This is a genomic window from Amycolatopsis sp. NPDC043885, assembly GCF_056435685.1.
The window spans coordinates 57,672-113,870 of record NZ_JBWKEA010000022.1 but is presented as its reverse complement, the minus strand read 5'-3'; the positions used below and the strand labels follow the sequence as shown (position 1 = coordinate 113,870).

Below are 56,199 nucleotides of genomic sequence, written 5' to 3'. Positions count from 1 at the left end.
GTCCTGCTCGACGCGCTGGCCAGGCAGGGCACCGTGGTCGGGGCCGCCGCCGAGTTGCACGTGACGCAGCCGGTGGCGACCCGAAGTCTGCACGAACTCGAAGAGATCCTCGACGTGCGGTTGTTCGAACGCGGCCCGCGCGGTATCACCCCGACCGTGTTCGGCGAGGCGTTCACCGGGCATGCCCGCGCGGTGCTCGCCCAGCTCGAGCAGGCCGGGCGGCACGTCGCCGAGCTGGCCGACGCCGAACGCGGCACGGTGGTGGTCGGCACCCATCTCGCGGGATCGAACATGCTGCTGCCGCGCGCGATCGCGGCGATCAAGACCGAGCGGCCGTACCTGACCATCGTGGTCCGGGAAGGTTCTCCCGAAGCCCTGCTGGTCGAGCTGGAGGCCGGCCGGGTCGACCTGATCATCGGCAGGCTGACAGCGCCTTCGGACGAGCGGATCGAGCGGCGCAAGCTGTACGACGAATCGGTGGATCTGGTCGTCCGCACCGCGCATCCGCTGGCCGGCGCGACCGGCGTCGAGCTGGCCGACCTCGCCGAGTACCCGTGGATCCTCCCCGGAGCGGAGACCGCGCTGCGCCGCGAGCTGGAGCAGCTGTTCACCCGCAACGGCTTCCCGCTGCCCGCGAACCGGGTGGAGACCACCTCGTTCCTCACCGTGCGGCAGCTGCTGCTGGAGACCGACGTGATCGCCGCCCTGCCCAGCCTGATCACCAAGGACGATCCGAGGATCACCAGGGTCGCACTGGCGCTGGAACCCATCGGGCACAGCGTCGGACTCACCCTGCCCGCCCAGCGCACGCTCAGCCCGTCGGTGGACGCGCTGATCCGCAGCCTGACCGACGTCGCCACCGCCATGTCGCATTAGGACTGTCCGATCACGACAGGGACAGGAAGCGTTCGGCGTTCCCGCTGGTGATCAGCTGACGCTCGGTCTCGCTCAAGAAGCCGCTCTTGCGCACCACCTCGCCGACCGGACGTTCGCCGAGCGGGTACGGGTAGTCGCTGCCGACCATCACCCGCTCGGCGCCGAGCGTGTCCACGAGCAGCCGCAGCGCCCGCTCGTCGAAGACCACCGAGTCGACGTGGAACCGATCGAGGTAGTGCGACGGCGGGAACTCCGAAGTGCCGATCACGTCGTTCCGCCGATGCCAGGCGTTCTCCATCCGGCCGAGCCAGAACGCGAACGACCCGCCGCCGTGGGCGAAACAGATCTGCAAGCTCGCGTCGATCCGGTCGAAGACCCCGCCGAGCACCAGCGCCAGGATCGACAGGTGCGTTTCGGCGGGCATCGCGGTCAGCCACCGGGCCATCCACCGATCCAGCCGGGGCGAATCGGTCATGTCCCACGGGTGCACGAACACCGGAACCCCGAGCGACGCGCAGTGCTGCAGGAAGGTCTCCACCCCGGCGCTGTCCAGATCCTGATCGCCGACGTGGTTGCCGATCTCCACCCCGCGATGCCCCGCTGCCAGGCAGCGTTCCAATTCGCGGCACGCGGCGTCGGGATCCTGCAACGGAACCTGGCAGAACGGGATCAGCCGGTCCGGCGCCGGTGCGACGATCTCCAGCGCCAGATCGTTGAAGATCCGGGCGATCCGGCCCGCCTGCTCACCAGTCCGGCCGTAGTTGAAGAACGCGGGCGTCGGGGAGACCACCTGGGAGCGCACGCCATCGGCGTCCATGTCCAGCAGCCGGGTCTCCGCGTTCCAGCAGTCCGCGGCGATCCGACGGAACTCCTTGTCCCCCATCATGATCATCGCCTCGGACTCGGTCTCCGCGCGCAGCCACGGCGCGTCCGGTCCGGCGTCCGCGCGCAGATCCGGCCAGCCGTTCGGCACGTAATGCGTATGGATGTCGATCAGGCCGGCCATCTCAGCCCTTCCCGGGGTGAAGGGCGCCGCAGCCGCCGCAGGTGCGGGCCTGCTCGTCACCGTAGAAGGCGGTGAAGACCGGTGGCAGATCCTCGACGATGTCGCGCACCTGAAGTTCCACCTCGTGCACCAGCGCGGCGCATTCGAGGCAGTACCACTGGAACTTCTCCAGCGTGCCCTCCTCACGGACGCGTTCGATGACCAGGCCGATCGAGTCGGCCTCCGGGCGCTGCGGCGAGTGCGGGATATCGCCCGGCAGCAGCCACGTGTCGCCCTCGGAGATGCGGATGGTCTTCTGGCCTTCGCCGGTCATGATGTCCACGTGCATGTTGCCCTTGAGCTGGTAGAACCATTCCTCATAGGGGTCGACGTGGAAGTCGGTGCGCTGGTTCGGCCCGCCGACGATCTGCACGATGAAATCGTTGCCGAGCGCCATGGTCCGGTTGTTCACCGGCGGCTTGAGCAGATGCTCGTGCTCGGCGATCCAGGCCTGGAAATTGACGACCTCGGGAATGTCGGTCATCGCGGGACCTCCGTGTTATTCGGTAGATGAGCGATTGCCTGGATTTCGATCAGCAGATGCGGATGCGGCAGCTGATGCACCGCGACCGTCGTGCGGGCAGGGCCCGTTTCGTCGAAGTATTCGCCGTAGATCTCGTTGTAGCCGCCGAAATCGTTCATCGAAACCAGGAAGGTGGTGATCTGTGTGATGTCGGCGAGGTCGGCGCCGACGTCGTGCAGGATGCCGCGGATGTTCTCGATCACCGCGCGGGTCTGTGCCCGGATGTCCAGGTTCGTGGTGCCGAGTTCGTCCACCTCGACGCCGGCGAACGTGTTGTCCGGGCGTCGGGAGCTGGTACCGGACACGAAGACCAGATCTCCCGCGACCTTCACATGCGGGAACCGGCCCCTCGGCTTGGCCAGCCCCGAAATCACCCGCCCGCTCATGCCAGCCCCCGTATCGAAACACGGCCGAGTCCGGCGATGTCCGCCTCGGCGACGCCAGGCGCGAACGGCACCGCTTCGGTCGCCGCCCCGGCCAGCACCACCTGCCCGGCCAGCAACGGGATGTCCCGTTTCCGGCACAGCTCGACCAGCGCGTGCAGCGCGCGCACCGGATCGCCGAGGATCGCCGCCGTCGAGCCGATCACCTCACGGTCCCCGGACCGCAGCCGCACCGCCCGGTTCGCTGCCTCCCCGAACGCGCGCCACGGTCCGAGCACGAACCCGGCAGCCGAAGTGTTGTCCGCGACCACATCGGTATAAGTGAACCGGAAGTCCCGGTATCGGGAGTCGATGATCTCGATCGCCGGCGCCATCGCATCCACAGCGGACTCCACATCGAACGAGGGGTCGTTGAAGTCGACGTCTCGGGCCAGCCGATACGCGACCTCCGGCTCGACCTTCGGATGGATGAAGCCCGCCAACGAGACCTCGCCGCCGTCGGCGACCCGCATCTCGTCGGTGAGCCTGCCGGCGATCACCTCGGACACACCCATCTGCGCCATCTTCGCCTTGCTGGTCAGCCCCAGCTTGACGCCGAGCACCCGCTCGCCACGCGCCTCTCGGCGGGCCACCAGCTCGGCCTGGATCGCGTACGCGTCGGCGATGCCGATCTCGTGATCGTCGGCGAGGCTCGGCGTGTCCGCGCACGTGGTCCGCGCGGTGTCCAGCCGATCGGCGAGCGCCGAGATCTCCGCGGTGGCCATCATGTGCCGCTCCGTACCAGGTCGAGTGCGATGTCCACGATCATGTCCTCCTGCCCGCCGACCAGCTTCCGCCTGCCGACCTCGGTGAGAATCCGCCGGGTGTCCAGTCCGTAGCGCGCGGCCGCGCGTTCGGCGTGCAGCAGGAAGCTCGAGTACACCCCGGCGTAACCGAGGGTGAGTGTCTCGCGGTCCACCTGGACCGGCCGTTCCCGCAGCGGGCGGACCAGATCGTCCGCCGCGTCCTGCAACGCGAACAGGTCCGCGCCGTGCTCCCAGCCGAGCAGGTCGGCGACCGCGACGAACGGCTCGGCCGGGCAGTTGCCCGCCCCCGCGCCCTGCCCGGCCAGCGCGACGTCCACCCGGTAGGCGCCGTGCTCGACCGCGGTCACGCTGTTCGCCACCGAGAGGGAAAGGTTCTCGTGCGCGTGGATGCCGATCTCCGTCTCCGGGCCGAGCACCTGCCGGTACGCGTCGATCCGCTCGGCGACCCCGCCCAACGTCAACCGCCCACCGGAATCGGTGACGTACACACAGTGCGCGCCGTAGGACTCCATCAGCCTGGCCTGTTCGGCGAGCGCGGCCGGCGTGGAAAGGTGGCTCATCATCAGGAATCCGGACACGTCCATGCCCTGCTCGCGGGCCCAGGCGATGTGCTGTGCGGCGACGTCGGCCTCGGTGCAGTGAGTGGCGATCCGCACGCTGCGCACCCCGAGGTCGCGGACGCGGCGCAGCTGGCCGATGGTGCCGATGCCGGGCAGCAGCAACGTGGTCAGCGTGGCGTTCTCGATCACTTCCGCGGCCGCGGTGATCCATTCCGCGTCGGTGTGCGCGCCGAATCCGTACGTCGCGCTGGACCCGCCGATCCCGTCGCCGTGCGCGACCTCGATCGCCGCCACCCCGGCCTTGTCCACGGCGGACACGATCCGCCGGACTTGGTCCACTGTGTACGCGTGCCCCATCGCGTGCATGCCGTCGCGCAAGGTCACGTCCTGGAGGTAGACCTTCATACGAGCCACCCCCTCAGTTCGGCGATCCGCTCGGCCGTGCGCAGCGCCGCCGAGGTCATGATGTCGAGATTCCCCGCGTAGTCCGGCAGATAGTGGGCCGCGCCGAGCACTTCGAGGAACACCGAGACCTTGAACCCGGAGATCTCCCGGCCGAGCTCGGGCACCCATTGCCGGTGCACCTGGTCGAACTGCACTTCCTGTTTCAGGGCGTAGCCGGGCACGTACTCGCGCACCTGCTCGGCCATCTGCCGGACCGACGCCGCGATCTTCTCCCGGTCCGGCTCCCCCTCGACCAGGCAGTACACCGTGTCGCGCATGACGATCGGCGGGTCGGCCGGGTTCAGCACGATGATCGCCTTGCCCATCGCGGCACCGCCGACCTCGCGGATCGCGGCCGCGGTGGTCTCGGTGAACTCGTCGATGTTCGCCCTGGTTCCCGGCCCTGCCGAGCGGGACGAAATGGACGCGACGATCTCCGCGTACGCGACCGGGGCGACCGAGGACACCGCGGCCACGATCGGGATCGTGGCCTGTCCGCCGCAGGTCACCATGTTCACGTTCGGCGCGGTGAGGTGCTCGTCGAGGTTCACCGGCGGCACCACGAACGGACCGAGCGCGGCCGGGGTCAGGTCGATCATCAGCTTGCCGTGCGCCTCGGCCACCTCGGCGTGCCGCCGGTGCGCACCCGCCGAGGTCGCGTCGAAGATCACCCGTACGTCGGCGAACTCCGGCAGCCCGGCGAGGCCGTCGATACCGCCGTGGGTGGTGGCCACCTTGAGCCTGGCGGCCCTGGCCAGCCCGTCCGAGGCCGGGTCGATACCCGCCATCGCGGCCATCCGCAGCGTCTTCGACAACCGCAGCACCTTGATCATCAGATCGGTGCCGATGTTGCCGGAGCCGATGACGGCGACCGGAACCGTTGCTGTCACTGAGTCTCCTCCTCGATCACCGCGTCGACCTCGCCGAGCCCGTCCAGCCGCAGCCGGAACCGGCCCGCTCCCGTGACCGGCACCATCGGGCCGAGCGCCCCGGACATCACGACATCGCCCGCGCGCAACGGCTGCTCGCGGGCGGCCAGCTCGCGAGCCAGCCAAGCGACCGCGACCACCGGCGAGCCGAGGCAGGCGTGGCCCGCGCCGTACGACACCGGTTCACCGTCCAGCTCCAACGTCATCCCGATCGCGGCGAGATCCCGGCCGGTCAACGAGACCGGGGTGCATCCCAGCACCACCGCGCCACTGGACGCGTTGTCCGCCACCGTGTCCACGATGGACAGATCCCAGGCCTCGATCCGGGAGTCCACGATCTCGATCGCGGGCAGCACGAACTCCGTCGCCCGCAGCACGTCCACGACCGAGGCGCCCGGCACGTCCAGATCGCGGCCGAGCACGAACGCGATCTCGCCCTCGGCGCGGGGTTGCAGGAACCGCCGATACGGAACGGGTTCGGTGTGCGCGTACAGCATGTCGTCGAAGAGCACGCCGAAGTCCGGCTGGTACACGCCGAACTGCCGCTGCACCGAAGGCGCCGTCAGCCCGATCTTCGCCCCGGCCACCCTGGCACCCGCCGCGACCCGCTCGTCACGCAGTCTGCGCTGCACCGCATAGGCGGTGTCGACGTCTTGCATGCCCAGGAATTCCCGCACCGGCGGGCACGGGGTCGCGGTGCTCGCCGCGGTCGTGAGACGGGCGGCGGCCGCCTCGATCGGCGCGCTCACAGCCGCACGCACACATTCGTCGGCTCGGTGTAGAAGTGCAGCGAAGACGCGCCGCCCTCCCGGCCGATACCGGAAAGCCCCATTCCGCCGAACGGCGAGCGCAGGTCGCGCAGGAACCAGGTGTTCACCCAGGACATGCCGACGTGCATGGCCTGCGCGACCCGGTGCCCCCGGCGCAGGTCCTGTGTCCACACCGAGGAAGCCAGCCCGTATTCGGTGTCGTTGGCCAACGTGATCGCCTCGGCCTCGGTGTCGAAGGGGATCAGCGCGGCCACCGGGCCGAAGATCTCCTCCCGCACCGGCAGGTCCTTGTTGGTCAGGCCGGTCCACAGGGTCGGCTCCAGCCACGAGCCGCCGTCGAGTTCCGGTCCTAGCTCGGGAATCCCGCCGCCGGTCAGGGTTTTGGCGCCGGACTGCTCGGCCAGCGCGAGGTAGTCCAGCACCTTGCGCCGGTGCTCCGGCGAGATCAGCGGGCCGGTGGTGGTCTCCTCCGCCGAAGGGTCGCCGAGCCGCAGCTCGCGCGCCCGCTCCACCAGCCCTGCCGCCACGTCCTCGAACACCGAACGCTGCACGTACACCCGCTCGGTGCACAGGCACACCTGCCCGGTGTTCGCGAACACCGACCGGGTCAGCCCGGTGAGCGTCTCGTCGAGATCCGCGTCCTCGAACACGATGGCGGCGTTCTTACCGCCAAGCTCGAACGAGACCGGCCGGACCCGGGGCGCTACCGTGCGCATCACCTGGGTTCCCGTGGCCGACGAGCCGGTGAACGTCACCCCGTCGATACCGGGATGCTCGGTCAGGAACTGGCCCGCCGAGTCGCCCCCGAACCCGTGCACCACGTTGTAGACACCCGCGGGCAGGCCGACTTCGGCCAGTACTTCGGCCAACAGGGTCGCCGTGGAAGGGGTCTGGTCGCTCGGCTTGACCACGACCGCGTTGCCGCAGCCGAGCGCGGGCGCGACCTTCCAGGTCAGCAACAGCAGCGGCAGGTTCCACGGCACGATCACCGCGACCACACCGAGCGGCTTGCGCACCGCGTAGTTCAGCGCCTGCGCCCCACCGGGCAGATCGGTGACGAACGATTCCTGGCCGGCGGCCGCGATCACGTCGGCGAACGTGCGGAAGTTCGCCACCGCGCGGGCCACGTCCAGTTCGCGGGCCTGGGTGACCGGCTTCCCGGTGTCCGCGACCTCGGCCGCGACGAACTCCTCGAACCGGGCCTCGATCCGGTCGGCCGCCCGGCGCAGCAACGCGGTCCGCTCCCGCACCGGAGTGTCCGCCCAGCCGTTGTGCAACGCGGCGCGCGCACCGGTGACCGCGCGGTGCACCAGCTCCCGGTCGGCCTCGTGCACCCGGGCGAACTCCGCGCCGGTCGCCGGATCGACCGCCGGGAACCCCGGCCCGTCCGGCGCGGCGAACTCACCGTCCACGAAGTTGCGGATCCACCGCACTGACTGCGTCATGGCGTTCACTCTGACGGGCCGCGCCATGCGGAACAAATGCGTATCTGCTCGCTAGCTATACCCTGGAGGGCATATCGCAGCGTTGGGTTCCGGAGGTTCGCGATGGACGACACGCGTGCTTGGACGTACGACTCGTGGAGTCGTCCACTCAGCCACGCGAACGCCACCCCGGGCCTGGTCCGTGAAGGCCTCCTTACCTACCCTGACGGTAGTGAAGGAGGCCTTCACTACCTTGAGGGTCGCCGCTCTCGTCCCAGGTACACCAGCGACCACAGCAGGCGCAGCGGCCGCGCGTGCAGGCCCCCTTCCCTCGGCTCAGCCGAGGAAACTCGACCTTCACACCTTGCCGACATCGGCGCTCCGGTACCGAGCCCACCGAACGCCTCGTGAGTGGCGATTCGGGTTAGTACTCCAGCTGTAGATCGTGATCGTGCTGTCGTCGCTGGTAGTGGCTTGTTTTGGCTCGGTGCTGGTGTCGGCGGCGCCATTCCGACCAGCCCAGAACGTTGATCGTGGCGTAGGCCGGTTCGATGACGAGTTTGCTGTAGAGGTGCCTGATCTCGTTGCGTGTCAACGGGATCAGGCCCGGCGTGGCGTCCGTGCGGGCGTGAGCGGCAGCGACGGCGAGGAAAGCGTGCGCGAGCATCACCAGCGTGGTCCAGCGATACCAAGAGGTCCAGGTCCTCACCTGGTGCTGGTCGAGGCCGGTGAGTTCTTTGCCGGTCTGGAAGGCTTCCTCGATGGTCCAGCGTCGCCCCGCGATCCGGGCGAGCTCGGGCAGCGACGCCGGGTTCGGGCTGTAGCAGCGGTAGAACGCGGTCTCGCCGGTCCGCCGGTTCCGGCGCATCAAGACCCAGCGATGCCCGGATTCCCCGGCCGGGTTCAGCCGGATCCGTGTCCAGAGGTAATAGCGATGTCCTTTCGCGCCGGGCCCGGCGGAGAGTTTCTGCCACGCCCGTTCCGGGAGCCGGCCGGCCAGCTCATCGACGCGGACGTAGCCGTCCGGGCCGGGGACACGGTGGTCACAGGCCACGGCCAGCACATAGGCCTGTTCCCGGGTCTCGAGCGGGTCCCGCAGCCCGGTGCCGTCTTTGCCGTAGGCCTCATCCCCGGTCACCCATTTCGCGGGCGTGCCCGCGTCCAACGCCCGGATGATCATCGACAAGGCCAGCGCCGACTTCGTAGCGAACCCGGTCCCGGCCGGGACACCCGCGCGTTCCCGCCGCACCGGGTCCCGCGACCAGCCTGCCGGGAGGTAGAGCTCCCGGTCGATCAGCGTGTGCCCGCGCCGCGCCGAATAGGTCAAAAACACCGACATCTGCGAATTCTCGATCCGCCCCGCCGTCCCGGTGTACTGGCGCTGCACCCCGACCGACCGGTCGCCCTTCTTCAGATCCCCGGTCTCGTCGATGACCAGCACCGCGTCCCGGTCCGCGAGGTGCTCCAGCACCCAACCCCGCAGGTCATCACGGACCATGTCCGCGTCCCACACCGCCCGCGACAACAGATGCTGCATCCCATCCGGAGTCCGGTCCCCGACCCGCTCGGCGATCGTCCAGCAATTCACCCGCGGCAACCCCGACAACAGCCCCGCCACGAACCGCCCGGCCCGCCGCCGCGGCTCCACCCGGGAAAACCGGCCCCCGATCCTGACCAACGCCTCACCCAGCAACGCCTGCCACCGCACAAGGTCTACGCTGGCAGCCGCGGCCACCACACGATCTTGAGTTGTCCTCACAAACACCCATGATCACTGCGGTGGCCGCACCCATCTCACCGGGGCGACCAGCACAATCACGATCTACAGCTGGAGTATTAGAACCCGAAACGCCACTCACGACGGTCCAGCGAGCGTGTTGCGGGACCGGGCGCATCCCCACCCACCCAAGCTATGCCCATTTAGACATGGCAGACCGCCAATTCGGCATTTGTGGCCTATGCCTCACGGTGTCAGGCTTCTGCCCAATCGCCAGCAGCCGCGATCGGCTGTCGCCCGAGTCGATTGGGTTTTCGCAGATGAACGCACCCGCGCCCCGCAAGATCGCCGCCGCCACACTCGCCGGGACCACCCTCGAGTGGTACGACTTCTTCCTCTACGGCACCGCGTCCGCGCTGATCTTCAACAAGCAGTTCTTCCCCTCGCTGAGCCCCACGGTCGGCACCCTCGCCGCGTTCAGCACCTTCGCCGTCGGGTTCATCGCCCGCCCGCTCGGCGGTCTGGTGTTCGGCCACTTCGGCGACCGGATCGGCCGCAAGTCCACGCTGGTGGTGTCGCTGATGTTGATGGGCGTCGGCTCCACGTTGATCGGGTTGATCCCGAACTACGAGGCGATCGGCATCTGGGCGCCGATCCTGCTGGTCGCGATGCGGATCGTGCAGGGCATCGGGCTCGGCGGCGAAGGCGCGGGAGCGACCCTGATGTCGATGGAACACGCGCCCGCCGATCAACGGAACCGGTATGCCGGCTTCCCGCAGATGGGCACGCCCGCCGGTCTGGTGCTGGCGAATCTGCTGTTCCTCGGTAGCAGTGCGCTGATGCCCGCGAGCGCGTTCGCCGCGTGGGGCTGGCGAATCCCGTTCCTCCTGAGCTTCGTACTGGTCGCGATCGGCCTGATGATCCGGCTGAGGATCACCGAATCACCGTCGTTCACCCGGGCGGCTCAGGACGACAAGGTGGTCCGGTTCCCGCTCGGCGCGGCACTCAAGGTCGGCTTCGGCAGGCTCGCGCTCACCTTGCTGGTCGGCGTGGCGAACTCGGCGGTCGCCTACGTGTTCATGGTCTTCACCCTGTCCTACGGAACCCAGAACCTCCACTACGACCGGCAGTTCCTGATCCTGTCGGTGACCGGATCGGCCGTGCTGTGGTTCGCCACCATTCCGATCTGGACCCGGATCGCCGACCGCCACGGCAGGCGCACCATGTTCGTCGCCGGGTCGGCCGCGCTCCTGCTGTGGTGCCTCGCGTTCTTCCCGTTGCTGAACACCGGGAACACCGTTCTCGCGATGCTCGCGCTGGCGGGTATGGGCCTGGTCGTCCCGATCACCCACTGCGTGCAGGGCGCGATCATCGCGGACACCTTCCCGGTCAACGTCCGGTTCTCCGGTATGTCCCTGCTGCTGCAGGGCGGTGCGATCCTCGGCGGCGGGCTCGCTCCGATGATCGCCACCGCGGTGCTCAACGCCACCGGCTCGACCGCCGGCATCACCTGGTACCTGGCCGCGATCTGCGGCGTCAGCATGATCAGCGCGATGGCTCTGTTCCGCCTCATCCCTTCTCGCGCCGAGGAATCCACAGTGGACGGACCGCACGACGTGGTTCCGCTGTCCGTGAACACCCGCCCGGCCGGGTCCGGCGATCATTAGAGTCCGGTTCATGCCGGTCACCACACGCACGGTCGAGTACCCCGCCGACGGACTGACGATGGTCGGGCACCTCGCGCTCCCTACCGGTGCCGACCGCCGTCCCGCGGTCCTGATCGGGCCGGAAGGACCGGGGCTGAACGATTTCCAGCGACGCCGGGCCGACGCTCTCGCCGGGTTGGGGTACGTGGCGCTGGCCTTCGACATCAACGGCGGGCGCTGGTTCTCGGACCCCGACGAGATGCTGGCGTATGCGATGCTCCTGCTCGCCGACCCGGACCGGATGCGGGAGATCGGCCACGCGGCCCTCGACGTGCTGCGGTCGGAGCCGCGGGCCGACCCGGACAGGATCGCCGCCATCGGCTACGGCACCGGCGGCGCGATCGCGCTGGAACTCGGCCGGGACGGTGTCGACCTGCGCGTGATCGGGACGGTCAACGCACTGACCACGGGCCGTCCGGGCGACGCGGCGCGTATCCGCTGCCCGGTCTGGGCCGGGGTCGGATCCGAAGACCCGATCATGCCGCCCGCGCAGCGGGAGGCGTTCACCGCGGAAATGCAGGAGGCGGGCGTCGACTGGCGGCTCGTGGTCTACGGCGGCGCCCAGCACGCCTTCCATCATCCCACGGTCGACCACGCCGTGCTCCCGGGCGTCGCCTACCACGCGCGGCACGCGGAACGGGCGTGGCGCGACGTCGTCGGCCTGCTCGACGAATGCCTGCCCGTGGTCAGCCCAGCTTGAGCCATCCCAGCGCCAGCGCGACGACGAACCCGCTCGCCAGGACGACGAGAACACCGGTGAGGATCAGCCAGGCGACAGGCATCGCCTTGGAGGGCATCGGCTGCGGATGCGATAGCCCTGACGTCTGAGCCGAGTCGGGCGGCGTGTCGCCCGGTGCGACACCACCTCCTGGTTCGCGGTGTGTTTTCTCGGGTTCCGGGTCGGGCGGCTGGGCTGTCATCGCCGGTGCTCCTTCGGTCGGTTTCACCGTGCGGATACCCGAACGCCGGCGATGAAACCTTCTCAGCCGAGCTGGGGAACATCGTTCGGGAATCCGATGGGCAGCTGGTACATCCCGCGGGCGGTGCGGCCACCCCCGAGCCAGCCGTGGAAGTGGATATGGCCGTCGACGACGTCAGCCCCGCCCGGTGCGTCGACCTTGCCGCCGAGCAGATCGGTGGACAGGAATGGTGTACCGGCTTTCACGAACGGCCCGCTCAGCGCGGGCGCGGAGGCATATCCCGTGTGGTAGCCGGAACTTTGGAACGTGTCGGCGGAGTAGAACAACAAGTACCGGCTCGCCGTCTTCACCACCGACGGTGCTTCGACGACCGCGTTCTCCGACACGAGATCGGCGCGCAGGAGCTCGATCCGCGGACCGTCCGGTGTCCGCCCGTCGGCGAGCAGTTTCTGTGACCAGATCGCGGCAGGCGGACCGACCGCCGCGCCGTCACTCTTGTAGATCAGGTACCGCGAGCCGTCCGAGTCCACAAAGGTCTGCGGGTCGATGTCACCGCCGTCGCCGGGGACACAGATCAGTGGACCGTCTCCGGCAGGCGTGTACGGCCCTTCGGCCTTCGCGGCGGTCGCGACGCCGATGCACATCTCCCCTCCGGGAGCCACCGCCGCCGAGAAGTAGAGCAGGAACGTACCGTCGGAAAGCCGGGTCACATCGGGAGCCCAGGACCCGCTGTCCGGTTTCGCCCACCGCGGTGCGGCCGCGAGAGCGTCACCGGCCACCCGCCACGGACCTTCCGGCGCCGGAGCGTGCGCATAGGGCACTTTCACCGCACCGGTGCTCGTGGAGAAGGCGAAGTAGCCGGAGTCGGTCTTGACGATGTCGGGGTCCGGGAAGTCCTGTCCGATGAGCAGCCTCGGTGTGCCGATGGCGGAGGCCGGAGGCGAGCTGAGAAGTGTCGCGGCCATGACCACGGCGAGGGTCAAGAGGCGATGCATGAACTTCATGACCGATTCTGTCGACGGGACGACGCGGTCGGCAGCGTCACCGGGGCCCTGCCACCGGGAAGCGTGTACTTGGTCGTTCACCCGGTCCCGCGGGATTCATCCGTGGGACTTCGGGTAGTCGGCGCGAACCGCGATCGTAAGCATGTGCGTATCATGAGCGCTGACCAGCCAGGTCGCGGAGTTCTCCGGGAGACGTGCTCAGCCGCGAGTGGCCGACCGCTGGTTGAGAGAGCTTCCCGTCATTCCGCGAACGGATACGTCTCCAGTTCACCGTCGACAGGCTCGAGCCGATGCAGCGGATGGACCGCGTCGGTGTGGTCGCAATGAAGGAACACGTCGTATCGGCGGCCGAGAATCGTGGGTACGTAGTTGCCTGCCCATTCTCTGAGCGGGCGGTAGACGACGCCGGTCGCCCGATGTCCGCGAACCTGTCCGGCCCATGAGTCACCCGGCACGACGAAGACCGCGTCGTCGTCCGGAACAGCCTGATGCAGCAAGTCCTCGACGTTCCCGTCACGGGCTTCCGGCACCGGCATCCGACGCATTGGCCCGCCCCGGAAGTCCGACGCGATCACCCTCCCCCGATGGGTGCCGAACCCGATGAGCACGACGTCGTCGGCGGTGTGCCGTTCGCGGGCCAGCTGCCCGAGGTTCACCGTCCCCGCGGCCGCCATGTCGGTCGCCCGGGCATCACCGACATGTGTGTTGTGCGCCCACACCACGGCTTTCGCCTTCGGCCCATAGGCGGCCATCAGGCGGTCGAGGGTGTCGGCCATATGGTGATCGCGGAGGTTCCAGGACCGGCCGCCGCCGCGCATCATCTCCCGGTAATACCGCTCCGCGCCGGCGACCACTTCGGCGTTTTGCCAGGCGAAGAAGGACTCGTCCAGCCCAGGCAACGAGCTTTCGTCGAGAACGGGACGCAACTCGGCGAGCATGCGGGCGACGTCGCTCTCACAGGTCTCGGGCACGACCCGGGTCGCGAACGCGTAGTCCTGAGGGTCGGCGTAGGGCTCGAAACACCGGAGCGCCGCCAATGCGGTGTCCACGCTGCGGGGTTCGTGGGCCCGCAGGTAGTCCAGCACGGCGTGCAGCGACTCCCACAGGCCGTAGACGTCGAGACCGTGAAAGCCGGCCGGTCGCCGTCGTGAAGTGTTGAACCCGCGCAGCCACCGGGCGAATCCGGCCACTTCCTCGTTCGCCCACATCCATCGTGGCCACCGGTCGAACTCCCCCAGCACCTCGGCCGGATCGTCCGCCGTACCCGGAGCGCCTGCCACGCAGCAGTGCAGCCGATGGCAGTCCGGCCAGTCACCTTCCACGGCTACGAAAGCGAAATCCTGTTCGGCCAGCAGCCGTTTCGTCAGTTCGGAGCGCCACGAGCAGAACTCCGAAGTACCGTGCGACGCCTCGCCGATCAGCACATATCGAGCTGACGAGGTCCTCTCCAGCACCTCGTCCAGATCTCGCGGATCACGGAGTGGCCACGCCGCCCGCCTTGCCTCCGACACCGGGTCCATGGCGTTCGGCTCCCCGGAAGCCGACGCCGCGAACCGGCCTGTTTGTTCCGGGCCTCGACGGGTACGCGCGGGTACACGACGACAAAGGAGGCATCGTGCTACACCGAGACCGCCGCGTCCTGCAGAAGATCGAGGAAGACCTGACCGCGAGCGATCCCGACCTCGTGGCGGCCTTCGACCAGGTGAAGCGTCCGGCGAGCGTCCAGACCTGGTGGGCCGTGCTCGTCGTCGCCGAAGTCACCGCGATCCTCATGATCATGGTGGGCCTCTTCAGCGACAGGGGTTTGGTGTTCCTGGGCGGAGTCGCCGCCGCGAGCGCGCTCGTGTGGACGCACAACACCTTCCGGACGAAGCCGGCCGACTCCGCGGATCGAAGTGGTTCCGGGCCCTGACACCGGTCTCAGTCCTTGTGGTGACGGACCACGGCGACGGGACAGGGCGCGTGGTGAACCATGGCCCGGCTGACCGATCCGAGCAGAGCACGGCGGAGCGGTCCGCGTCCATGACTGCCGACGACGAGCAGCGCGGCACACTCGGCTTGCTCCGCCAGCGCATGAGCGGGCCGGTCCACGGCGATCACCCGGTGGACGGGGACGTCCGGATACCGTTCCCGATATCCGGCCAGCGATTCGTCGAGCAGGGGCTTTCCCCGTTCCTCGATGATCTCCCTGTCGTGCTCGGTAGGACTCACCGCCATCGCTTCGAGCGGAAGATCGGACCAGACGTGCAAGGCCACCAGCACACAGCCGTGCCGGTCGGCGAAGTCGTAGGCGAACCCGATGGCCTCCACACTGGTCTCGGATCCGTCGACGCCGACCACGACCTTCCGATCGCAGTCCGCCGGCGGTTCGTCACCGGCTCGTACCACCACGATGGGCCGGTGGTAGTCGTGCAGGAGTTCGTTGGCCGTCGACCCGACCAGGAGCCTCGGCAGCGCGGTGAGCCCCGACGACCCGATGACCAGCAGATCCGCGTTCTCCGCGGCACGGGCCAGCGCGTCGGGTGCGCGGCCGGACAACAGCCGGGTCGAAACGGCCAGATCCGGCCATGCTCGGCGGCATTCCCGCGCGATGTCGCCGAGCATGGCTTCGGCGTGCCGCTGTGCTGTTTCCTGACCTGCTTCGAGAAACCCCGGCCGCGGCCACGCCCCGCCACCCGGGACCGCCTCGGGTACGGACGGGAACCCGACGACGTGGGCTACGACCAATCCACAGCCGCGGGCAGCGGCTTCCCCCGCGGCCCAGCGCACGGCCTTCCGTGCTTCTTCGGAGCCGTCGTAGCCGGTTACGACGGCTCCCTTGTCCATGGTGGATTCCGGTGCTGACATCACTGCTCACGTCCTGCCGGTCATGGCAAGTGCCGGTCGAACCAGTCCGTCGCCGGCCTCGCCACTTCGGCCAGCGCTCCCGGTTCTTCGAACAGATGGGTGGCCCCGGCCACCACCTCGATGCGGTTCGGCGCGACGAGTCGCCCGGCGGCGAGCCGGTTCAGCTCCAGGACCGGATGGTCAAGGCCGCCGACGATCAGCAGCGTCGGAGCTCTCACCTCGGTCAAGGCGCCGCTCGCCAGGTCCGGCCTGCCACCACGGGACACCACGGCACGAACGGATTTCTCCCTGGCCGCGGCGATCAGCGCCGCCGCGGCACCCGTACTGGCACCGAACAACCCGATCGGCAAGCCGCGGACCACCTCGTGGTGCCCGATCTTGTTCACCGCGGTGACCACTCGGTCGGCGAGGAGCGGAATGTCGAAGCGCAACTCGCCGGTGCTCCGGTCGGCGCGTTCTCGTCCTCGGTCAGCAGATTCAGCAACAGCGTGGCGAACCGGTTGTCCTGCAGCACTCCGGCCACCGCACGATTATCGGCGACGACCTCGTCGAGACGGACCCGCAGCAACTCGAGGACCCGAGTACGCCCACCGTGTTCCTGCTCGTAGTCGATCAGTTCGCGCAGCTGTGGCCCCGTCAGTGCACGGATGCGGTGCTGAAGCGTCCCCGCGGGCAGTTCGTCGTAATTCGCCAACGGCAAGTGGTCGGCCATCGTGACCTCCTTTCGACAGCTCCGGGGATACCCCCGCGGGAGGCGGGCAAACTCTTCAGGCGAGTGCCGCGATCAGCCCGATCGTCAGCGCCGTCCGTTCCGGGATGTGCCTCACGAGGATGTGTTCGTCGCGCGCGTGGGCGCCGCCTCCGACCGCACCGAGCCCGTCGAGCACCGGGCGGCCCAGCGCGGACACGAAGTTGCCGTCGCTCGCCCCTCCCACCGCGGTCTCCTCCAGCTCCCAGCCCTCTTCGGCGGCCACCTTCCGAGCGGTCGCGAACAGCGCCCGCGACGGGTCGTTCGGCGTCATCGGTGGTCGATTCCACTCCCCTTCGACCGAGACGGTCACGCGAGGATCGGCGGCCTCCAGGCCGGCGAACACCTTGTCTATCCGGTCCATTTCGGACGGTTCGGCGACGCGGATGTCGACGCCGCAGCTCGCGCCGCCCGCGGTGACGTTACGACCGGTACCGCCGGAGATGGTGCCGACGTTGACCGTGGTCCCGTGTTCACGCGAGCCCGCGGCCGCCAGCTGTCCGACGATCTCGGCGAGGGCGTGGATCGCGCTCGCTCCCGCGTACGGGTCCAGGCCCGCATGCGCCTCGACGCCGGTGGCGGTCACGTCGAACAGGCCGACCCCCTTGCGCGCGGTCTTCAGCTTGCCGTCCAGTGACGCCTCGAAGACAAGCGTGGCCAGCGCGCCTTCACTGGCCGCTTCGATGTACGGCCGCGAGTGGGGGCTGCCGATCTCCTCGTCGCCGTTGAAGAGGAACTTGACCGACGGATGCGGAAGGCCGAGTTCGCGGAGGCCTCGCAAGGCCCAGACCGACTGCACCAAGCCGAGTTTCATGTCGAACGCGCCCGGCCCGGTGACGCGGGCGTCCTCGTCGGTGTACGGCCATCCGGCGAGCGTCCCGGTCGGCCAGACCGTGTCGTAGTGGCTCAGCAGCAGCACCATTCCCGGCGCCGTCCCCGCATAGCTCAGTTCGAGCACGTCGCCGCGGACCGTGTCGGTGTGGCGGGCCTCGGCATCGGGTGCGCCGAGGCGGTCGAAGACCCAGGCCCGGATCGTGTCGAGGCCTTTGTCCAGCATCGGCTTGTCGTAGCTGTGCGTCTCCAGTTCGACGATCGTCCGCAGATCGTCGAGCATGGCCGGCAGTGCCTGGCGGGACCAATCCGTGTGTGACAAGAGAATCCTTTCTACCGAGCGGGGGCACCGGGGCCGAGCGGGATGCCGAACACCCAGAACACGAAGAACAGCAACGTCCACACCACCAGCAGGGCGAACGAGAGCGGGACCGTCATCGAGAACAGCGTGCCGATCCCCGCCGAACGCCGATAACGCTGCAGGAAACCCAGCGCCATCACGAAGTACGGGCTCATCGGGGTGATCGCGTTCGTGCACGAGTCCGCGATGCGGTACAGCGCCTGCGTGGTCTCCGGCGGGATGTCCAGCAGCATCAGCATCGGCACGAACACCGGGCCGATCAGCGCCCATTGGGCGGAGCCGCTGGTGACGACCAGGTTCACCAGGGTCACCACGACGAGGATGCCCAGCATGATGACCGGTCCGGAGACGCCGGCGGATTTGAGCAGACCGGCGCCGTTGATCGCGGTGATCTCGCCGATACCGGTCCACTTGAAGTAGGCCAGGAACTGGGAGATGGCGAAGAACAGCACCAGGATCGGCGCCATCTCGCGGAATCCGTGTGCCATGAACCCCGGGATGTCGCGGCTGCTGGTCACCGTCCCTGCGACCTTTCCGTAGGCCCAGCCCGCCGCGAGGAAACCCAGCGCGAGGAAGATCGAGATGGAAGTCAGCAACGGTGACTCGATGATGCTTCCGCCCTTGCCGCGTAACGGCGACGACGCGGGCAGCACCGCCAGCACGAGGGCGATCACGAAGACGGCCAGCGCGATGAGCGCGGCGAGTAGGCCCCGTCGTTCCTGGCGGCTGAGCTGGAGCGAGCCGAGATCGTCCTCCTCCGCGTCGTCGTCGACGGGCATCGCCTCGGCGCGCCGCGCCAGGACCTTCTCGGTCACGAGCGTGATCACCGCGGCCAGCACGACCGACGAGGCGAGCGAGAAGAAGTAGTTGGCCAGTGGCGTGACCGAATAGGCCGGATCGATCGTCTGCGCCGCCGCCGTGGTCAGCCCGGACAGGATGGCGTCGGTCGGCGTGATCAGCGGGCTCGCGTCGTACCCGGCGGAGATGGATACGAACGCGACCACGATACCCAGGATCGGGCTGCGCCCCACCGCGCGGAAGGCCAAGGCCCCCAACGGGATCAGCACCACGTAGGCCGCGTCGGAAGCGACGTGGGACACCATTCCGGTGAATGCCAGCGCGAAGGTCACCCACCGCGGCGAGACCTTCGAAACACCGGACCGGAGCACGGCCGCGAGCAGACCGGACCTCTCGGCGACCGCCACGCCGAGCATCACCACGAGGATCGTGCCCAGCGGCGGGAAGGACGTGTAGCTCTTGACCGCGTCGGTCACCATCATCCGCACGCCGTCTGAGGACAACAGGTTCTTCGCCTCGACGGTCTTGCCCGTTGCCGGGTTCACCGCGGACACCCCGGCCGCGCTGAGCCCCCAGCTGGCCAGAGCCAGCACTGCGCTCAGGATGACGAAGAGCCAGAACGGGTGCGGCAGCTTGTTGCCGAGCCGCTCGACGCCGTCGAGCGCGCGCAGCAGGAGGTTCATCGGACGTGAGGTCGTTCTGGCCTGGCTGGAACTCACCGGCGCGGCTCCTTCCTGATCGGAGGCCCATTACAAACTCAAGCGAACGAATAGTGCAACCCTGAACTGTATTCCGCACGGAACAGTCACATAGGCGCGCCAGATGACTGATATATTCACCTCATGTTGACCGAACCCGAGCTGGACCTGATCGCGGCGCTCCAGATCGCCCCGCGCGCCTCGGTTGCCACGCTCGCCGAGGCGCTCGACGTCTCCGCCAGCACGGTGGGACGACGGCTGGTCCGCCTCGAGGAACAGCGGATCCTCCGGGTGATCGGCCAGGTCGAGTGGACGGCGAGGGCTCGCGGAAACCCGCGGCATGTCTGGGTCACGACCGAACCGGGCGCGTCCGGTTCGGCGGCGAAGGCGCTCGCGCGGTTTCCCGAGGTCCAGCTCGCGGCGGAGACGGCGGGCCGGTCGGACGTCTACCTGGCCGTGCACGTTCCGGACCGAGCCGAGGCACGCGAACTGCTCGCCGAGCGCATCCCCGGGGTGCCGGGCGTGGCGGGGACCCATTCGGAACTGGTGCTGCGGGCGCTGACCAGGGCCGACTCCTGGCGTCTGCACCGGCTGAGCGAAGAGCAGCAGAAGATCTTGTCCCGCGATCAGGTGATACCGGCCGCGCCGGACGGATTCGACGCCGACGAGGTGGGCTCGGACGAGCGGCGGCTCATCGGGCTGCTGGCGGGGAACGGGCGGATCACCGCGGCCGAAGCGGGCCGGAGCCTCGGCCTCAGCCAGTCCACCGCCTACCGGCTGATCCAGTCGACGTTGCGGCGCGGCATCGTCCGGCCACGCGTCGAGGTGGAACCCGCGCAGCTCGGCTACGAACTGGAGGCGGTCATCGCGCTGACCATCACCCCGGGCGCCATCCAGGCCGTGGCCCGGGAATTGGCGCGGCATCCGTCGGCGCGGTACGTGTCGATCGTCGCCGGCACCGCTTCGGTCATCCACCAGGGCGTGTTCCGGAACGAGGACGAAATGGCCGACTTCCTCACCAGGGACCTCGCTCCCTTACCCGGGATCACCGCACTGCAGGTCTCCGTGGTGTTGCGCATGCTGCGCCGGTACTGGCTGTACCGGGAGGACGGGAGATTCGCCGTTATCGACGAGCCGTCGTGACCGACGGCGACGACGCCAGGGGGACCAGAAGGCGCGGTGATCCGGTGCCGTCGGCGGGCACGGACCAGATGTCGCTTTCCTTGCCGTCCCCGCGCGGCAGGCCGTAGGCGATCGTGTCGTTGTCGAGCCAGACCACCTGGTCGTCGATGCTGCGCGCCTCCGCGAGCGGGGTCTCCCGCATCGTGGTCAGGTCCAGCACATGCTCCCGCCAAGGCCGGACGTCGCCGTCGGCCACGCGTTTCTTGAACGCGAGTTTCGTGCCGTCCGGCGACAACGACGGACATTCCGCGTTCTCCCGCAGGGTGCGCGCCTTCCACGCCTCGTTGTCGCCCTCCACGAGATAGGTCCGCCCGCCGGTGGCGACCGTGGCGAAGAACGTCCGCTCGTCGGTGGCGAACGTGACACCCCAGTAGTTGACGTCCTCGCCCCGGTGGACCGCGTCCCCGATCCGCAGCGGGATGCCCTCGATATTGCTCGAAAGCTCGTTCCGTTCGCGATCCATGATGGCCGTTCGCGTCGAGAAGGTGCCGGGCGTCGAGTACGAGTCACCGGTCACGAAGGTGGTCCAGCTCCCCATCCGGCCACCGGGTGAGAGTTTCGCGCGGTTGGGGATGCCGGGGACGTCGACGCGCTTGACCTCGCCGAGCGCGGAGTCGACGAATTTGGCGACCGCGCCCGGCAGCGGCGTGGGTTCCTTCGCCAGGCACAGGCCGCCGTCGACCGCCGTGTAGAACCGTTCGCAGCCGAGTGAACTGATCCGTCGCGGGCCCCCGGGTTCGAAAACGGGGACCGATGCGACGTTCCCGTACCCCGGCCCCGGCGCGCCGTTGCGGAACAGCAGCCTCCCCGGCTCGCTCAGTACGACCCGCCCCGAGGAATCCACCGCGACCGCCGCGTCGGCCGTCCGCCGCTCGGGGCTGTTCGCCTTGGCCTGCACCACGTACACCACCGAGGCGGCGGCGAGCGCGGCGACACCCGCCAGCGCCACGACGAACTTCACCGGGAGCTTCATTCCGTCCCCTTTCCTGTCACCGGCAGGTGTACGGGCCCGCTTTGTCAAGCAGTTCCCCGTTGGTGCCGATGATCTCCCAGGAATAGGTCTTCCCCTTGAGCACCAGCTTCATCACCCCGTGCTTGCCCAGGATCTTCTCCACGCCTTCACGGGCCTTGTAATCGAGATAGAGACTGTCTCCGCCGATACCGGCGATGACCGACCGCATACCGTTGGCCTCGTCGACATGCCCGTTGACGTCCAGCGGCTTCGTCCGCTCGTAATGGTGATCGTGCCCGGCGAACACTACGTCCGCCTTCGCCCTGGCCAGCTCGTTCCACAACGGCGCGATACTCTTCGCGTCGCCGGAATTCCCCGAGTTGAAGCGCGGGTGGTGCCAGTATCCGGCGATACAGGACTTCTTCGTTTTCGCCAGATCCTTGCGCAGCCACGCCACCTGCTCGGCGCCCCCGCCGTTGTACACCGGGTCCGAATCGAGCGCGACGAAGTGGAAGGCGCCGACGTCGAAGCTGTAGTATGGCTTCCCCTTCGGTGTCGCGATCTTCCCGAAGTACTGCTTGTATCCCGCCAGCTCGTTGTTCCACTCGTGGTTGCCCGGTGTGGGTTTGGTGATCTTCTTGAACTTGCCCCAGGTCTTGTCGTAATAGGTCCGGAACTCCTCGATGGTGCCGTCGACGTATTGGTTGTCGCCGACCGTCAGCACGTACCGGGGGTTGATCTTGCTCACCAGCTCCGCCGTCCGCTGGTGCTCGGACGGCAGCTCCGCCTTGGCGATGTCGCCGGCGAGCGCGATGACGATGCCGTCGGACGCCGTCGGCCGGGTGGACGCCTTCACCGGCACGGTCGATCCGGACAGGTTCCCCGCCGCGTCGCGCGCCCGCACCGCGTACTGGAAGTCGAAGCCCGACGCCAGCGACGTGTCGGTGTAGGAAGTCGTCGTGGACCGGCCGATGACGTTGCCGTTGCGCAGGACTTCGTACTCGGTGACCCCGACGTTGTCGGTGGACGCGGTCCAGCCGAGCGTGATGCTTTCGGTGGTGGACGACGTCTGCCGGAGCCCGGTCGGCACCGACGGCGGCTGGATGTCGCCGTCACCGGTCCGGACGCCGTAGACCTCCAGCTCCCACAGCGAGTACCCGTAAACGGTCGCCCGCGCCGTGCCGAAGATCCGGACGTGCCTGGCCGAGGTGTTCAGCCCGGTGAACTCGTCGAGGCCGCCGTCGCTGCCCACCACGGTTTTCACGTCGCGCCAGTTCTGGCCGTCGTCGGACGCCTGGACCTGATAGTCCTTCGCGTGGGCTGATTCCCAGAAGACCTTGATCCGGCTGATGTCCGCCGGACCGCCGAGGTCGACCGCGATCCACTGTGGATCGCTCTCCAGACTGGCCCAACGGGTCGTCGAATCGCCGTCGACGGCGAGCGCGCCACTGAAACCCTCACTCTCCACGGTGGAGGTCGTGGTGCGTTTGCCGACCGACAGCAGGGATTCCGCCGGTCCGGCCGCGGCACTGGAAGCGATCACGGGCTGAGCGAGCAGGACGATCGCCGCGATCGCGGCGGTGCCCGGCTTCACCATTCGATTCACCTGTACTCCTGGATGGACTTAAGGCGTGTTTCATGTTGAGGGGTAAGCAATGTGTCATGTCTTGACTAGGGGCTACCGATGGCGAGTCGGCGGTGGAGCCTGGCGCGTTCTTGACCATCCACAAGGGACGCCGGCCAGGCAGTAATGTTCGTTTTGGACACTTTGCGCGGGGTCGTGAGTGGTAATGAGCGTTCTAACCGTCATTATCACTCACGACCTCGCTCGAAAACCGCACATTCATACACGAACAAGACATATCACCGTCCGAAAGTGTCCCTTGTGGACACTTAACGCCCGGCGGGCTCCCGTGGTCAGTCCGAAACTCGCCACTCACGACACCGGGTCCGGTGCCGCGTTCGGCACCGGACCACGGCGATCAGCGGCAGGTGTACGGTCCCGCCTTGTCGAGCACATTCCCGTTGGTGTCGTGGATTTCCCAGGAGTAGGACTTCCCGTTCAGCATCAGCTTCATCACCCCGTGCTTGGCGAGGATCTTCTCGACCCCTTCACGCGCCCTGTAGTCCGTGTAGAGGTAGTCGCCACCGATGCCGGCGATGACCGAGCGGACGCCGTTGGCCTCGTCGACGTGGCCGTTGACGTCCAGCGGCTTCGTCCGCTCGTAGTGATGATCGTGTCCGGTGATCACCATGTCCGCCTTCGCGTTGGCCATCTCGTTCCACAGCGGCGCCATCTGCCTCTTGTCCCCGGAGTTCCCCGAGTTGAAGCGCGGGTGGTGCCAGTACCCGATGACGCAGGACTTCGTGTTCTTCGCCAGGTCGTTGCGCAGCCAGGTCACCTGGTCGGACCCACCGCCGGTGTAGATCGGGTTCGAGTCCATCGCGACGAAGTGGAAGTCACCGATGTCGTAGCTGTAGTACGGCAAACCCTGCGGGTACGCGATCGCGCCGAAGTACTCCTTGTAGCCCCTGAGCTGGTCGTCCCATTCGTGGTTGCCCGTTGTGGGCTTGGTGATGCTCTTGAACTTGCCCCACGTCTTGTCGTAGTGCGAGCGGTATTCGGAGATGGTGCCCTTGTGGTACTGGTTGTCGCCGACGGTCAGCACGTACTTCGGGTTGATTCTGGCGACCTGGTTCGCGGTCCCCTGGTGCGTGGAGAAGAGCTCCGGGTTGGCGATGTCACCCGCGAGCGCGAGGGTGACGGGGCCGGTGCCGCCCGGCTGGGTCGCGGCCCTGATCACCGGACTCGCCGCGGAGACGTTGCCCGCCGCGTCCCGTGCCCGCACGGAGTAGCCGAACTCCACTCCGGACGCCAGGCCGCTGTCGGTGTAGGTGGTCGTCGCCGTGGTCCCGACGACGTTCCCGTCGCGGAGCACCTCGTACTCGGTGACCCCGACGTTGTCGGTGGACGCGGTCCAGCCGAGGGTGACGCTGTCCGTCGTGGTGGCGTTCGTGGCGAGACCCGTGGGCACCGTCGGCGCCTGCGTGTCACCGCCGCCGACGCGATCACCGTAGATTTCCAGCTCCCACAACGAGTAGCCGTAGGTCGTGCCGCGAGCCGTGCCGTGGACGCGGATGTGGCGTGCGGTGGCGTTGAGGCCGAGGTGTTCGTCGATGCCGCCGTCGCCGTCGACGACGGACTTGATGTCGGTCCAGGTCCTGCCGTCGGCCGAGCCCTGGATCTTGTACGTCTTGGCGTAGGCGACTTCCCAGTTCAGTCTGACCTTGGTGACGGTCGCGGTGGCGCCGAGGTCGACGGCGATCCATTGCGGATCGACCATCTCCTCGCTCGCCCACCGGGTCGTGGCGTTGCCGTCGACGGCGTTGGCGCCGCCGAACTCGACGCCCTCGACCGACGAGGTCGTGGTCGGTTTGCCCCCGGACAGCAGTGATTCCGCTTGCGCGGTGGTACCCGACGAGATCAAGGTCTGCCCCAGCAGGGCCAGCGTCGCCACCGCGACACCGGCCAGGGGTGTTCTCCGTTTCATGCGAACTCCTCGACGTTGCGGAGTCGGCGAGTACCGGCGGTGGGCGGCGACTTGTCAGCCGGAGTCGCTTTAGTTAAGTAAGTTTCCTAACGATCGCAGTGTAAAAGGTTCCTAAACTCACAGTCAACGGGTGAACGCGTCGTGCCCGGCACCATTTGATGGCAGGGTCGCGGCCATGGTGACGCTGGATCGGCTCGTGAACGTCTTGGGTGGGTACGGGGCACGGCTGTGGTGCTGCCCGGTGTCGCGCGAGGCGGCCTTGCGCGATGTGGTGATGCACGACGCCGCCGACCCCCGCGACCTGCGCGGGGACGTGTACCTCGCCGTCGGGACGGACTCCGTCCCGACGGCCGTCGAGCTGGCCGCGGCGGCACGGGCATCGGTCGTCCTGGTCCGCGGGTCGGCGGCCGATCCCGCGGCGGCCGAACGTGCGGAGCGCGGCGGCGTCGCGGTGCTGCTGGTGGAGCCGGATGTGTCCTGGGGTCAGCTCGCCGGCGTCGTCTACGGCCTCGTCCTGGAAGGCCGCGAAACCGAATCGGGACGCGGTCCGACCGATCTGTTCGCGCTGGCCGACAGCCTGGCGGACGCGCTCGGCAGCGCGGTGACCATCGAGGACCGCCTCTCCCGGGTCCTGGCCTACTCCAGCCGGCAGCACCTGGCCGACCGGGCGCGATTGGAGACGATCCTCGGCAGGCGGGTACCGGAACCGGTCCGCGAACTGTTCGAACGGCGCGGCGTGTTCGCGCATCTCGCGGAATCCGACGAGCCGCTGTTCGTCGAAGCCGATCCCGAACACGGACTGACCGGGCGCATGGTCGTCGCGGTCCGCGCGGGCCGGGAGCTACTGGGCTCGATCTGGGTGGAATGCGACCGGCCGTTGACCGACGCGCGGCGCGCGGTCCTGCGGGACAGCTCGCGCACCGTCGGCCTGCACCTCCTGCGGTCTCGGGCGAGCGCGGACCTGGAGCGGCAGGTCGAGTCCGATCTCGTGATCCGGCTGGTGGAGGGAACGCCGGACGCCGCCGCCGTGCTCAGCAGGCTCGGCCTGCCTCCCGGCCGGTTCCGGGTGATCGCGCTCCAGGCCCATATCGGCGACGAGCGTCACGCCGCGCTCCTGCTCGCGTTCGAGCGGGCGACGACGGGTTTCGGCTGGTCACGGCCCGGCCGCAGCACGTTGTTCAGCAACACCGTCTACACGGTCCTGCCCGGGGACGACGTCGGGGCGGCCAGGGCATGGGTGCGTTCGATCCGCGAGGCGCTGCCCCGGCAGGTGACGATGCTGGCCGGGATCGGTGCGGGCGCGGCGTCGGCCGAACTGCCGGCCAGCAGGCTGGAAGCGGACGAATGCCTTGCGTTGCACGCTGTGCGGCCGGGCACGAAATCCGCGATCGCCTACGACGAGGCCTGGGACGACATCCTCGTGCAACGGCTGCGAGCCGCCGCGGCGTCCGGCAGGGCTCCGGCCCGCGGCCCGATCACCGAGTTGCGGGGGCACGACAGTGCCAACGCCACCAGTTACGTCGCGACGTTGCGTGCCTGGCTCGAGGCACAGGGGGATCTCGCGGAGGCCGCCGAGCGGCTGGAAGTCCACCCGAACACGATCCGCTACCGGCTCCGGAAGATGGCGGAGGTGACCGAACTCCGCCTCGACCAGCCCGCGAAACGGCTGGCGATGATCATCGAGCTGGCCGTGTCCGATCCGGCCCCTTGACCGTTCCGGCCAAACCGACCCGCCCGGATTGTCGGAACCGGACAATCTCCACCGTCCGGATCCGAGCCATCCTGACCGCGACAGCACCACTCGTGCAGCGGAGGAATTCATGGGCGAGCTCGACCGGATCGACGGCGGCCCGCGTTCGGCGATCGTGATCGGAGCCGGCGTGGTCGGCCTGTCGACCGCGTGGTTCCTGCAAGAACGTGGCGTCGGCGTCACGGTGCTGGATCGCGAAGGCATCGCGGCGGGAGCGTCATGGGGCAATGCCGGCTGGCTCTCCCCTGGCCTCGCGATCCCGCTCAACGATCCCGGCGTCCTTCGCTACGGGCTGCGTACCCTGCTGGACCGGCAGGCACCGCTGCACGTCCCGCCGTCCCCCGATCCGCGGCTGTGGTCGTTCCTCGCCCGCTTCGCCGCGAACTGCACCGGGCGATCGTGGACTCGCGCGGTCGAAGCGAACTCGCCCCTGAACGAAGAGTGCCTGGAAGCCTTCGGCGTCCTCACCGCGAACGGGGTGGACGCGCCGACCATCGAAGCGCCGATCACGGCGGCGTTCGAGACCGCGGACCAGGCCTCGGCGCTGATCTCCGAACTGCGGCGCGTCGCGGAGACGGGTCAGGACATCTCCTGGACACGACTCACCGCGGCCGATCTCGCCGAGCGGTTCCCCCAGGCCACGGCCCGGCTCGGCGCCGCCGTCCGGATCGACGGTCAGCGCTACGTGGACCCTGGCCGGTTCGTCGAGTCGCTCGCACGGGCGGTGGTCGGCCGGGGCGGCACGATCCGCCACAAGTTCGAGGTCGCCTCCCTGCGCGCGCACCGGCACGCGCTGAGCGTGCGCTCGAAGACCGGCCAGACGGTGAACGCCAACGCGGTCGTGCTGGCGACCGGGGCCTGGCTGGGTGACCTGGGCCGGAAGTGGGGAGTCAAGATCCCCGTCCGCGCCGGACGCGGCTACTCCTTCACCGTGCCGACCGACCGCCCGGTGCCCGGCCCGCTCTACCTGCCGGACATCCGTGTGGCGTGCACGCCGTACCGGGACGGCCTCCGTGTGGCCGGGACGATGGAGTTCCGGAAGCCGGACGCGCCGCTGGATCCGGCCCGGATCGCCGCGATCATCGCGTCAGCACGGCCCTTCCTCACCGGCCTGGACTGGGAGGGGCACACCGACGAATGGGTCGGCTCCCGCCCGGTCACCACCGACGGGCGGCACGTGATCGGCGCGACGAGCACCCCGGGGCTCTACGTCGCCGGCGGGCACGGGATGTGGGGACTGACCCACGGCCCGATCACCGGACGACTCCTGGCCGAGCACATCACCACCGGCAAACAACCTGAGGCCCTGCGCCCCTTCGACCCGCTTCGCCGATGACTCCGGACAACGAAACGCCGCCGGCCGAACAGTCCGAAGTGGACCGTCTTCGCGCCGAGAACGCCCTCCTCCGCGCTGAGAAGGACCTTCTGCTGAAGGCCGCGATCGGGTTCGCCACCGACGCCGGCGTCTTCCGGCACAAGTCACCCGAACCCGAGGCCCGCTGACCGACGCGGGCTTCACCGAAGGTCTGTGGGGGGCGGGCCGTTTCCGCGCCCGGCCCCCACAGACGTATCCCCGAAAGGCGATCACCATCATGTCCACCGTCTCGTCAGGCCCTTGGCTGACCCTGGAAGCGCACGCGCGCCTGGTGCGGGAACTCGCCACGTTGCGGCGCCCCGGCACCGGCGACCGGTACGGTGACGACGAAATCGCGCACAACACCCACCGGCAGGCCCGGATCCGGCAGATCGAGGACATGCTGCGCGGCGCCGTCGTCGGACAGGATCCTCCCGACGACGGGATCGCCGAGCCCGGCATGGTGCTCACCGTCCGGTACGACGACGGCGACACCGAGACCTTCCTGCTCGGCACGCGGGACGAGGCCGGCCACGGCGCACTCGAGGTCTACTCCCCCGACTCCCCGCTCGGCCGCGCGCTTCACGGCGCGCAACCGGGCGAGAGGCGGGAGTATCGCGTGCCCAGCGGCGGGGCGGTGGGCGTCACGCTTATCGACGCCAAGCCTTACGGGCGCCATAGGGAGACCGCGCATTGACGGACCGGCGATGCGGAGTTCCGGGGTCATGAGTGACAAGGGGCGCTAGTGCGGTCACACGGGCGCGCTAAATTGTCCTGTGTGGACCAGGAAGAGTACCGCCGGAGACTGCGCCGCGTGCTCGACGCGCATTCCGAAGACGTCGCCACGCGGCTGAGGAGGATCGTCGAGGCGATCGGGGACACCGTCGAAAGCCTGCAGATCGAGGTCTTCCCCGACCAGGACGGCGAGGGCACCTTCGACGTCTGGGCCCGGTTCGAAGGCCGGGATTCCTACGTGCTGAACAAACCGATCGACGAACACCGCCATCTGTTCGGCGTCGTCCACCACGAAACAGGCTGGGAACCCGACGTACCGCCGCTTCCGCGAGGGCTCTCGGCGGACCTCGTCGTCGACACGGCCGCCGACTGGATCGACTCGGTGTGGACCCGGACGGTCAGCCGGCCGCTGTCGATTCCGGTGGAGGTGTCCTCCCCGGACGGTTACGGCACGGCCACCCCGATACCGCGGGTACGCCCGATGTGACGTGGCTCAGTGACCTTGGCGACCGTCGCGTTCGTGGAGATCCGGGACGTCACGTGTCCCGAATCTCCACGATCTCCTAGGACTCGTCGAGGAGGTCCTCGATGAGGATGGGGATGTGCCGGACCCGGATGCCCGTGGCGTTGTGGACGGCGTTCGTGACGGCCGCCGCCATCCCGACGATGCCGATCTCGCCCAGCCCCTTCGCGCCGACCGAGTTGTGCAGGGTGTCCGGATACTCGAGGAAGTGGACGTCGACCTCGGGGATGTCCGCGTTCACCGGGATCAGGTAGCTCGCGAAGTCACCGTTGGCGAATCGCCCGTTCTCCTCGACCTCCAACCCCTCGTGCAGGGCTGCCGAAACACCCCAGATCATGCCTCCGAGGATCTGGCTCCGAGCCGCCACGGGGTTGATGATCCGGCCGGCGTCGAACACCCCGAGCATGCGGGACACCCGGATCTCGCGGGTCCACTCGTGCACGCGGACTTCGCAGAACTGCGCACCGAACGAGCTGAACGAATGTTTCGTCAGCTCCTCGCCGGGAGCCGAGGAACCGGTCACGGACAACGAGGGTCGGCCCAGTGCCCGCAACAGTTCCCCGAAGGACATCGTCCGGTCTCCGGCCAGCACCCGGCCGTCCGCGTAGGAGACGTCCATGCCGTCGAACGGCGCGCCCGGTGCCGACGCCAGTGCGAGCAGCTCGTCGATCGTCTTGGCCGCGGCGATCATGATGGCCGTGCCCGCGCTCGCGGTAGCCGTGGAACCGCCGGACATGCCTCCGGGCGGCAGGGTCGAATCGCCGAGCCGCGGCACCACCCGGTCCGGCGGGATGTCCAGCGACTCCCCGCCCACCAGCGAAAGCACGGTCAGCAGGCCCGTCCCGGGGTCCGCCCCGCTGGTCTCGACGACCGCCGTGTCGTCGGGCAGCAGGGTGATCCCGACCGTGGCCGGGAACCGCAGCGCGGGGAACATGGCGGTGGCCGTGCCCATGCCCACGAGCCAGTCGCCGTCCGTGCGCCCGTGGGGCGCGCGATCCGCCCAGCCGAATCGCGCCGCGCCGACGCGGAAACATTCGTCGAGGTGTTTGCTCGACCACTGCAGATCCTTGCCGGGCGGAGCGGTCGAATTGTTCCGCTGCCGCAGCTCGATCGGGTCCATGTCCAGCGCGACCGCGAGTTCGTCGATCGCGCTCTCCAGCGCGAAGGATCCCGGTGCCTCACCCGGCGCCCGCATGAAGGTGGTCGGCGGGATGTTGAGCGGCACCATCTTCTGGCTGATGGCCAGGTTCCGGGTGGCGTACCACTCGCGCGACGTGCCGTGTGACGTCGGCTCGACGAACGACCGGTCCAGGGGCGTGCTGCACCACGAATCGTGCCGCAGCGCGTTCAGCGTGCCGTCGTGCTCCGCGCCGAGGGCGATCTTCTGCACCGTCGCGGCGCGGCCCGCGGTCGCGGTGAAGACCTGCTCCCGGCCGAGCACGGCTTTCACCGGCCTGCCCAGCACCCTGGCCGCCGCCGCGGCGAGGAACGCCGGGGTGGACGTGCGGCCCTTGCCCCCGAACGCGCCGCCGACGAAGGGATTCACCGCGTGCACCTCGGACGGCTTCGTGTCCAGCGCCATCGCCAGCTCCGCCGCCTGGAGGTCGGATCCCTGGTTGCCGCTGTGGATCGTCAGGCCGTCGGGCCCCCACACCGCGACCGCGGAATGCGGTTCCATCGCGGCGTGGTGCTGAGGCGCGGTGGTGTACGTGGCTTCGACGACCACCGGGCTCTCGGCGAGCGCGTCCTCGATGGACTCGACACCCGGGGCGAGCACTGCGAGGGCCGACGGGCCACCGTCTCTCGCGGCGGGCGGCTCTTCGGCCGAGGCGAGGCCGTCCTCCAAGGACGTCTGGGCCGGCCTGGTCAGGTAGGAGACCTCGACCAGCATCGCCGCGTCGCGCGCCTGCTCGTAGGTCTCGGCGACCACGAACCCGATCGGCTGGCCGTAGTAGGTGACTTCCTTGTCCTGCAACGGAACCCAAGTCTCGCCCATGAACGGCGTGGCCGGAGTGCGCAGTTCCAGCGGATCGAATGGCGTGTACACGCCGACCACGCCGGGCGCGCCCTTCGCCGCCGTGACGTCCATCGTGTCGATCTCGCCGTGGGCGATCGTGCTGAGCACGACGTAACCGTGGACGAGTCCGGGGAAGGTGTGGTCCGCCCCGTACTCGGCCCGGCCGGTGACCTTCAGCGGCCCGTCCACCCTGCTGGTCATGAGCGGCTCCCCTCGGTCAGTTCGAGCAGCGCGCGGACGATGGTCCGCCGCAGCAGCGACGTCTTGAATCCGTTCGCGGCCAACGGGCGTGTGCCCTCGGCGGCGAGTGCCGCGGCGTCTTCGAAGGCGGCGACCGTCGCGGGTGCACCCCGCAAGGCCTCCTCGACCGCGGGCAGCCGCCACGGTACGGTGGCCACGCCGCCTGCCGCGATCCGGGCGTCGACGACGCGCGAGTCTTCCACCCGCAGCGCGACCGCCGCGGAGCACAGCGCGAACTCGTAGGACTGCCTGTCCCGCACCTTGACGTAGGTGGAGTTCGACGCCCAGTCCAGCCGCGGGACTTCGACCTCGGCGATCAGTTCGCCGGGCCGCAGGTCGTTCTCGAGCTCAGGAGTGTCGCCGGGCAGGCGATAGAAGGAGCCCAGCTCGACGGTGCGGCTCCCGGTCTCGCTGACCAGGCGGAGCCGCGCATCGAGGGCGACCAGTGCGACGGCGACGTCGCTGGCGTGGGTCGCCACGCACGAATCGCTCGTGCCCAGCACCGCGTGCATCCGGTTGGCGCCCGAGATCGCCGGGCAGCCGCTGCCGGGGATTCGCCGGTTGCACGGCATGGCGACGTCGCGGAAGTAGGAGCAGCGCGTGCGCTGCATGAGGTTTCCGCCGATGCTGGCCATGTTCCGGATCTGCTGGGAGGCGCTGAGCAGCAGCGCACGGGAGATCGCCGGGTACACCCCGGGATGTCCGGCGATGTCGGCCATGCGCTCCAGCGCCCCGAAGCGGAGCCCGTCGGTGGTGTCGATGCCACGCAGCGGTACGGCGTTGATGTCCAGCACCTGCGGTGGTGTCAGGACATTGAGCTTCATCAGGTCGACGAGGGTGGTCCCGCCCGCCAGGAACGTGCCGGACGAGCCGACCGCGTCTTCGACGGTCTCGGGTGCGAGCAGCTCAAAGGGACGCATCGGCTCTCCTCGCCTGCTCGACCGCGGCGACGATGTTCGGGTACGCCGCGCATCGGCAGAGATTGCCGGACATGAACTCCCGGACGTCCTCGACGCCTTGCTCGACGGCGGCGACGGCCGACATGATCTGCCCGGACGTGCAGAATCCGCACTGCAGGGCGTCCTGATCGACGAACGCCTGCTGAACCGGATGCAGCACGTCCTCTGTGGACAGTGCTTCGACCGTGGTCACCGGCTGCTTCACGGTGGCGGCCAAGGTCAGGCAGGAGAGCACCGGACGGCCGCCGACGTGCACCGTGCAGGCTCCGCACTGCCCTCTGTCACAGCCCTTCTTCGGGCCCGTGACGGCGAGCCGCTCCCGCAGCGCGTCGAGCAGGGTCACCCCGGGATCAACCCCGAGATGTTCCGTCCTGCCATTGACTTCGAGTGAGATGTCCACTGGATCTCTTTCCGCAGATCGTCCGGGCCGGGCCCGACGGCGTAGGTTGAGGTGGTGGGAAGTCCGTTCGCGAAGTGAAGCGGATATTCATCCGCTTCGATTTCCAAGCTAGCGGATTACAATCCGCTCGGCAAGGTCGATGCTCGCCCTGGAGCCGCTCCAGGTCCGACGGGTTCCTCGGCTACATTCACCGGAGAACGAGGTCGGCGGACAGGAGGGACCATGACGACGGGATCGGTCAATCCCCGGCGTGCGGACACCCGCCGCAACCACGAGCGCATCCTCGCCACCGCGGCGAAATCGCTGGCCTGTTCCGGCGAAGTCTCGTTCAACGCCATCGCAAAGGAGGCCGAGGTCGGCGTCGGCACGGTGTACCGGCACTTCCCCACGCCGGAGGCCCTCATCCTGGCGGTGTACCGGCGTGAGGTGCGCCAGCTCGTCGAGATCGTGCCGAGCCTGCTCGAGAAGTACGCACCGGAGCAGGCGTTCCGCGTGTGGACGACCGACCACCTGGCGCACTACATGATGACCAAACGCGGCCTGGCCGACGCCCTGCGCGCCGCGACCGCCTCACGCGGCGAGCTGCCCGCGGGGGCCTACCAGGACATGGTCGGCGCGGTTTCCACCTTGCTGCAGGCCAACATCGACGCCGGCACCGTGCGCGCGGGCCTGGAGCCCGAGACCGTCCTACGTGGACTGGGCGGACTGCTGTACCTCGACCCGAAGGGCGAATGGCGGCGCGACGTCGCGAGCCTGCTCGACCTGCTGTGGCGCGGGATGGGCACCGGCCGGGCCTGACGCGCGACCTGCACCCCGGTGCCGCGAAAGCGTCACGGCCGCGGGATGTTGCGAAGGTTGGCCCGGGCGAGGTCGATCATCCGGCCGACCCCGCCTTCGAGAACGACCTTGCTCGCGGCCAAGGCGAATCCGCCGAGCTGACCGGCGGTGATATGCGGCGGGACGGACAGCGCGTTCGGATCGGTCACGACGTCCACCAGTGCCGGGCCGTCGTGGCTCAGCGCTTCCTTGAGCGCGGCGCGCAACCGGGTCGGGTCGGTCACCCGCTCGGCGCGCAAACCCGCACCACTGGCGATGGCGGCGAAGTCGACCGGGCGGTGGTCGGTCTGATAGTCGGGCAGGCCGTCCACCAGCATCTCCAGCTTCACCATGCCCAGCGAGGAGTTGTTGAACGTCATGATCTTGACCGGGAGGTCGTGCAAGGCCACGGTGAGCAGTTCGCCGAGCAGCATGCCCAGCCCACCGTCGCCGGACATCGACACGACCTGGCGTCCCGGATAGGCGAACTGCGCGCCGATGGCGTGCGGCAGGGCGTTGGCCATCGTGCCGTGCAGGAACGACCCGATGACCCGGCGGCGCCCGTTGGGGGTGAGATACCTGGCCGCCCAGACATTGCACATGCCGGTGTCGACGGTGAAGATCGCGTCGTCCGCGGCCAGTTCGTCGAGGAGATCCGCGGCGAACTCCGGGTGGATCGGCACGTGCCGCTCGACGTTGCGGGTGTAGGCGTCGACGACCTGTTCGAGCGTTTTGCAGTGATCACGCAGCATGCGGTCCAGGAACGTCCGGTCGGTCTTGCGCCGCAGGAGCGGCTGCACGGCCCGCAGGGTCTCCCGCACGTCGCCGTGTACCGCCAGTTCCAGCGGGGTACGCCTGCCGAGTCGGGTCGCGTCGTGGTCGACCTGCACGGTCCGGGCCTGGGGAAGGAAGGAGTCGTAAGGAAAATCGGTGCCCAGCAAGACCAGCAGATCCGCGTCGTGCATGGCCCGGTAGCAGGCGCCGTAGCCGAGCAGCCCGCTCATCCCGACGTCGTAGGGATTGTAGTACTGGATCCATTCCTTGCCGCGCAGGCTGTGGCCGACCGGCGCCTGCACGGTCCCGGCCAGCTCCATCACCTCCGCGTGCGCGCCGCGCACCCCGGCGCCGGCGAACAAGGTGACGGTCTCGGCGTCGTTGATCAACTCGGCGAGCCGTGTCACCTGGGGTTCGGGTGGCATGACCGTCCCGTGCTCGGTGACCGGCGTCCCGGTCCCCGTGGGCGCGACGGCGTCGAGGTGCGCAATGTCGCCGGGCAACACCAGCACTGAAACCTCGCCGCGGGACAACGCGTGCTGCATGGCGATCCGCAGCACCCTGGGCATCTGAGCGGGCCTGCTGATCTGTTCGCAATAGCCACTGCAGTCGACGAACAGCCGTTCGGGATGGGTTTCCTGGAAGAACCCGGTGCCGATCTGGCCGGACGGGATATGCGAGGCGAGCGCGAGCACCGGGGCGCCGGTGCGGTGGGCGTCGTAAAGCCCTTGCACCAGATGGGTGTTGCCGGGGCCGCAGCTCCCCGCGCACACCGCGAGCCGTCCGGTCAGCTGGGCCTCGGCGGCCGCGGCGAAGGCACCCGCCTCCTCGTTGCGGACATGGACCCACTCGATGCCCGGGGTGCGGCGGATCGCGTCGACGACGGGGTTGAGGCTGTCTCCGACCACGCCGTAGATCCGTTCCACCCCGGCCTGCACCAGGACTTGGACTAATTGCTCGGCGACGTTGGGCTTGGCCATCACGACCCCTTCGATGCTTCGGCGGCGAATACCCTCATGATCCACGTGCGGACCCCACCTCGCAGGTCCTGTTGAGGCATAAGGCAAGAATGGCCTGATCGAGGCAGCGGTGGGAGTGGGCTCGCCAAGGACCGGCTGAAGCTTGACCGCGTCGGTGCCATTGCCCCCTTGCTCGCCCGAAGTACATGAAGGAGCCCTTCCTGTACCTAGGCGCAAGGAAGAGGTCCTTCATGTACTCGGCAAGGTGTGAAGGTCGAGTTTCCTCGGCTGAGCCGAGGGAAGGGGGCCTTCACGCGCAGCTGCTGTGACTATTGGTGGACGTGGCGCTTGCCGGGTCCGTGAAGGCGCGGCCCTAGCCGAGTTCCGCCGAGGAACCGACGACGACGGCGTAGAGATCACCGATCGTCGCGAGCGCCGCGCGGTGCTGTTCCGCGGCGGTCACCGGACCGGCGACGGAAGGAAGCGCGCGCGTGGCACAGGCCGCGGCGACCACGGTCGGGGTGTTCCCGCGCAGGAACGCGCCCTCCGCGGTGAACGTGACGCACATATGGGTCATGAACCCGGCCACGACGACGTCCTGGTGCCCTGCGGCATCGACCAGCTCCCCCAGCCGGGTTCCGACGAACGAATTCGGCGCGGTCTTCACCACGACCTCCTCGCCCGGAACGGGGGCGACACGTTCGTGGATCCGGCCGATGTCCTGCCGGAGGTCGTACGGGCTGCCCTCGCCGCCGTCGTGCATGACGTGGATGACCGTCGCGCCCTCGGCACGAGCGCGCTCCAGCAAGGTGGCCGCCTCGTCGAGTGCCGCTCCCCAGCCGTCGAGCTCCATCACGCCGCGCGTGTAGGTGTTCTGGTAGTCGACGAGGATCACGGTCGCGTCCGAGAGCGTCGCGGGGGTCGTCGGCAAGGTGCTGATTTCGCGGAGAGTGGTGCTGGTCATCGTGTGTTCCTTCGCTTTCCGGTCGGTACGGCTACCATGATTGCTGACCCGATCCGATAGTGAGATACGGATTCGGGTCAGCTGTGGTCGAGATCGGCCGACATCCGCGGGAAGGGAACGATGCGCGCTCCGAGTGTGGCCGTCCTGGCGTTCGAGGGGATCAGCCCGTTCCATCTCGCCGTGCCGTCGCTGGTGTGGGGACCCGAATCGCCGGCGGGCGACATGGAGCCGTGGCCGATCACGGTCGTCGCCGTCGAACCGGGCAGACTCACCACGAGCGCCGGTTATTCGATCGACGTTCCCGCCGGTCTCGGCACCCTCGCGGAAGCCGACATCGTCGTGGTGCCATGGTGGTCCGACCCGGAAACCTCGACGCCCTCGCCCGTGGCCGCCGCGTTGCGAGCCGCGCACGAACGCGGAGCGCTCGTCGTCGGGCTCTGCCTGGGAGTCTTCGCTCTCGCGGACGCGGGCATCCTCGACGGGCGCGCCGCGACCACCCACTGGAAATGGGTCGAAACCTTCCGGAGGCGCTTCCACTTCGTAGAACTGCGTCCAGAGGAGCTATACGTCGACGAAGGTGACGTCGTGACCGGCGCGGGCGCGACCGCTGGGATCGACACGTGCCTTCACCTGCTCGCCCGCACGGCCGGGCAGGTCGTCGCCAACCGGGTCGCCCGGCGGATCGTCGCCGCGCCGCACCGTCCCGGCGGCCAGGCCCAGTTCATCGAACTGCCCGTCCCCGCCGCGGACGAGGATCCGCTCACCACCGTGATGAGCTGGGCGCGGTCCCATCTGGACGCGCAGCACAGCATCGACGACCTCGCCGCCCGGGCACATATGAGCCGCAGCACCTTCACTCGCTCGTTCCGCGCCCGCACCGGGACCACCGTCCACAGCTGGCTCGTCGCACAACGCCTCGCCCGGGCGCGCCAACTCCTCGAGACGACCTCGCTCGGCATCGACGCGGTCGCCGCGCAGTCCGGCTTCGGCACCCCTGCCCGTCTTCGCGAACACTTCGCCACCGCGCTGGGCACGACGCCGACGCGCTACCGAGTCGAGTTCTCCGCCCCGCGCTGATCGCCACGGGTTAGACACGCGGGCCGCCCGAGGCGAGAGAAATCCTTTTCTCGCCCGCTCATGGGAAAGTGGAATCCTTATTTCCGCAAACCGGCGGGACTGAGTGCGCGCGCGGAAAGAGTCGTGTCATACACTCGGCTTTTCACATCAGCGAATGGCTCACCCCAGAGGGTGATCTCTATCGAGTGCATTGCCCGGCGGAACTGGATCGAAGAAGGCATTCCGGGGCAAGATGGCCGGGCACGAAGACCGGCACGATGGAGGACCATGTGGAGCTGTGCGGAACCCCCATCTTCGACTCTCTGGTCGAGGAGACGAGGAGGACGGCCGCCGGAAATGGCACGCTCCCCCGCGATGACAATTCAGAATCGAGCGAGCAACGCGCGGACGCCGTCGACGAAAACAAATGACGATCACCTGACGCCATGAGCAAACGAAATAGACCGTTTTCGATTTTCATCCCTTTTCGGATGAAGACACATCACCGGAAAATCCGGCGGAGTTCTGCAGATCGTCGAGCAACCCCAGCCGGCCGGCGATGACCCCGGTCAGGATCCCGCGAGCGACGGTGAGCAGTTCGGTGACCGACGGACTGGTCAGCGAGTAGGAGACGGTCGCGCCTTCCTTGCGGGGCACCACCAGGTTGGCGCGACGCAGGACGGCGAGCTGCTGCGACAGGTTGGCGGGCTCGATGCCGAGGTCGGCGAGCAGCTCCGAGACGTGATGCTCCCGCTCGCTGAGCAGTTCGAGCACACGGATCCGGACGGGGTGCCCCAGCGTCTTGAAGAACTCCGCCGTCGCCTGATACAGGGGGCTGTTCATCGGCATCCCTTCCCCGCAGGTCCAGCCGTCCGCACACCCCTGATCGTGCCCGATTTCCGGAGCCGCCGAACCTCACCCCGCGCCGATCGGGCGCGACCACACCCGATCAGGGCACAAAAACGCGTTATTTGAGCACCAGCACACGGTCACGAATTGCACAATTATGCAAGTCTGCATATCAGAGAAGGTGAGAACACCTGTGAGTCACGGCATGCGGGATTCCGCGAGCCTCTTGTCGATCCCCCGGCCCGCCACGAGGAGTGGACGGTGACCACCCGCCACTCCATCCCCACCGCCGCCACCCGGGCTCACCTCGTCCTCGCCGCGCACGCGGCGGAGCTGGCCGATCTCGCCGCGAACGCCGCCCGGGAGGACGCGTGCTCGACGCGGGATCATTCCGGCTTGATCGGGATGGCACAGCAGATCCTCGAGGCGGCGGTGGTCGCCGCGAGGCTCGACGGGAAGACTTGGCAGGAGATCGCGTGCGGACTCGACGGCGCGACCCCGCGGTCCGTGCGGACCCGGTACTGGCCCTCGGTCGCGCGGTTCCGCGCGGATCCCTTCCCCTCGCAGAACGCGCGCCGCGAGGGTGTGCCGGAGCACACCGAGCAGACGGCCTTCCACCTACGACGGCTGCCGACTCCGGAACAGCGACCCGACACCGCCGAGTCCGCGACGGAACCGGCCCGTTCGCCGGCCGGGCACCTCGCCCTGGTCACGATCCCGGCTGAACAGGGCGAAGGCGAAGCGGTACGCGAACCGGCGGCCGCGGACGCCCGGTTGAAGATCGCGGAAAGGCTGGTCGCCGCCTACGAGCGGATCGCGACCAGCGACCGTCAGCCCCCGCAATGGATCCTCGACGGTCTGGCCCACGCCCGCCGCACGGCCGCGGAACTCCGTGCCCACACGGGCACGCCACCTGAATGACTCTCGGCGGGAAGCTACACCGAGGTCGCGAGACCGGCTTCGCGGTCGAAGTCGTGCTCATCCTCGGTCTGCGTCCGCGCCACCATCTTCGCGACCAGGTCGAAGATCGGCGTGGCTTCCTGCGGGAAGGTCACGCTCTGCTGGTTCGCGCTCTCGGCGATCATGAACCGCTACTCCTCATGGGTGATGACAACAGCGACCATTCACTCTAACGGTCGCGCCGTGACGACGGGCCGTATTCGGAGTTTTCGGTCGAACATCACCCAGGGGCGACCAGGACGGAGGCCGGGCGATGCCACACCGCCCGGCCTCCGTGCCGGTGACGCCGGCGTTCGCGAAGCACCGGTTGGTCCCATCCCGTCGCCGAACGAGATGTTCCAAGTCCATCAGGTTGACGCCCACGTTCGCGAGGTCGCCGACCTCGGTGAGCACTTCGGCGACGAAACGCCCGGTCACGTGCATGCGCTCGATCTCGGCGGGCGTCTTCAGTTCGATCATCGGATCCTCGTGTCGCTGATTGGTATTATTATACCGGCACCCTAGCAGTAGGCGGTATAATAATACCAATCAGCGGTGCCCTACCCTGCCGGGCAGCAGCGCTCGATCGCGTCGAGCAGGATCCCGCACGCGAGCTCGATCTCCTCGGCGGTCACGGTGAGCGGTGGCATCAGCCGGATCACGCTGTCGTCGCGGCCGCCGAGCTCGACGATCAGCCCATGCCGCAGCGCGTGGGCCTGCACGGCGCGGGCATATCCGCCTGCCGGGCGGCCATCGCTCGGATCGGCCAGCTCGATCCCCCACATCAGGCCGAGGCCACGGACCTCACGGACCCAGACGTGGTCGTGCAGGGTGTCGAGTCGTCGTGAGAGCTGCCGCCCGCGCTGCCGGACATTGCCCAGCACGTCGTCCCGCCGGACGACGTGGACGGCCGCCGCGCCGGCGGCGAACGCGGTCTGGTTGCCCCGGAACGTGCCGGTGTGCGCGCCGGGCGCCCAGCCGTCCAGTCGCCGGTCGTAGAAGATCACCGCCACCGGAAGCCCCATCCCGCTCAAGGCCTTCGAAGCGATGATCACGTCGGGCTCGATGTCGTAGTGCTCGAAGGCGAACCAGGTTCCGGTGCGGCCGCAGCCCGTCTGCACCTCGTCGACGACGAGCGGGACGTCCAGTTCCGTGGTCAGCGCGCGGACGCGCCGTACGAAGTCACGGTCCGCCGGGATGATCCCGCCTTCGCCTTGCACCATTTCGAGAATCACCGCGGCGGGAAGGGGGATACCGCCGTTGGGATCTCGCAGCGATCGTTCCAGCAGGCCAACGCAGTTGGTCTCGCACGTGTCGGGCGCAAGGCCCACCGGACACCGGGCGCAGTAGGAGTACGGGAAGAAATGCACGCCGGGTACGCCGTTGACGATCGGTCGTTTCTGGTCGACGAGACCGGTCAATGCCATCGCCGCGTGGCTCGAGCCGTGGAACCCGCCCTGGAAGGACACCAAGTCGCCACGGCCGGTCGTGGTCTTGCAGAGTTTGATCGCGGCGTCCACCGCGTTGGCCCCGCCGGGACCGCAGAAGTGCATCCGCATCCGCGAGCGCAGGCCAGGCGGCAGCATGGACAGCTGAGCGTCGACGAAGTCACGTTTCGCCGGCGTCGGGAAGTCCAAGCCGTGGGTGAGCACGTGGAGCTGTTCGGTGGCCGCGTGCACCAGTTCGGGATGGTTGTGGCCGAGGGAGAGCACACCCGCGCCCGCCAGGAAGTCGATGAAGACGTTCCCGTCCACGTCCCACAGGTAGCTTCCCGCCGCACCCGCGATCGCGATCGGCAGGTGGCGTGGATAGGCCCGCGCACTGGATTCCCACTGGCGCTGGTGTTCGAGGAACTCCGCGGAGCGCGGCCCCGGCAGGGAGCCCTCGACGCGAGGTGCCAGCGCCGGCCTCGTCGTGGAAGCGTGGGTCATGGCGACCTCCTTACCGCGGCGATCTCGGCGGCCGCTTCGAGTTCGACCGCCGGATTGGCGTGCCAGCGGGTTCGCGCCGGGGCCACGGTGCCCTTCATCAGGAACGCGTCGGCCTCGGCGATCACTCCTTCCTCCATCGTCACTCCATAGTGGACGAAGGCGCCGACACCGAGCGTGCATCCCGCGCCGATGGTGATGTGGTCGGATTTGAAGGTCCCGTCCTCGAGCGAATGTCCTTGCACGACGGTGTGCAGGTTGAGCACGCAGTCGTCGCCGATGCTCACCAGGGACCGTTCCGGGATGGCACATCCGTCGTCGAAGACACGGCGGCCGATCCGGACGCCGAGACGGCGCAAGAGGAACGGCTTGAACGTAGTCCCGTCGAACAACGCGAGATAGCGGGCGGGGCTGAGTTTCCAGAACCGTTCGTGCCGCCAGAAGGCCGGATCGTAGATCGAGCAGAACAGCGGCCGCATCGACCGGAAGCCCTGTACGGCCAGTTCCGCCAGCATGAGGAACGCGACCGAGAACACCAGCGTCGCCACGATGCCGCCACCGACGGCGAGCGGGCCGAACCGCGCGTGCAGGACTCCGGCCGCCGCGCCGATCAACAGGATTCCGAACAGGTGCAGCCAGTGCACGAGCAGGTAGACGCCGATGGTGACGGTGTTGTGCCGGTTCTTCGCCCTCAGGCCCCGGCGCAGCGCGTCCCCCGTGCCGAGGTGCTCGAACCCGGTGTCACGGCGGACGGTGCGAGGGATCTCGAACGCCGGCGAGCCCAAGAGGCCGACGTTCTCCCGGACCGGTCCGTCCAAGGGAACGAGGACCTTGGTGGCCAGCAGGCAGTTTCGGCCGATCTTCGCGCCCGGCGGGAAGGCGATTTCGTTGCCCAGGAACGCCTGCGGCGCGACGGACGTCCTGCGCAGCCGGAACGACGAAGCGGAGAAGTCGGCGTTGAGCAGCGAAAGGCCGTCAGAAACCATCGTCCCGGTGCCGACCGTGCTCAGGAACGGTGTCTCGTGCTTGACCTCGACCCCGAAGTTGGATCCGGTCTGCTGGACCTTCGACAGGTCGTACCCCAGCGCACGCAGGTAGTACACGATGTAGCTGCTGTCACCGAACAGGTACGTGTACGCGCGCAAGTTCGTCAGCCGCGCGATCAGCCGCTGGATCGCGAAATGCCTGCCATAGAGCGGGTAGACACGGTCCGGCCGGAGGAACAGGCCGAGCAGGCGCGGGATCGTGAGGACGACCACCAGCCCGGCGAGCAGCGCACCGAAGTACATCAGCGCCGAGTCGGCGATCCGGCCGAGGTAGAAGGCCCAGCTCGTGAAGTCCACCGTCGTCGTGAACCACTGTTCGACGAGCACACCGGCACCACCCAGCGTCAGGGGAAGCGTGCCGAGCAGCAGAAGCAGCACGCTGGCCACGCAGAAGACGATCGGCCTGAGCCTGCCGCGCGCGACCGTGCCCAGCGCCCGGTAGTCCACGCTGGAGAGGCGAGCGGGCGACCCGTGCCAGCTCTCGCCGCTGGGGACGGACTGTCCGGAGTGCAAGGACGACGAGTGGCCGAGCTGCGCGTCGTCTCCGAGCGCCGTGCCGATGTCGAGCACGGTCATCTCGCCGACGAAGGCGTTGGCGCCGAGCGTGACCGTGCCGGTCTGGATCCGGCCCGCTCTGGCGCGGTAGCCCGAGAAGTAGGCGTCCTTCCGGATGACCGCCCCGGCACCGACGCTGAGCAGATCGGTGCAGACCGGCGGGTTCCTGGAGAGGATCAGGGCGCCCTTGCCGATGTCCGCACCGAGCGCCCGCAGGTACCACGAGTACAGCGGAGTGCCGACGAACAGCATCAGTGGGCTGAACCTGACCAAGGTCTTGACTGTCCAGAAGCGCAGGTAGCCGACGCTCCACAGCGGGATCTCCCCCGGCTTCCACCGGCCGACGATCGCCCACTTCGCCAAGACCGGCACCACGGAGAGAACGACGAACACGGCGAGCCCGAGCCCGGCGGCGCGCGCGTAGCTCTCGGCGAAGCCCGTCGCGGCGTCGATCCAGGCGAATCCCGTGTCCAGGAGCCAGCCCGAACCGGCGGCATAGGCGAGGAAGGCAATGAGCTGGAACACTCCACAGAGGACGTACGACGCGGTGGACGCCCGGCGTGGCTCCTCGGCGCGAGCGACCATGACCTCGGCCGCGGAGGTGGCCGACTCGGCGAGGCCGCGAATGGTCGGGTTGAGGTACACCTCTCTGGCCGACAGCGGCGCGACCTCGCCACGATCCCGGATCACGGCGCAGAACTTGGCCAGCAGCAGGGAGTCGGCACCGTAGTCGTCGAAGAAGTGCCCCGTCACCGAGACCGGATCGATCCCGAGGACACCGCTCAAGGCCTCCGCCAAACGCAGTTCGGTCTCGGTGGCGGGCGCCACGTAGTCGACGTCGCTCGCCGCTCTTCTCGGGTTCGTGGGTGCCGGGAGATGCTTACGGTCGGCTTTGCCCGCCGGTGTCAACGGGATGTGGTCGAGCTGTTCGAGATAGGCGGGCACCATGTAGCCCGGCAGTAGTTCCGCCAAGCGGCGACGGAGTTCTCCGGGATCGACGTCCTCGTTGTCGCGCCGCAGGCTGTAGTAGGCGACCAGTTCGGTGGTGCCCGCGTCCGGATGGTGGGTCTCGACCACCGCCTGGGCGATGCCGGATATCCGCAGGAGGACCGACTCGATCTCGGTGAGCTCGACGCGGTAGCCACGGATCTTCACCTGTGTATCGGCACGGCCGTGGTATTCGATCTCCCCGTCCGGGGTGATCCGGCCCAGATCGCCGGTGCGGTAGATCCGGCGGGACGGATTGTGCCCGATGCCGAGGAAGTCCGGGATGAACGCGCGCTCGGTCAGGTCCGGCCGGTTCAGATAGCCGCCGGCGAGCCCGATCCCCGCGATACCGATCTCCCCCAGCTCACCCGCGGCCAGCGCCCTCGGCTCGTCCGGATCGAGGATGACGACCGAATAGGTGGGCAGGGGCACCCCGATGGTCACCGGCCGGTCGGGGCGCAGCACGGACCACGTCGCGGTGACCGTCGCCTCTGTCGGACCGTAGACGTTGAGGAATCGCCTGTCCGCGCGATACCAGCGACGTACGAGGTCTTCGGGACACGCTTCGCCGGACACCAGGAGGAACCGCAGCAGCGGCAGGTCCTCGTCGAGGCTGGCCAGCAGGGTCGGGACGCAGCACAACGCGGTGACCCGGTTCTCCCGCAGGAATTCGAGGAGATCGTGCCCGACGAGGGCGGCACCGCCGGGTTTCGGCACGAGCGTCGCACCGCTCAGCAACGGCACCCAGATCTCCTCGACCGAGAAGTCGAACGCGATCGTCATGCCCTGGTAGACCCTGTCGGTGTCCCGGATGCCGTAGACATCGGCGGCGACCAGGACGAAGTTGCAGATAGAGGCGTGGTCGATCGTCACGCCTTTCGGTCGTCCGGTCGAGCCGGAGGTGTAGACGACGTAACAGAGTTCGTCGGCAGGTGTGCCCTTCTCAGCCGTGCTGAGCCGTGTTCCCGGCAGCCCGGCGATCCGGTCCGAGTCGTCGTCCAGGCAGACCAGGTCGACACTGCCCGGTTCGAACCGATCGCGCAGCCCGGAGGTCGAGATCACGAGCCGGACGCCGGCGTCCTGGACGATGTAGGCCAGACGGTCGTCCGGAAAGCCCACGTCCAGCGGCACATACGCCGCGTTGACCTTGAGCACGGCGAGCATCGCGACGTAGGGATGCACCGGTTCGGCGAACAGCAGCCCGATCCGGTCACCGGGCCGTACCCCTCGCGCCAGCAGGTGCCGGGCGAGCCGATTGGCTCGCCCGTCCAGCCCGTCGAACGTGACCTTCACGCCTCCTGCGTCCACTGCCAGGCGGTCTCCGAGCCCGTTGGCGCGCAACCGATCGCAGAGGCGCTCGTACAGCAGCTCCAGCCGGTCACCGGCCCGCCATCGAACCCGCTGTTCGTGGCCGTCACAGGTCAGTACCAGGCCGTCGGTGGTGAACTGTCCGTACGGGCTCATGTCCTGTCCTCCGCCAAGCCGAAGGAGTCGTGCAGGGCTCGGACGGTCGTGTCGACGACGTCGGCGGGGATCACGGCGGTGAGGCGCGACTGCGACGTCGTCATCGACGGCACCGTGACCCGGTGACGGGCGAGGACCCGCAGCAACTCGGGCAGGAAACCGGGCGGATCGAGCAGTGCGGTACCGACCACGGATACCGAGCCGAGCTCCTCACAGACCGTGGAGCGGGCGTCCAGCTCCATCGCGAGCCGGGTGATCGGCGGACCGAGCGGCTCCGTACCCCGGACGGTGAACCTGAGTTCGCCGGGGTCGGGCCAGCTCAGATTCGCCGGTCTCACGCCGCAGCCGGCCAGCATCGTGAGCACGCGTGCGTAGCGATCGGGGTCCGCGGCCGAAACTTCGACCCGGACCAGCCGCACGTCGCGTTCGTGCGCGATACCGATGACGCGGGGAGTGCCTTCCAGCGGCTCTTCGCCCGCCGTGACGACGGTGGACGGGCCGGGATCCGAAGAATGCTTCACCCGCACCGCCACCCCGTGACGGCGCGCGAGCTCGACGGATCGGGGATGCAGCACGCGGGCGCCGAGCTCGGCGAGCTCGACCATGGTGTCGTAGGAGATCGTCCGGACCGGCCGGGTGTCCCGCACGATCCGGGGGTCGGCCGTGCGAACGCCGTGGACGTCGGTGCGGATCTCGCATTCGGAGCCACCGAGCGCGGCCGCCAGTGCCACCGCGGTGGTGTCGGAGCCACCTCTGCCCAGAGTCAGCAGTTCACCGTCGGCGGTCCGTCCCTGGAACCCGGCGACCACGACGACCCGCGCGTCCCGCAGCCGCGCGACGATCTTGCCGGGATCGACCCGGACGATGGTTCCCGCTCCCGGTTCGCCCGCGACCTCGATCCCCGCCTGATCACCCGACAGCGAGACGGCTTCGACCCCGCGCTCGGCCAGCGCCATGGCGAGCACCGCCGCGGAGGCCTGTTCGCCGGTCGCCATCAACTGGTCGAGTTCCCGGGGAGCGGGCGGTTCGGCGAATTCGCCTGCCAGCGCGATCAGCCGGTCGGTGCTGTCTCCCATCGCCGACACGACGAGGACCACTCGATGTCCGGCTTCGGCGATCGCCGTCACCTCGGCGGCCACCTGGTTCACCAATGTCGGGGTGGCCAGCGACGATCCACCGTATTTTCGTATGACCAGTCCTTCGCTTCGCGGATTACGTAAAGGTGTGTCCGGGCCGACATCGAGTTCCGGGGAATAATTCACCATTTTCCTTCATGGGGTCGTCGCCGCGAATGGCCGCATTCTCGGCTGGGCATACGACAGGGTCCGGGAGTCCCTGCCGGACAAGGCGCCTTGGCAGGGATGACAGGTTTGGAAAGTAGTGCGGGACGCATTCCACGGATACCTCCATAAGTACGAAAGATCGGCCGTCCGTTTCTCGTGGGCCATAACCCGGCGACAGCGTGCAAGATTATGGCGGCAAACAGCCGAGTTCGATGGAATTAGGGCAGAAGAATGACGTATTCGCAGTGGCTTCGAAATCCGGGCCGCGCGACAGCGTGACAAAACGGAATGAATTACCCTGCTCGCCGCGTATTACGAGATCCTTTTACGTGTGGATCGGAATGAAGACGGCGGTTCCGAGCGTCCGTCCTTTGTGGAGAGCCGTCCGTCGTGCACTTCGACGATCCGGTCCACCGCGGTGAGATGGACGCGGTCGTGCGTGACCAGGACGGTGGCGGTGGCCCGCTCGCGCGTCAGGCAGGCGATCAGGTCGATGACCGCCGCGCCGCGCTCGTGATCGAGGGCGCTCGTCGGTTCGTCGATCAGCAGCAAGGTGGGTTCGTTCATCAACGCGCGGGCGATGTTCACCCGCTGTCGTTGGCCACCGGAGAGCTGGTGCGGGCGACGCCCCGCCTGCGCCGCGAGCCCGACGGCGTCCAGCAGGTCCATGGCCACGGCCCGTGCTCCGGCCGGGGAGCGGCCGTCGATCCGGGCCATGACCTGAAGCTGCTCGGCGGCTGTGAGGGCGGGCAGCAGATTCGGCTGCTGGAAGACGATCCCGATCTTGCGCCGGCGAAGTCCGGTGAGTTCGCCGCGGGTAAGGCCGGTGGTCGTGGTGCCGTCGACCGTGACGGTCCCGTGGTCCGGAGTGATGAGGGTGGCCGCGACGGCGAGCAGGCTGGACTTGCCGGAGCCGGAGGGGCCGGCGACCGCGGTGAGCGTGCCCGGCGGGACGTCCAACGTGACGTCATCGAGTGCGGTGAGGCGGGTGTCACCGTCGGGATAGGTGAGGGTGACACCGGTCAGGTTCAGGCTCATCGGGCACTCCCCAGTGCGGTCAGCGGATCGACGGAAGTGATGCGGCGGACGGAAAGCGCCGCGCCCAGCGCGCCGAGCAGGATCATCACGGCGGACGGCACGAGCACGCTGGCCGGAGTCAGCAGGAAGGGCACGGCGGAGCCGTCGACCATCGTGCCGAGCCCGACGGCCAAGCCGGTTCCGATGGCGGTGCCGCCGACGAGAAGGACGACGGCCTGCCCGAGCGCGTCCTTCAGCAGGAAGGCGGTACTCGCCCCCAACGCCTTGAGGACGGCGATGTCGCCGCTGCGCTGGATGGTCCACACGGTGAAGAAGGCGCCGATCACGAGGGCGGAGATGGCGAAAAGGAAACCGCGCATCAGTTGCAGCGAACCGTTCTCCGAGGTGTAGGAGCCGATCGCGGACAGTGAGTCGCTCTTCGAGACCGTCGTCGTGCCTGCGGCGAGGTCGGTGGCCCCGAGATCGGCGTCGGACGTGGTGGTCAGCGCGAGCACGGTCGCGCTCGGCGCGCCGTCGGTGGGTGGCGCCGTCTTCGCCCAGACGTCGAGGCCCGCCCAGATCACCGGTGTGTGGCTGAACCAGGCGTCTCCCGTCACGGCGGCGACCGTCAACGGGCGTCCGGCCACGGCGATGGTGTCCCCACTGCGGACGCCAAGATCGTCGGCGGCGGACGTCGACAGCACCACCGAGTCGCCGGAGATCCTTTCGACGCCCGGGGCGAGCGCCGACCCGGTCCGCACACCGAAAACGGAGATCCCGGCGCTGCGGTCGCCCGCGGTGGCCTTGGTGGTGGCTATGCCCAGCGGTTCGGCCGCCGTGACCCCCGGGGTCTCGGCCCACTGCCGCCGCTGTGTCTCGGTGACCGCGGAATTGGCATAGGAGAGGCTCTGCCCGGCACCGGGGGCGGCGAAGACGATCTTGTCCGCGGGCAGGCCGGTGATCGCGGAGATGTTCTGCTCGCCCAGCCCCGCGGTGAGCCCGGACAACAAGCCGACCAGCAAGGTGATCAGCACGACGACGGCACCCATCAGGGCGAACCGTCCTTTGGCGAATCTCAGATCTCTCCAGGCGACGAACACGGCTCGGGTCTGTCCTCTCCGGCGGGTGGGCTGGGTACCTCTCCACGATCGCCGCCGGTGACCGTGACGGCATCCGGCCGGAGATGGCACTTCGCCCGCCGGAAGACGGCACGCCGCCTCTACCTTTGGATAGAGGCGCTCGCCGATCCCGCTCCGTAATCTGGACGCACTGTGACCGCCGCGCCCGTTTTGACCCCGACCAGCCGGTTGCTGACCTGGTGTCTGCACCTGCTGCTCGTCGCCCTGCTCGCGCTGGCGGCCGCGCGGGCGGTGGCGGACGGCTCACCCGAAGCGGGAGCGGTCGTCGCGGTGGCGGTGACGTGCGCCGTGGTGTACGCGGCCGGCCCGCTTCTGCCCCGCGTCAGGACGTCCCGGCCGGCCGCCCTGTGGTGGCTGGTCGCGGTGGGCCTCGTGTGGCTGGTCCTGCTGGTGCTGACCGCCGACGGCGTCTGGGTCGCCTTCCCGCTGTACTTCCTGCAGTTGCATTTGCTGCCGCGCCGTCAAGGCCTGGTCGCGGTGATCGCGACCGCGCTGGCGGCGATCATCGCGTTCGCCGTCCACCAGGGTTCCTTCGCCCCGGCTGCGGCGATCGGCCCGGCACTCGGTGCCGCCGTCGCGGTCGCCGTCGTCTGGGGTTACCAGGCGCTGTACCGCGAAAGCGAACGTCGCCGGAACCTGATCGAGGAGCTCACCGCCACCCGCGCAGACCTCGCAGAAGCCCAGCACGCGGCGGGAGTGCTCGCCGAGCGGGAGCGCCTGGCCCACGAGATCCACGACACCCTCGCCCAGGGACTGTCGAGTATTCAGCTCCTGTTGCGCGCGGCGGAAAGGACACTGCCCGATACCGCGGGGAACGCCGCCCGCTACGTCGAACAGGCTCGTCAAGCCGCCGCGGACAACCTCGCCGAAGCCCGCCGGTTCGTCGTCGCCCTGTCGCCTCCCGCGCTCGACGACACCACGCTGGCCGATGCGCTGGAACGGCTGTGCGCCACCACCAGCGCCCGGCACCGGACCACCGCGCGCTTCCACCTCGCCGGCGACCCCGTTCCGCTGCCGACCGCGCACGAAGTCGCGTTGCTGCGCATCGGTCAGGCGGCACTGGCGAACACCGTCCGGCACGCCGACGCGTCCACCGCCGATGTCACGCTGAGCTACCGCGGCGAGTACGTCACCCTCGAGGTCGTCGACGACGGCGTCGGCTTCGACCCGGAACACAGCGGCTTCGGGCTCACCGCAATGCGCACCCGGACCGAAGCGCTGGACGGGATCTTCACCGTCGAGTCCTCCCGCGGACACGGAACAACCGTGTCCGCGCGACTGCCCAAGGAACGCCCGTGACCGAACCCCCGATCCGGCTCCTGCTGGCCGACGACCACCCCATCGTCCGGGCGGGACTGCGTGCCGTCCTGGAAACCGAGCCGGGTCTCGTGGTCTCGGCCGAAGCCGCGACCGCTGAGGAAGCGGTGTCCCGCGCCGCCGAGGGCGACATCGACGTCGTGCTGATGGACCTGCGGTTCGGCTCCGGGATGACCGGCGCCGAGGCCACCGCGGCGATCACGGCGCGGCCGGACGCACCCCGCGTCCTCATCGTCACGACCTACGACACCGACGCCGACACGCTGCCCGCCATCGAAGCCGGCGCCACCGGCTATCTCCTCAAGGACGCCCCTCCCGAGGATCTTGCCGCCGCCGTGCGCACCGCCGCCGCCGGACGCACCACGCTCGCCCCGACCGTCGCCGACCGGCTCATGAACCGGATGCGGATGCCCGCCACCGCGCTGACGCTGCGCGAGATCGAAGTCCTGGTCCTGGTCGCCGACGGCCTGTCCAACCGGGCCATCGCGGATCGGCTCCACCTGACCGAGGGCACGGTGAAATCCCATCTGGCCCGCAGCTACACCAAACTCGGCGTCGATTCGCGTACCGCCGCCGTCGCCACCGCGACCGACCTCGGTCTGATCCGGCGCTGAACGGCAGCGCCTCCTCTGCTGAATGTGGCGGTCCGTGAAGGCATCCTTGCCTACCCTGAAGGTAGGGAAGGAGGCCTTCACGGACTACGTGATCGCCGCCCGCTCTCCCAGCAACACCACCAGCCTCAGCGGTCACAGCGGCGGCGTGGTCGAGCATAGGTCGTGAGTGGTAAGGACGGTTGGAACCGTCTTTACCACTCACGAGTGGGTCAGTGGGCGAGCACGCCGCTGACCTCGTTCGGCGTTCCCGGAATCGTCCCGGTCGCGGTCTTCGTGCCGGACGCGAGGTCCACGGAGTGGATCTCCTTCTTGCCGGGATCGGTGACGTAGGCGGTTCCGCCCCGGACGAAGATCGCCGGGCGCGGCTGCTGCCACTCGATCGGTTCCTGCCAGGTACCGAGGACGGCGATCTTCCGCGTCACCGCACCGCTCACCGGGTCGATCACGTGGATCTGACCGTCGGTGCCCAGCACCAGGGCCTCACCCTGCGGTCCGCGAGCCAGCGACCGGAAGGTGTAGCTGGTCCCGATGTCGACGTGCTTGAGCGTGGCCTTCTCGGTGTCGATCAGGGAGATCCGGGTCGGGCGTTCGAGCTCGGCCGCTTCGTCGACCTTGTAGTCGCCCAAGGTGATCGGGGAGACGTCCGAGCCCGCCTGGTTGCCGATGCGCCCGTACGGGTCCGGGCTGGTCACCTTGGTGATGACGCCGTTGCGGTAGATCAGCGCACCGGTTTGGCAGCCGACCACCACCGCCTCGCCGCGCGCGGCGGCTTCACCGTGCACGCCGGGGCACTGCTCGTTGCGCGCGATCTCCTTCTTGTCCTTGTCCAGCACCACGATCCCGGACCGTTTGTCCTTGTCGCCGACGGTGGTGAGCAGTTCGCCGTTCGCGAGTTCGACGGCCACACCGTGATGCGCCTCGGGCGTCTTGTGCTTCGGCGCGGGGAGCGCCGCGGTGCCGATCGTCTTCGGGTCGAAGACGGTCACTTCACCGGTCCCGTCGGCGAACAGCACCGTCTTGCCGGCGTGCCGGACGACGTGTCCCGGTTTCGCCGCCTTGACCTCGTTGTCCGTGAGCACGGCACCGACGGCGTCGAGGACCCGGAATCCGGTGGAGGTCGAGACCAGGAGGTGTCGGTCGTTCCCGGCGGGGTTGAGCCGGTTGAAGCCTTCCAGCGGGAGGTTCTTCGCCTCCTTCAAGGTCTTCCCGTCGAGCAGGACGATTCCGCCGTCATAGGTGACAGCCACCGGATCGGCGACGACGGGTGCCGGAGCCGCGTCCTTCGCGGGCTCCGCCGCCGGCTGTTCGGTCCCGCAGGCGGCGAGCGCGAGGGTGCTCGCCGTCGTCGCCATCAGCGCGAGATATCGGGCTTTCCGTGCCATTTTCCTGTGCCTTTCGTCTGTTCCGATCAGGAACGGGTCAAACCGGTGGTGATCGATTCGGTGTTGGCGCGCATCATTTCGAGATAGGTGGCCGCGCCCTGGCCTGGTTCACTGAGCGATTCCGAGAACAACGGGGCCACCTGGACGTGCAGCCCTGCCTGCTCGGCCAAGACCCGCGCGAGCCGGTCCGGTTGCGAGGAATCGGCGAAGATCACCGGCACTCCCGCCGCGCGAACGGTGTCGGCGAGTGCCTTCAGATCCGAAGAGCTCGGTGAAGCGAGTGTGGTACCGCCGGGGATCACGGCACCGACGACCTGGAAGCCGAACCGCTGTGCCAGATAGCCGAACACATGGTGGTTCGTGACCAGCTTCCGGCGCTCCGGAGGAATCCCGCCGAACTTCTCGGTCATCGCCTTGTCGAGCGCCTCGATCTCCCCGCGATAGCGTTCGGCGTTGGCGCGGATCACCGCTTCGTCGACCCCGTCGACATGGGCGACGACCTCGTCGGCGATCGTCTTGACCGCGTCGCGCACCCGTGCCGGATCCGTCCAGAAGTGGGGATCGGGTTTGCTGTCGGCGTAATTGATCGGGTTCACCCGCTCCCCGGCGGGCAACGCCGGTACGCCGCTTTCCTCGGCCGTGTGGACAGTGCGCAGGATCCCCTCTTCGAGCCCGAGTCCGTTGTAGACGATCAGACCGGCACGCTCGACCTGGGCCGCCTGCTGTGCGGAGATGCCGAAGGAATGCGGGTCGGCGTTCGGCTTCATCAGCACCGTCACCTCGGCCTGATCGCCGACGACGGCGCGAGTGATGTCGCCGAGGATGTTCGTCGTGACGACGACCGACTTGCCGCCCCCGCCGGTCCCGGAGCAGCCTGCCGCCGCCAGCAGCGCCACCATGCACAGGGCGAGTACGCGGCGCCTCATCGGCCGGTCTCCACGATGTGCCCCGCCTTGCCGCCGACCTTCAGCGTCCTGGCGCGTCGGAGGTTGTCGTTGTAGTCGATTTCGTACACCTCGGCCGAGAGCGGGTTGTTGACGTAGGCGCGGGTCGAATCGACCTGGATCGACGGAACCTCGGCGGCGGTCGCTTCGGGCGTCAGGAGCGGGACGGCCGTCTGTTCCTTTCCGGAGCCGTCGAAGGAGCGCAGCTTTCCGTCCCGGGCGAGGACCAGCAGCGGTCCGCCCTCGCCGACGGCGTTCACCGCGGCGACCGGGCCGGTCTCGACGTACTGCCAGCTGCGTCGGCCGACGTCCAGTGACCACACCGCGGACGCCCCCGCCCGCGCCGCGAGCGTGGAGCCACCGGGCCGGTGGAAGAAGGCGGTGGCACGTTCCCGCGCGGTGACGCTGCGCGGGTACGGGATCTTGACCCCGGCGAACGCGCCGTCCTTTTCGGTCACCAGCAAGGCGCCGTCCGCGCAGCCGAAGACGACTCCGCGCCTGGTCACGGCCTGGCCCTGCAGCTCGGGGCACGGCTGGTCGATCTCGGCCACGGCTTTGCCCTGACGGTCGTGGACGCGCACTCCGCGGGCGAGCGGCTTTCCGGCGTCCGCCACCGTGGCGATGATGTGCTCGCGGTAAGGGATCGCGGCACCCGCGTGCGGCTCGCGCGTGATCTTCCCCAGTTCGGTCACAGAGCCCTTGTCGAGCGCGGCTCGATCCAGCAAGGTCGTCGTACCGTCCGAATAGGACAGTGCGGCGACGGCGGGATCGCTGTAGGCCGCCAAGGGCTGTTTGCCGGGCGCCACGCCGACATCTCGGACCTTCGCCCGGTAGTAGTGGACGTGGTCACCGTGGTCGACCATCCACGAGCCGCTGTCGATCACCCGGATCGTGCCGTCACGAGCGGTCAGGTAACCGAAGCGGCCGTCACCCGTCACGGCTCGCACTCCGTCGACTCGGCCGACCTCGTGCACCTCCTCGGTGATCAGGTCGACGACCCGAACGGCGCCGGTGTCCGTGTCGGCGACGATCAGCCGTGACTGCGCCTCGGCCGCCTCCTCGGCGCCTTCGACGTAGCCGTGCGGGACTTCCGCGGTCACCTCCTTCGGCTGCTCCGAGCCGCACGCCGCCAGGGTCAGCGCCGCGACGACCGCCGTCGCTGCTTTCAGTTTCATCGTGAGCTCTCGATCTCCGGTGTCAGGGAACGGAATCGCTGTCGTACGAAGGACAGGAACGCGGAAAGGAAGAACAGGAGGACCGCGCCGGCGGCGATGGTCGCGCCCGCCGCGGTGCCCCAATGCCAGGACACGAGCAGGCCGCCGACCGTGGCGGCGATACCGAGCAACGCCGCGATGAGCATGATCGTGGTGATCCGCCGTGACCAGAAGAGCGCCGCCGCGGCGGGGGCGATGAGCAGGCCGAACACCAGCAACGTCCCCACGACGCGGAACGACGCGACGATCGTCAACGTGACCAGCCCGAGGAGCACCGCGTTCGCCAAACGTGGACGAAGCCCCAGTGTGTGCGCCTTGCGGACGTCGAAGGTGAGCGCGGTGAACGAACGATGTCCCATCAGTGCCACCACCCCCACGACGAGAAGGGTGATCGCGAGGCCCACCAGGTCGCCCGATCCGACGGCGAGCACGTCGCCGAACAGGAAGCCGGTGAGATCGACCGCGAACGACCGTGAGTGGGACACGATGATCACGCCGCTCGCGAGCATGCCGACGAAGAGCAGCCCGATCGTGGTGTCCTCGGACAGCCGCCGCGAACGGCCGAGCGCGGTCACGCCGAGCGCCATCACCCCGGCGCTGATCGCAGCGCCGATCAGCAGGTTCACGCCGGTCAGCGAGGCGATCGCCACGCCGGGCAACATGCCGTGCGACATCGCGTCGCCGATGAAGGCCATGCCGCGCAACACCACCCAGGTGCCTACGACGGCGCACACCGCCGAAACGAGCACTCCCGCCACCAGCGCGCGCTGCACGAACGACACCTCGAAGGGGATCAGCAACCACTCCACCCGTCACACTATAGTGGTAATGATTGTCATTATCTGAAAGAGGTGTGATGACCCCGGACACAGCGGCACTCACGATCGACCGCGCGCACGCGCACTACGGCTCCCGCGAGGTGCTGCGCGGGATCACCGCCCAGGTGCCGTCGGCGCGGCTCACCGCGATCGCCGGCGCGAACGGCGCGGGGAAGTCGTCGCTGCTGAACCTCGTCGCGGGCGTGCTCCCGCCGACCACCGGCACGGTGACCCGGCGAGACCCGGGGCGCGTCGCCTACGTGACCCAGCAGAGCGAGGTGTCGCGGTCGTTGCCGATCACCGTCCGCGCCACCGTGACGATGGGGCGCTGGGCGCACCGCGGACACTGGCGGCGGCTGTCGAAGACGGACCGGGAGATCGTCGGGGAATGCCTGGAGTTACTGGAGATCACGTCGATCGCGGACCGGTTGATCGGCACGCTCTCCGGTGGGCAACGCCAACGGGCGCTGGTGGCGCAGGGGTTGGCTCAGCAAGCCGGATTGCTGCTGCTCGACGAACCATCGGCCGGGCTCGACCTGCACGCCCGCGGCCTGATCGACGAAGCCCTGCGCGCCACACTCGCCGAAGGCACGACGGTCCTGCGCGTCACCCACGACCTCGATGTGGCGGGCCGGGCCGATCACTGCCTGCTGCTCCAGGACGGCCGCCTCGTCGGCGAAGGTGTTCCGGCGTCAGTGCTGACCCCGGAACGCGTGGCGGAGGCCTGGGGCCTGCCGACCCGCATTCAGTCACCTGATCGCGTGCCCGAGGCCGCCGATTCTCGCTAGGGTGCACCGGTGGAAGCGACGTGGCGGCGCATCATGGCCTTGTTGTCCGAACACGCACCCGCCACCGCGCGGGAAATCCGGCCCCCGGCACCGGCCGCGCACGTCGCGCGCCTGCGGAATCGCGTCGGCCTCGAACTCCCGCCCGAACTGCTCGCCTGGTGGGCCCTCATGGACGGCGTCGACGACGAACGTGTTCGCGGAACCGGAAACCTGATACCGAAGGGCTACCAGCCTCTGTCGGTGGCGCGAGCCGAGGAGGAGTACACCCGGCAGTCGCGGTATCCCGCCCCTGA

Annotated in this window: 53 protein-coding genes and 1 pseudogene (2 of these 54 running past the window's edge); 17 read left to right on the top strand and 37 right to left on the bottom strand. The window is 68.6% G+C overall.

From position 1 onward, the window contains the following. Nucleotides 1-876 carry the 3' portion of a LysR substrate-binding domain-containing protein gene (locus tag AC069I_RS39140; protein WP_478228205.1) on the top strand. 48 nt of this gene lie to the left of the window's left edge, so the window shows 876 of its 924 coding nt (coding positions 49-924); its start codon lies off the left edge, out of view; it ends in the stop codon at nt 874-876. 10 nt (nt 877-886) lie between these two features. Here the strand turns inward: AC069I_RS39140 and AC069I_RS39135 are convergent, their stop codons facing one another. The 9 genes from AC069I_RS39135 to AC069I_RS39095 all read right to left on the bottom strand — a co-directional run bounded on the left by AC069I_RS39135 (nt 887) and on the right by AC069I_RS39095 (nt 9,468). Then, nucleotides 887-1,882 carry an amidohydrolase family protein gene (locus AC069I_RS39135; protein ID WP_478267620.1) on the bottom strand — a complete coding sequence of 332 codons (996 nt, stop codon included), beginning with the start codon at nt 1,880-1,882 and terminating at the stop codon, nt 887-889. A gap of 1 nt (nt 1,883) precedes the next feature. After that, complete coding sequence (locus AC069I_RS39130; RefSeq protein WP_478228203.1) at nt 1,884-2,405, bottom strand: 3-hydroxyanthranilate 3,4-dioxygenase; 522 nt, start codon at nt 2,403-2,405, stop codon at nt 1,884-1,886. Beyond that, nucleotides 2,402-2,830 carry a RidA family protein gene (locus tag AC069I_RS39125; protein WP_478267619.1) on the bottom strand — a complete coding sequence of 143 codons (429 nt, stop codon included), beginning with the start codon at nt 2,828-2,830 and terminating at the stop codon, nt 2,402-2,404. The genes AC069I_RS39130 and AC069I_RS39125 overlap by 4 nt, the downstream gene beginning before the upstream one ends. Next, entirely contained in the window at nt 2,827-3,594 is a 768-nt protein-coding gene (locus AC069I_RS39120; RefSeq protein ID WP_478267618.1) for a 2-keto-4-pentenoate hydratase, read from the bottom strand. Before AC069I_RS39120 ends, AC069I_RS39125 begins: the two co-directional genes overlap by 4 nt. Beyond that, nucleotides 3,591-4,598, bottom strand: a complete 1,008-nt coding sequence (dmpG, locus tag AC069I_RS39115; protein ID WP_478228200.1) for a 4-hydroxy-2-oxovalerate aldolase — start codon at nt 4,596-4,598, stop codon at nt 3,591-3,593. Before dmpG ends, AC069I_RS39120 begins: the two co-directional genes overlap by 4 nt. Beyond that, on the bottom strand, nt 4,595-5,527 hold the full coding sequence (locus AC069I_RS39110) for an acetaldehyde dehydrogenase (acetylating) (protein ID WP_478228199.1): 933 nt from the start codon (nt 5,525-5,527) through the stop codon (nt 4,595-4,597). The genes dmpG and AC069I_RS39110 overlap by 4 nt, the downstream gene beginning before the upstream one ends. Next, nucleotides 5,524-6,315 (bottom strand): 2-keto-4-pentenoate hydratase, encoded by a 792-nt coding sequence (locus AC069I_RS39105; protein WP_478267617.1) that lies wholly within the window; start codon nt 6,313-6,315, stop codon nt 5,524-5,526. The genes AC069I_RS39110 and AC069I_RS39105 overlap by 4 nt, the downstream gene beginning before the upstream one ends. After that, nucleotides 6,312-7,781 carry a 2-hydroxymuconic semialdehyde dehydrogenase gene (locus tag AC069I_RS39100; RefSeq protein WP_478267616.1) on the bottom strand — a complete coding sequence of 490 codons (1,470 nt, stop codon included), beginning with the start codon at nt 7,779-7,781 and terminating at the stop codon, nt 6,312-6,314. The genes AC069I_RS39105 and AC069I_RS39100 overlap by 4 nt, the downstream gene beginning before the upstream one ends. A 403-nt stretch (nt 7,782-8,184) precedes the next feature. Beyond that, nucleotides 8,185-9,468, bottom strand: coding sequence for an IS701 family transposase (locus tag AC069I_RS39095; RefSeq protein WP_478267615.1), 1,284 nt, complete (start codon nt 9,466-9,468; stop codon nt 8,185-8,187). A 329-nt stretch (nt 9,469-9,797) separates the two neighbouring features. Between AC069I_RS39095 and AC069I_RS39090 the strand changes: the two genes are divergently transcribed. Both AC069I_RS39090 and AC069I_RS39085 read left to right on the top strand, forming a co-directional pair. After that, nucleotides 9,798-11,144, top strand: coding sequence for an MFS transporter (locus AC069I_RS39090; protein ID WP_478232790.1), 1,347 nt, complete (start codon nt 9,798-9,800; stop codon nt 11,142-11,144). Nucleotides 11,145-11,154: 10 nt separating this feature from the next. Continuing rightward, the gene (locus AC069I_RS39085) at nt 11,155-11,883 is read left to right on the top strand and encodes a dienelactone hydrolase family protein (RefSeq protein ID WP_478267614.1); all 729 of its coding nucleotides are present in this window, start codon (nt 11,155-11,157) and stop codon (nt 11,881-11,883) included. Here the strand turns inward: AC069I_RS39085 and AC069I_RS39080 are convergent. The 3 genes from AC069I_RS39080 to AC069I_RS39070 all read right to left on the bottom strand — a co-directional run bounded on the left by AC069I_RS39080 (nt 11,870) and on the right by AC069I_RS39070 (nt 14,627). Continuing rightward, nucleotides 11,870-12,103: a DUF6480 family protein gene (locus tag AC069I_RS39080; protein ID WP_478267613.1), complete on the bottom strand. Its 234-nt coding sequence runs from the start codon at nt 12,101-12,103 to the stop codon at nt 11,870-11,872. The two genes, AC069I_RS39085 and AC069I_RS39080, sit on opposite strands and share 14 nt — an antisense overlap. Before the next feature lie 62 nt (nt 12,104-12,165). After that, complete coding sequence (locus AC069I_RS39075) at nt 12,166-13,107, bottom strand: glycoside hydrolase family 43 protein (protein ID WP_478267612.1); 942 nt, start codon at nt 13,105-13,107, stop codon at nt 12,166-12,168. A gap of 239 nt (nt 13,108-13,346) precedes the next feature. After that, nucleotides 13,347-14,627, bottom strand: coding sequence for an erythromycin esterase family protein (locus tag AC069I_RS39070; RefSeq protein WP_478267611.1), 1,281 nt, complete (start codon nt 14,625-14,627; stop codon nt 13,347-13,349). 95 nt (nt 14,628-14,722) lie between these two features. On the opposite strand from AC069I_RS39070, the gene AC069I_RS39065 reads away from it, so the two are divergent. Next, nucleotides 14,723-15,019 carry a DUF3040 domain-containing protein gene (locus AC069I_RS39065; RefSeq protein ID WP_478228191.1) on the top strand — a complete coding sequence of 99 codons (297 nt, stop codon included), beginning with the start codon at nt 14,723-14,725 and terminating at the stop codon, nt 15,017-15,019. Nucleotides 15,020-15,027: 8 nt separating this feature from the next. Here the strand turns inward: AC069I_RS39065 and AC069I_RS39060 are convergent, their stop codons facing one another. From AC069I_RS39060 to AC069I_RS39040, 5 genes are read right to left on the bottom strand one after another with little or no spacing between them, the layout of a single operon-like run. Further along, on the bottom strand, nt 15,028-15,954 hold the full coding sequence (locus AC069I_RS39060; protein WP_478267610.1) for a universal stress protein: 927 nt from the start codon (nt 15,952-15,954) through the stop codon (nt 15,028-15,030). Nucleotides 15,955-15,974: 20 nt separating this feature from the next. Then, nucleotides 15,975-16,340, bottom strand: coding sequence for a dienelactone hydrolase family protein (locus AC069I_RS39055; protein WP_478267609.1), 366 nt, complete (start codon nt 16,338-16,340; stop codon nt 15,975-15,977). Further along, on the bottom strand, nt 16,337-16,666 hold the full coding sequence (locus AC069I_RS39050; RefSeq protein ID WP_478267608.1) for a DUF8129 domain-containing protein: 330 nt from the start codon (nt 16,664-16,666) through the stop codon (nt 16,337-16,339). Before AC069I_RS39050 ends, AC069I_RS39055 begins: the two co-directional genes overlap by 4 nt. A 55-nt stretch (nt 16,667-16,721) precedes the next feature. Then, nucleotides 16,722-17,816, bottom strand: a complete 1,095-nt coding sequence (locus tag AC069I_RS39045; RefSeq protein WP_478228251.1) for a M20 family metallopeptidase — start codon at nt 17,814-17,816, stop codon at nt 16,722-16,724. Nucleotides 17,817-17,866: 50 nt separating this feature from the next. Then, nucleotides 17,867-19,375 (bottom strand): AbgT family transporter, encoded by a 1,509-nt coding sequence (locus AC069I_RS39040; protein ID WP_478267646.1) that lies wholly within the window; start codon nt 19,373-19,375, stop codon nt 17,867-17,869. A 159-nt stretch (nt 19,376-19,534) separates the two neighbouring features. Between AC069I_RS39040 and AC069I_RS39035 the strand changes: the two genes are divergently transcribed. Further along, nucleotides 19,535-20,533, top strand: a complete 999-nt coding sequence (locus AC069I_RS39035) for an Lrp/AsnC family transcriptional regulator (RefSeq protein WP_478228187.1) — start codon at nt 19,535-19,537, stop codon at nt 20,531-20,533. On the opposite strand, the gene AC069I_RS39030 is transcribed toward AC069I_RS39035, so the two are convergent. From AC069I_RS39030 to AC069I_RS39020, 3 genes are all read right to left on the bottom strand, one after another. Next, entirely contained in the window at nt 20,514-21,545 is a 1,032-nt protein-coding gene (locus AC069I_RS39030) for a TolB-like translocation protein (RefSeq protein WP_478228186.1), read from the bottom strand. The two genes, AC069I_RS39035 and AC069I_RS39030, sit on opposite strands and share 20 nt — an antisense overlap. A gap of 16 nt (nt 21,546-21,561) precedes the next feature. Then, nucleotides 21,562-23,121: a discoidin domain-containing protein gene (locus tag AC069I_RS39025; RefSeq protein ID WP_478267645.1), complete on the bottom strand. Its 1,560-nt coding sequence runs from the start codon at nt 23,119-23,121 to the stop codon at nt 21,562-21,564. 385 nt (nt 23,122-23,506) lie between these two features. After that, on the bottom strand, nt 23,507-25,075 hold the full coding sequence (locus AC069I_RS39020; RefSeq protein ID WP_478232800.1) for a discoidin domain-containing protein: 1,569 nt from the start codon (nt 25,073-25,075) through the stop codon (nt 23,507-23,509). Between the two features lie 175 nt (nt 25,076-25,250). Here AC069I_RS39020 and AC069I_RS39015 point away from each other — a divergent pair, with 175 nt between their 5' ends. The 5 genes from AC069I_RS39015 to AC069I_RS38995 all read left to right on the top strand — a co-directional run bounded on the left by AC069I_RS39015 (nt 25,251) and on the right by AC069I_RS38995 (nt 29,401). Further along, entirely contained in the window at nt 25,251-26,786 is a 1,536-nt protein-coding gene (locus tag AC069I_RS39015; protein ID WP_478267607.1) for a PucR family transcriptional regulator, read from the top strand. 109 nt (nt 26,787-26,895) lie between these two features. Beyond that, nucleotides 26,896-28,161 carry an NAD(P)/FAD-dependent oxidoreductase gene (locus tag AC069I_RS39010; RefSeq protein ID WP_478228183.1) on the top strand — a complete coding sequence of 422 codons (1,266 nt, stop codon included), beginning with the start codon at nt 26,896-26,898 and terminating at the stop codon, nt 28,159-28,161. Next, nucleotides 28,158-28,328 carry a transposase gene (locus AC069I_RS39005; protein WP_478228182.1) on the top strand — a complete coding sequence of 57 codons (171 nt, stop codon included), beginning with the start codon at nt 28,158-28,160 and terminating at the stop codon, nt 28,326-28,328. The genes AC069I_RS39010 and AC069I_RS39005 overlap by 4 nt, the downstream gene beginning before the upstream one ends. 89 nt (nt 28,329-28,417) lie before the next feature. Next, nucleotides 28,418-28,876 (top strand): GreA/GreB family elongation factor, encoded by a 459-nt coding sequence (locus AC069I_RS39000; RefSeq protein WP_478267606.1) that lies wholly within the window; start codon nt 28,418-28,420, stop codon nt 28,874-28,876. 81 nt (nt 28,877-28,957) lie between these two features. Further along, nucleotides 28,958-29,401, top strand: coding sequence for a DUF6389 family protein (locus AC069I_RS38995; RefSeq protein ID WP_478267605.1), 444 nt, complete (start codon nt 28,958-28,960; stop codon nt 29,399-29,401). A gap of 76 nt (nt 29,402-29,477) precedes the next feature. On the opposite strand, the gene AC069I_RS38990 is transcribed toward AC069I_RS38995, so the two are convergent. From AC069I_RS38990 to AC069I_RS38980, 3 genes are read right to left on the bottom strand one after another with little or no spacing between them, the layout of a single operon-like run. After that, nucleotides 29,478-31,655 (bottom strand): xanthine dehydrogenase family protein molybdopterin-binding subunit, encoded by a 2,178-nt coding sequence (locus AC069I_RS38990; RefSeq protein ID WP_478267604.1) that lies wholly within the window; start codon nt 31,653-31,655, stop codon nt 29,478-29,480. Beyond that, a complete protein-coding gene (locus AC069I_RS38985; RefSeq protein ID WP_478228178.1) occupies nt 31,652-32,614 on the bottom strand; it encodes an FAD binding domain-containing protein in 963 nt (320 codons plus the stop codon). The genes AC069I_RS38990 and AC069I_RS38985 overlap by 4 nt, the downstream gene beginning before the upstream one ends. Next, complete coding sequence (locus tag AC069I_RS38980; protein ID WP_478232806.1) at nt 32,601-33,053, bottom strand: (2Fe-2S)-binding protein; 453 nt, start codon at nt 33,051-33,053, stop codon at nt 32,601-32,603. The genes AC069I_RS38985 and AC069I_RS38980 overlap by 14 nt, the downstream gene beginning before the upstream one ends. A gap of 222 nt (nt 33,054-33,275) precedes the next feature. On the opposite strand from AC069I_RS38980, the gene AC069I_RS38975 reads away from it, so the two are divergent. Further along, entirely contained in the window at nt 33,276-33,851 is a 576-nt protein-coding gene (locus tag AC069I_RS38975) for a TetR/AcrR family transcriptional regulator (protein ID WP_478228176.1), read from the top strand. A gap of 32 nt (nt 33,852-33,883) precedes the next feature. On the opposite strand, the gene AC069I_RS38970 is transcribed toward AC069I_RS38975, so the two are convergent. Then, nucleotides 33,884-35,623: a pyruvate dehydrogenase gene (locus tag AC069I_RS38970; protein ID WP_478267603.1), complete on the bottom strand. Its 1,740-nt coding sequence runs from the start codon at nt 35,621-35,623 to the stop codon at nt 33,884-33,886. Between the two features lie 352 nt (nt 35,624-35,975). After that, complete coding sequence (locus AC069I_RS38965; RefSeq protein WP_478228174.1) at nt 35,976-36,566, bottom strand: cysteine hydrolase family protein; 591 nt, start codon at nt 36,564-36,566, stop codon at nt 35,976-35,978. A 120-nt stretch (nt 36,567-36,686) separates the two neighbouring features. Here AC069I_RS38965 and AC069I_RS38960 point away from each other — a divergent pair, with 120 nt between their 5' ends. Beyond that, nucleotides 36,687-37,643 carry a helix-turn-helix domain-containing protein gene (locus AC069I_RS38960; RefSeq protein ID WP_478228173.1) on the top strand — a complete coding sequence of 319 codons (957 nt, stop codon included), beginning with the start codon at nt 36,687-36,689 and terminating at the stop codon, nt 37,641-37,643. A gap of 456 nt (nt 37,644-38,099) precedes the next feature. Here AC069I_RS38960 and AC069I_RS38955 read toward each other — a convergent pair whose 3' ends face one another. Next, nucleotides 38,100-38,465 carry an ArsR/SmtB family transcription factor gene (locus AC069I_RS38955; protein ID WP_478267602.1) on the bottom strand — a complete coding sequence of 122 codons (366 nt, stop codon included), beginning with the start codon at nt 38,463-38,465 and terminating at the stop codon, nt 38,100-38,102. Nucleotides 38,466-38,732: 267 nt separating this feature from the next. On the opposite strand from AC069I_RS38955, the gene AC069I_RS38950 reads away from it, so the two are divergent. After that, on the top strand, nt 38,733-39,392 hold the full coding sequence (locus AC069I_RS38950; protein ID WP_478228171.1) for a hypothetical protein: 660 nt from the start codon (nt 38,733-38,735) through the stop codon (nt 39,390-39,392). Nucleotides 39,393-39,406: 14 nt separating this feature from the next. On the opposite strand, the gene AC069I_RS38945 is transcribed toward AC069I_RS38950, so the two are convergent. The 7 genes and pseudogenes from AC069I_RS38945 to AC069I_RS38915 all read right to left on the bottom strand — a co-directional run bounded on the left by AC069I_RS38945 (nt 39,407) and on the right by AC069I_RS38915 (nt 48,790). Next, complete coding sequence (locus tag AC069I_RS38945) at nt 39,407-39,556, bottom strand: hypothetical protein (RefSeq protein ID WP_185927105.1); 150 nt, start codon at nt 39,554-39,556, stop codon at nt 39,407-39,409. A gap of 172 nt (nt 39,557-39,728) precedes the next feature. Further along, nucleotides 39,729-39,890: pseudogene (locus AC069I_RS38940) on the bottom strand (type I methionyl aminopeptidase); the annotation flags it as partial. Between the two features lie 80 nt (nt 39,891-39,970). Beyond that, on the bottom strand, nt 39,971-41,341 hold the full coding sequence (locus AC069I_RS38935; protein WP_478267601.1) for an aspartate aminotransferase family protein: 1,371 nt from the start codon (nt 41,339-41,341) through the stop codon (nt 39,971-39,973). Further along, entirely contained in the window at nt 41,338-45,390 is a 4,053-nt protein-coding gene (locus tag AC069I_RS38930; protein WP_478267600.1) for a Pls/PosA family non-ribosomal peptide synthetase, read from the bottom strand. The genes AC069I_RS38935 and AC069I_RS38930 overlap by 4 nt, the downstream gene beginning before the upstream one ends. Next, nucleotides 45,387-46,655: an aspartate kinase gene (locus tag AC069I_RS38925; protein WP_478267599.1), complete on the bottom strand. Its 1,269-nt coding sequence runs from the start codon at nt 46,653-46,655 to the stop codon at nt 45,387-45,389. Before AC069I_RS38925 ends, AC069I_RS38930 begins: the two co-directional genes overlap by 4 nt. Before the next feature lie 330 nt (nt 46,656-46,985). Beyond that, the gene (locus AC069I_RS38920; protein ID WP_478267598.1) at nt 46,986-47,711 is read right to left on the bottom strand and encodes an ABC transporter ATP-binding protein; all 726 of its coding nucleotides are present in this window, start codon (nt 47,709-47,711) and stop codon (nt 46,986-46,988) included. Beyond that, nucleotides 47,708-48,790 carry an ABC transporter permease gene (locus AC069I_RS38915; protein ID WP_478267597.1) on the bottom strand — a complete coding sequence of 361 codons (1,083 nt, stop codon included), beginning with the start codon at nt 48,788-48,790 and terminating at the stop codon, nt 47,708-47,710. Before AC069I_RS38915 ends, AC069I_RS38920 begins: the two co-directional genes overlap by 4 nt. 171 nt (nt 48,791-48,961) lie before the next feature. Here AC069I_RS38915 and AC069I_RS38910 point away from each other — a divergent pair, with 171 nt between their 5' ends. Beyond that, complete coding sequence (locus AC069I_RS38910) at nt 48,962-50,128, top strand: sensor histidine kinase (protein WP_478267596.1); 1,167 nt, start codon at nt 48,962-48,964, stop codon at nt 50,126-50,128. Further along, nucleotides 50,125-50,760: a response regulator gene (locus AC069I_RS38905; protein ID WP_478228163.1), complete on the top strand. Its 636-nt coding sequence runs from the start codon at nt 50,125-50,127 to the stop codon at nt 50,758-50,760. Before AC069I_RS38910 ends, AC069I_RS38905 begins: the two co-directional genes overlap by 4 nt. A gap of 209 nt (nt 50,761-50,969) precedes the next feature. On the opposite strand, the gene aztD is transcribed toward AC069I_RS38905, so the two are convergent. The 4 genes from aztD to aztB are packed head-to-tail and all read right to left on the bottom strand — an operon-like array spanning nt 50,970 to nt 55,109. After that, on the bottom strand, nt 50,970-52,142 hold the full coding sequence (gene aztD / locus AC069I_RS38900) for a zinc metallochaperone AztD (RefSeq protein ID WP_478228162.1): 1,173 nt from the start codon (nt 52,140-52,142) through the stop codon (nt 50,970-50,972). 26 nt (nt 52,143-52,168) lie between these two features. Continuing rightward, nucleotides 52,169-53,068, bottom strand: a complete 900-nt coding sequence (gene aztC, locus AC069I_RS38895) for a zinc ABC transporter substrate-binding protein AztC (protein WP_478228161.1) — start codon at nt 53,066-53,068, stop codon at nt 52,169-52,171. Next, the gene (locus AC069I_RS38890; protein ID WP_478267595.1) at nt 53,065-54,261 is read right to left on the bottom strand and encodes a hypothetical protein; all 1,197 of its coding nucleotides are present in this window, start codon (nt 54,259-54,261) and stop codon (nt 53,065-53,067) included. The genes aztC and AC069I_RS38890 overlap by 4 nt, the downstream gene beginning before the upstream one ends. Then, nucleotides 54,258-55,109 (bottom strand): zinc ABC transporter permease AztB, encoded by an 852-nt coding sequence (aztB, locus tag AC069I_RS38885; protein ID WP_478267594.1) that lies wholly within the window; start codon nt 55,107-55,109, stop codon nt 54,258-54,260. The genes AC069I_RS38890 and aztB overlap by 4 nt, the downstream gene beginning before the upstream one ends. A 47-nt stretch (nt 55,110-55,156) precedes the next feature. On the opposite strand from aztB, the gene aztA reads away from it, so the two are divergent. Together aztA and AC069I_RS38875 are read left to right on the top strand one after the other, a co-directional pair. Then, complete coding sequence (gene aztA / locus AC069I_RS38880) at nt 55,157-55,906, top strand: zinc ABC transporter ATP-binding protein AztA (protein ID WP_478232823.1); 750 nt, start codon at nt 55,157-55,159, stop codon at nt 55,904-55,906. 9 nt (nt 55,907-55,915) lie between these two features. Beyond that, nucleotides 55,916-56,199: the 5' portion of an SMI1/KNR4 family protein gene (locus tag AC069I_RS38875; RefSeq protein ID WP_478267593.1), read on the top strand. 298 nt of this gene lie beyond the right edge of the window; the window shows 284 of its 582 coding nt (coding positions 1-284); its start codon is at nt 55,916-55,918; its stop codon lies off the right edge, out of view.

Excerpts from the sequence above, each read along its gene's own strand:
- AC069I_RS39120 (WP_478267618.1), bottom strand. The coding sequence starts at position 3,594 with ATGATGGCCACCGCGGAGATCTCGGCGCTCGCCGATCGGCTGGACACC.
- AC069I_RS38890 (WP_478267595.1), bottom strand. The coding sequence starts at position 54,261 with ATGAAACTGAAAGCAGCGACGGCGGTCGTCGCGGCGCTGACCCTGGCG.
- AC069I_RS39135 (WP_478267620.1), bottom strand. The coding sequence starts at position 1,882 with ATGGCCGGCCTGATCGACATCCATACGCATTACGTGCCGAACGGCTGG.
- AC069I_RS39035 (WP_478228187.1), top strand. The coding sequence starts at position 19,535 with ATGTTGACCGAACCCGAGCTGGACCTGATCGCGGCGCTCCAGATCGCC.
- AC069I_RS38945 (WP_185927105.1), bottom strand. The coding sequence starts at position 39,556 with ATGATCGCCGAGAGCGCGAACCAGCAGAGCGTGACCTTCCCGCAGGAA.
- AC069I_RS39085 (WP_478267614.1), top strand. The coding sequence starts at position 11,155 with ATGCCGGTCACCACACGCACGGTCGAGTACCCCGCCGACGGACTGACG.
- AC069I_RS39000 (WP_478267606.1), top strand. The coding sequence starts at position 28,418 with ATGTCCACCGTCTCGTCAGGCCCTTGGCTGACCCTGGAAGCGCACGCG.
- aztA (WP_478232823.1), top strand. The coding sequence starts at position 55,157 with ATGACCCCGGACACAGCGGCACTCACGATCGACCGCGCGCACGCGCAC.
- AC069I_RS39005 (WP_478228182.1), top strand. The coding sequence starts at position 28,158 with ATGACTCCGGACAACGAAACGCCGCCGGCCGAACAGTCCGAAGTGGAC.
- AC069I_RS39060 (WP_478267610.1), bottom strand. The coding sequence starts at position 15,954 with ATGTCAGCACCGGAATCCACCATGGACAAGGGAGCCGTCGTAACCGGC.
- AC069I_RS39030 (WP_478228186.1), bottom strand. The coding sequence starts at position 21,545 with ATGAAGCTCCCGGTGAAGTTCGTCGTGGCGCTGGCGGGTGTCGCCGCG.
- aztD (WP_478228162.1), bottom strand. The coding sequence starts at position 52,142 with ATGGCACGGAAAGCCCGATATCTCGCGCTGATGGCGACGACGGCGAGC.
- AC069I_RS38985 (WP_478228178.1), bottom strand. The coding sequence starts at position 32,614 with ATGCGTCCCTTTGAGCTGCTCGCACCCGAGACCGTCGAAGACGCGGTC.
- AC069I_RS39100 (WP_478267616.1), bottom strand. The coding sequence starts at position 7,781 with ATGACGCAGTCAGTGCGGTGGATCCGCAACTTCGTGGACGGTGAGTTC.
- AC069I_RS38965 (WP_478228174.1), bottom strand. The coding sequence starts at position 36,566 with ATGACCAGCACCACTCTCCGCGAAATCAGCACCTTGCCGACGACCCCC.
- AC069I_RS38930 (WP_478267600.1), bottom strand. The coding sequence starts at position 45,390 with ATGAGCCCGTACGGACAGTTCACCACCGACGGCCTGGTACTGACCTGT.
- AC069I_RS39075 (WP_478267612.1), bottom strand. The coding sequence starts at position 13,107 with ATGAAGTTCATGCATCGCCTCTTGACCCTCGCCGTGGTCATGGCCGCG.
- AC069I_RS39010 (WP_478228183.1), top strand. The coding sequence starts at position 26,896 with ATGGGCGAGCTCGACCGGATCGACGGCGGCCCGCGTTCGGCGATCGTG.
- AC069I_RS39050 (WP_478267608.1), bottom strand. The coding sequence starts at position 16,666 with ATGGCCGACCACTTGCCGTTGGCGAATTACGACGAACTGCCCGCGGGG.
- AC069I_RS38970 (WP_478267603.1), bottom strand. The coding sequence starts at position 35,623 with ATGGCCAAGCCCAACGTCGCCGAGCAATTAGTCCAAGTCCTGGTGCAG.
- AC069I_RS38975 (WP_478228176.1), top strand. The coding sequence starts at position 33,276 with ATGACGACGGGATCGGTCAATCCCCGGCGTGCGGACACCCGCCGCAAC.
- AC069I_RS39040 (WP_478267646.1), bottom strand. The coding sequence starts at position 19,375 with ATGAACCTCCTGCTGCGCGCGCTCGACGGCGTCGAGCGGCTCGGCAAC.
- dmpG (WP_478228200.1), bottom strand. The coding sequence starts at position 4,598 with ATGAAGGTCTACCTCCAGGACGTGACCTTGCGCGACGGCATGCACGCG.
- AC069I_RS39015 (WP_478267607.1), top strand. The coding sequence starts at position 25,251 with ATGGTGACGCTGGATCGGCTCGTGAACGTCTTGGGTGGGTACGGGGCA.
- AC069I_RS38925 (WP_478267599.1), bottom strand. The coding sequence starts at position 46,655 with ATGGTGAATTATTCCCCGGAACTCGATGTCGGCCCGGACACACCTTTA.
- AC069I_RS38990 (WP_478267604.1), bottom strand. The coding sequence starts at position 31,655 with ATGACCAGCAGGGTGGACGGGCCGCTGAAGGTCACCGGCCGGGCCGAG.
- AC069I_RS39125 (WP_478267619.1), bottom strand. The coding sequence starts at position 2,830 with ATGAGCGGGCGGGTGATTTCGGGGCTGGCCAAGCCGAGGGGCCGGTTC.
- AC069I_RS39045 (WP_478228251.1), bottom strand. The coding sequence starts at position 17,816 with ATGCTCGACGATCTGCGGACGATCGTCGAACTGGAGACGCACAGCTAC.
- AC069I_RS38955 (WP_478267602.1), bottom strand. The coding sequence starts at position 38,465 with ATGAACAGCCCCCTGTATCAGGCGACGGCGGAGTTCTTCAAGACGCTG.
- AC069I_RS39070 (WP_478267611.1), bottom strand. The coding sequence starts at position 14,627 with ATGGACCCGGTGTCGGAGGCAAGGCGGGCGGCGTGGCCACTCCGTGAT.
- AC069I_RS39130 (WP_478228203.1), bottom strand. The coding sequence starts at position 2,405 with ATGACCGACATTCCCGAGGTCGTCAATTTCCAGGCCTGGATCGCCGAG.
- AC069I_RS38960 (WP_478228173.1), top strand. The coding sequence starts at position 36,687 with ATGCGCGCTCCGAGTGTGGCCGTCCTGGCGTTCGAGGGGATCAGCCCG.
- AC069I_RS39080 (WP_478267613.1), bottom strand. The coding sequence starts at position 12,103 with ATGACAGCCCAGCCGCCCGACCCGGAACCCGAGAAAACACACCGCGAA.
- AC069I_RS38935 (WP_478267601.1), bottom strand. The coding sequence starts at position 41,341 with ATGACCCACGCTTCCACGACGAGGCCGGCGCTGGCACCTCGCGTCGAG.
- AC069I_RS39020 (WP_478232800.1), bottom strand. The coding sequence starts at position 25,075 with ATGAAACGGAGAACACCCCTGGCCGGTGTCGCGGTGGCGACGCTGGCC.
- AC069I_RS39025 (WP_478267645.1), bottom strand. The coding sequence starts at position 23,121 with ATGGTGAAGCCGGGCACCGCCGCGATCGCGGCGATCGTCCTGCTCGCT.
- AC069I_RS38920 (WP_478267598.1), bottom strand. The coding sequence starts at position 47,711 with ATGAGCCTGAACCTGACCGGTGTCACCCTCACCTATCCCGACGGTGAC.
- AC069I_RS39090 (WP_478232790.1), top strand. The coding sequence starts at position 9,798 with ATGAACGCACCCGCGCCCCGCAAGATCGCCGCCGCCACACTCGCCGGG.
- aztC (WP_478228161.1), bottom strand. The coding sequence starts at position 53,068 with ATGAGGCGCCGCGTACTCGCCCTGTGCATGGTGGCGCTGCTGGCGGCG.